Source organism: Mesorhizobium sp. M0047, assembly GCF_040323315.1.
GTDB lineage: Bacteria > Pseudomonadota > Alphaproteobacteria > Rhizobiales > Rhizobiaceae > Mesorhizobium.
The window spans coordinates 164976-205856 of record NZ_JAMYUW010000010.1; the positions used below are offsets into that span (position 1 = coordinate 164976).

Genomic DNA, 40881 nt, shown 5'->3' on the forward strand with positions numbered 1-40881 from the left:
GCCATTCCAGCATCCAGGACGGCTCGTCCTTCTTGGCCGAAATGAAGCGGATGATGTCTTCGCTCAGGCCCTTGGGGGCCTTGTCCATCGCTATTTCGGTCTGGAATCCATATTTGTATTGGTCGACGTCGATCTTTCGGACCCGATCGATCGTGTCCTGCACAGCAGGCATATGCGTTCTCCATCCACGCCGGGGTCAAGGCCCGACAGTTTTCAAACTATGGCACTGCCAATCAACGCCGAAAAAAGCGCTCGCGGCAGCGTGAGTTTCATATAGTGCGTCTCGACCGGAAATTCACCCGGCCAACATGAAACGCACGGCTCTACCAGGCCGAAAGGCCCAAACTTGTCCAACCGCTCACGCGGCCTGGTCTCTATCCGCCTTTCGCCTGGCGGTCTGCCGTGCGGCGATCCCCGCCAGCGCGGTGCGGAACAGTTCGATATCCTCAGCGCCCGTCGCCGAACCGATCGACACGCGCAAGGCGCCAAGACTGTCGCCGTATCCCATGGCCTTCAGCACATGGCTCGGTCCGACCTTGCCCGACGAACAGGCGGAGCCGGCCGATAGCGCCACGCCGGCCAGATCGAAAGCGATCTGAGCGGTTTCGGCCTTGACGCCCGCAATAGCGAAGAATGTCGTGTTGGCAAGCCTTGGCGCACCCGTTCCAAAGATTTCCGCGTCCGGCACCAACATTTTCACGATGGCTTCGATCTCGTCGCGGCGCTGCCGCACCGCATCGATGGCCGGCAGCCCGGCCAGAGCCGCGCGTGCGGCGGCGCCAAAACCGGCAATGGCGGCGAGGTTTTCGGTGCCGCCACGGTGGCCCTTTTCCTGGCCGCCGCCATTGATCAGCGGCTTCGGCATCATCAGATCGGAGGCGGCGACGATGGCGCCGACGCCCTTGGGGCCGCCGATCTTGTGCGAGGACAGTATCAGATAATCAGCGTAACCCGCTGACATGTCGATTGAAACGCGCCCCGCAGCCTGAACGGCGTCGACGACGAGGATACCACCCGCTTCCTTGACGATCCCGGCGATGCGATCGATCGGCTGAATGACGCCGGTCTCGTTGTTGGCGGCATGGATGGCGACCAGCGGCAGGCCATCGGCCTTGTCATGCGCCACAAGCGCTGCGGCCAAGGCCGCAAGATCGGCGACGCCGTCGGCATCGACGCCGATCCGCGTCACCAGGCCGGCCGGAAAGCGCCCGCCGTTCAACAGACAGGGATGATCGGCTTCCGACACATAGAGCCGGCTCATGCGTATGGCGCCGCGTCCCATCTGCCAATCGGGTGAAAGCAGCGTCGAGGCGGCTTCAGTCGCGCCGGAGGTGAACACGATGTGCTCGGGCTTGGCGTTGACAAGTGCCGCCACGTCACGCCTTGCGGTCTCGATCAGGCGTCGCGCGGCGCGCCCTTCGGCATGGACCGAGGACGGGTTGGCGACGATATCGAGCGCCGCGACCATAGCCTCGCGGGCCACTGCAAGCAGCGGCGCACTGGCATTGTAGTCGAGATAGGCTCGTTTTGCGGCCATTTTCGTCCAGTTGGTCCCGTTAGAAGCCATTCCGCCGACGTATCGCGTTATTTCCTTGAAATTCCAAGGCGAGGCGTCCTATTTACGCGGCTTGCGGCGCGGGTGGCCCGGCTCGATGGCTTGCCACTCAGTTTTGAACAATTCTAAACTAGCTTCTAAGAAGACGCTCGCCCTGCGTCAAGGCCAGAGGAAGACATGTTCCGGGCGCCGCGCATTCGTTGCAAGTGGAGTATTTTATGCCTGAGGTCATTTTCACCGGTCCTGCCGGCCGCCTGGAGGGGCGCTACCAGCCTTCCAAGGAAAAGAGCGCGCCGATAGCCATCGTTCTGCACCCGCACCCACAGTTCGGCGGCACGATGAACAACAAGATCGTCTACGACCTCTTCTACATGTTCCAGAAGCGGGATTTCACGACGCTTCGCTTCAATTTCCGCGGCATTGGCCGCAGCCAGGGCGAATTCGATCACGGCACCGGCGAATTGTCGGATGCCGCCGCAGCGCTGGATTGGGTGCAGTCGCTGCATCCGGATTCCAAGAGTTGCTGGGTCGCCGGTTACTCCTTCGGCTCCTGGATCGGCATGCAGCTTTTGATGCGCCGGCCGGAGATCGAAGGTTTCATCTCGATCGCGCCGCAGCCCAACACCTATGACTTCTCGTTCCTGGCGCCCTGCCCGTCATCGGGCCTGATCATCCATGGCGATGCCGACAAGGTGGCGCCACCAAAGGATGTGCAAGGCCTGGTCGACAAGCTGCACACGCAAAAAGGCATCACCATCACGCAGAAGACGTTGCCCGGCGCCAACCATTTCTTCTCCAACGACGCCGACCTGTTGCTCGAGGAATGCGCTGATTATCTCGACCGCCGGCTTGCCGGTGAATTGTCGGATCCGCGGCCGAAGCGGCTGAGATAGACGGGGAAGAACTGCAGCCACGTACGAGCCTCCTCGTCTCAGGGAAAGGCGCACGCCAGGGGCGGTTCGAGCCGAACCGAGCGTTCAGGCCTTCCTTGTCGGTCCGACCAGCCGAAATGTGTTCTTGCGGACCGGCAGTCCGGACGGCATCGGACGAAAGATGAAGCCGAGCCGGGCAAAGAGCAGCCCGCAGGCCAGCGCGAAGGCGCAGCCGAGGCCGAAGCCGGCAACAGTGTCGCTGGGATAGTGCGCGCCGACGAAGACCCGCGTCGAGGCAATGCAAGCCGTGATCGCCAATGCGATGTACCAGCGCCTTGGAAACAACAGCAGAGCGACGCCGAATACGGCGCCCATGGTCGTGGCATGGCCGGATGGGAAGCCGGCGAAACGCGCATCAAAAGCGAAGGGATGCAAGGCCAGCACACCAAAGTCGCCGAAATAGAGCGGGCGAGCCCGACCGATCGCGTATTTCAGCACATTGACGGTGAGGCCCGACAGGCCGACGGCGCCCAGCACCAGAAAAGCCAGGCAGGTCCAGTTGTAGACGAGCATCAGCGAGCGCCTTGAGAGGCTTCGCCAGTCCGTCAGGTTCGCGGCAACGAGCAGAAGCGCCGACGGGATGAGATACCAGCCACCCAGGCCGAACTGCGTGAAAAAGTCGGCAAGCCGGACAAATTTCGCCGACCACTGGCCGTGAAGCATTCCGGCCGGCGTGTCGAGGCGGACGAACGTTGCTGCCGTCAACAAAACCCAGACCAGCACCCAGACTGACCACAAAATGTTCGGGTATCTGGCCGGACGGACGGCAAAGCGCCTTTTGACGATCTGCATCGTATCGCGAAAATTGTCGAGGGACCGGCGCCCTAGCCCAAGGAGCAGGCCGGAAACGGAAGGGCGCGATTTTACCAACATCTGAAATTCGACCCCATTGTTGCCGTCATGGGCATCGACGAGCCGTCATTGGGCCACACGATAGAGGCCGAGAGACAGTTTGTCTCCCGACGAATAGTTGAGCCCATCGATCCGCGCCACTCGGTTTGCCGACTTGCCTTGTGCAGCCAGCAGGCCGTTCAGTTTCTGCTCGTCGCCGACCTGTGCCAGCGCCAGCGCGCAGGCCGGGTCGCCAAGCAGATGTCTGGCGACGCCATCGACATCGGTCAGCACCGTCTTCGTGCCCACCAGGAACACCAGGCTCGGCTCGTGATATTCCGCCGAGGCGAGCACCGTGGTCTCGCAGGGCCTGTTGGCACGGACCGCCGCCTCGACGGCCGGGCTCAGCCAGATCGGCTTCAGCGAAGGCGCGATAACGCCGAACAGCAGTCCATAGGTGATGCCCGCACAAACCGCGATGGCGCCGATGCGGCGCAGCGGCACTTGCAGCTGCCGCGAAAAGGCGAAATAGCCCGCCGCCAGTGCTGCCGCGGCCGCCGGAATGCTCCACCAGGAGAAGGTGCCGGTGAGGTAGATCGGCGCTCCGATGCAGACCGCCGCCAGGCCGAGGCTGACCACGACCAGACCGAATGCTGTCGACCACCACAACCAATTCTGCCAGCGTTTGAGCGGCGCATTCGCCTCCTGCGGCGACAACGTCAGCAGCCAGCCGATCAGCAGCGCCATGCCGGGATAGGCCGGCAGGACATAGTGCGGCAGCTTGGTCGGGATCAGCTCGAACACCAGCCAGAACGGAATGTACCAGGCGAGGCAGAAACGCAGCCGCGGATCGTCGCGCAACCGGTTGAGGGCCTGGAGCCCGGCGCCGACCGCGATCAGGCCGAAGGGCCACATGAACAGCGAATAGGTCAGCATGTAGAAACCGGGCGGCAGGCCGTGCGACTCCTCACCAGACGCGACCTTGGCCACCATGTCCTTGCCGACGGCATCCTGCAGAAAGGCGCCGCCGCTCTTCCAGGTGATGAGCGCGACCCAGGGCAGCACGATGAGCAGCACCAGAGCGACGCCGCGCCCGAGCTTCAGCTTCAGGATCCAGCGCCAGTCGCGCTCAAAGGCGAAAAGGGTGGCGACCGTCAGCACCGACAACAGCGGGGCGACGGGTCCTTTGATAAGGATCCCCAGGCCTTGGGCCACCCAGAAGACCCACGGCAGATGGGCGGCTATCGGTTCCTTTCGCCGCGACGCCAGATAGATCTGGGAGAGCGCGCCTTGAGCCGCGACGCAGCAAGCCAGCAGCATCGCGTCGGTCTTGGCGTCGCGGCCCTCGAAGGCGGTGGCGAAGATCGCCGCCATCATCAGACCGGCGGCGAGACCCGCATTTGCCCCGAAGAGCTTCGTGCCTGTCCAGGCGATACCGACGACGGCCAGGGCAATGCCAAGCATGGAGACGAGGCGATAGACCCAGATCGGCGCCGCCGCGCCCTCGCCGCTCAGCGCCACGGCCGCCGATTGAAGCCAGTAGATGCCGATCGGCTTCTTGTAGCGCGAGGCATCCTGAAAACGGATGTCGACATAGTCGGAGGTTTCGACCATCTGCTTGGTGGCCTGGACAAAACGCGACTCGTCGCGGTCGACTGGCGGAAGGCTCATCAGGCCGCCGAAAGTCATCAGCAGGCTGAACAGAAAGAGGAGGAGATAGTTCCTGTTCATCGCGGGAGCTTTCCGGGTCTGATCTGCGGGATGGCCCCGTCGTGGCGCTTCGGCCCTGCCCCTGCGCGGCGCCTCAATACGCCAGCCAAAAGAATGAGGCAAGAAGTGGGCTTGGCCATCTAGGGCTCCGAACTCAGGTAAAACCTGACGGCAGCCAGTTCAGCGGTGTCGGCAGCTTCTGTACCGGCAGCTTTTCACGATAGGAATTTTTTCTTGACTCTGTGCCCTCAGCTATGGTACATATTCCTCTATGGTGCTGATTTGCGCCAGTGACCCGCCGCACAGGCGGGTTTTTCGTTTCCGTCAGCCTACGCGCCGGCGAAGGCTCCGAAGGAACCCGTTAACCCGAGTCGTTGCCCTGCTTGGCCACCCGCCCGGGCCGCAAAACCGGAAACCACTTTTGCTGATCGCGCTTGGATGCTAAACGCCCGCGTTCATGCACGTCCGAGCGACAGCGGCCGGGTGCTTTCGGGAAAGAAACAATGTCCGCCTTCAAATCCGATTTCCTGCGCACGATGAGCGAGCGCGGTTTCATCCACCAGACTTCGGATGATGCCGGCCTGGACAATATCTTCGCCAAGGAGACGGTGACCGCCTATATCGGCTTCGACGCGACCGCCAAAAGCCTGCATGCCGGCTCGCTGATCCAGATCATGATGCTGCACTGGCTGCAGCAGACCGGTCATCGGCCCATCGCGCTGATGGGTGGCGGCACCTCAATGATCGGTGACCCGTCCTTCAAGGACGAGGCGCGCAAGCTGCTGACCCCGCAGGATATCGACGACAACCTCGCCGGCATCCGCCGCAATTTCATGCCATACCTCAAATTCGGCAGCGGTCCGAACGACGCCATCATGATCAACAACGCCGACTGGCTGATGGAGATCAACTACGTCAATTTCCTGCGCGACGTCGGCCGTCACTTTTCCGTCAACCGCATGCTGGCCTTCGATTCCGTCAAGCTCCGGCTCGATCGCGAGCAGTCGCTGTCGTTCCTCGAATTCAACTACATGATCCTGCAGGCCTATGATTTCGTCGAGCTCTACAAGCGTCTTGGCTGCCGCCTGCAGATGGGTGGCTCCGACCAGTGGGGCAACATCATCAACGGCATCGATCTCGGCCACCGCATGGAGAACGCGCAGCTTTATGCGCTGACCACGCCGCTGCTCACCACCTCGTCAGGCGCCAAGATGGGCAAGTCTGCCTCGGGCGCGGTCTGGCTCGATGCGGAGATGCTGAGCCCCTATGAATTCTGGCAGTACTGGCGCAACACCGAGGATGCCGACGTTGCCCGCTTCCTGAAACTCTACACGACGCTGCCCCTGGACGAGATCGCGCGGCTCGAGCGGCTCGGCGGATCCGAGATCAATGAGGCCAAGAAGATCCTCGCCACCGAGATCACCGCCTTGCTGCATGGCCGCGCAGCCGCGGAGACAGCAAGCGAAACCGCGCGCAAGACGTTCGAGGAAGGCGCGCTCGCCGAATCGCTGCCGAGCGTCGAGGTGGAGAAGGCCGCTCTCGAAGCTGGTGTCGGCGTCTTGTCGCTGCTCGTCACCGCCGGACTGGCGGCGTCGAACGGCGAGGCGCGGCGGCATGTGCAGGGCGGCGCCGTGCGCCTTAACGACGAGCCTGTCAGCGACGAGCGCCGGCTGGTGACTTCAATGGATTTGGGTCCGGAAAACGCCGTAAAGCTTTCCTTGGGAAAGAAAAAACACATTCTGGTGCGGCCGGCTTGAGGCCACTCACCGGTATTCGAAGATCGACCTGAATATACCGGGCGCGATGACCGACAGCGGATTGATGTCGAGCAGCGGCTTGTTGGCATTGCCCTTGAGCCGGTAGGTCACGCCGATCAGGCCGCGGTCGCGGCCATTGCCGAGCAGCGCGCCGACGATGGGCAGTTCACCGAAGATGCGATTGAGGCCATAGACCGGCATGAACGTGCCGGTCATGTCCATGTTGTTGTTCTGGTCGTAGAGCGTGCCCTGGAACGTCGTACCGATGCGCGGGCCGCGCAGCACGCCATTGGCCAGTTTCAGGTAGCCGCTGCCCTTGTCGATCTCGGCATAGCCGCGCTCGAACTTCACCCGCGACGTGTCCAGCTTACCCTTGACCGCCTGATTGAGGCTGCGGTTGTCGCCGGCCGGCGTGGTCGAGACGATGGAGGCCAGTTTCGGCTCGTTGACCACGAAAAAGTTGCTGGTGTCGACCTTGCCCTTCAGCGCTCCGTCGCTCGGCCCCGCCAGCGCAAGGGTGATCGTTCCGCCTTCCATATGCTCATAGATGTTGAGGAACCTGAGGACGGCGCCAGCGTCCGCGGACTGCATGTTGAGGGCGCGTCGGCCGGCACCGGTGGTGTTGCTGATGGTTATGGCAGCGCCCGAACTTGCCATGGCGCTGACCTTCAGCCCGTTCACCCGCGATCCGGCCGCACTGTAGTCGAGCTTCAAATTAGACAATTGCTCGTCGTGGAAACCGGTCAGCTGATCGACATCGGCGCTGACGGAAATGGCGTCGGAACCTGTCGTCTTGGTGGCCGTATCCACATCCGAAGTGAACTGCTTGATGAGCGATCGGGCATCCAGGGCATTGCCTGTTATGTCGACCGCATAGCTCTTGCCGGATCGCTTCACCGACACCGCGACGTCGTCGCCCCTGTTCAGGGTGACCTTGCTGAACCGCGCCGACGACAAGCTACCATTGACCAGCACGATGCTGCCGTCGATGGAGAAACTCTCTCCGTCGAGGTTGAAGTCGGACAGCGTCGTCGTATCGCCGGCCTTGGTCATGACGAATGTGACATTGGCGGGGACCCCCGCGCCCTTGCTCCAGCCCGCCCAGGGGATGTCCAGCCTGGCATTGGTCAGATCGGCCGAGACGTTCTGGTTGCCGCTCCCGTTCTTGTCGATCGCGACTTTCACCGTTCCGGCAAGCAGCGGCTTCAGACCCGGCATGGCGGCGGCGCGGACCTTGTCGTCGAGGACCATGGCCACCTTGCGGCTGCGCGCCGGTCCATCATCCCTGAGCGGCTCGATCAGGTCGAGTTCGGCCGGAATGCCGTTCAGCGACGCCTTGGCGGAGATCACCGCCTTAACGGGGTCGACGGTGATCGAACCGTCGGCATCCGTCACGGTCTGCCCCTCGAAGGGCTTGGCCAACGACATGCCGGTGTAGTCGAGCGACACCAGCCAATCGAGCTTCGAGGAGTCGACGCCGGACTGCAGCGGAATATTCGCCCTGACGTGGCCGGTGACGCTGCCCGACAGTTCTTCCGGCAGAATGCCGACATGACGCATGGCGTTGATCGGCTCGTAGGATGCGAGTTCGGCAACGGCGGATGCGTCGCCGTCGACGTCGATGTCGAGCGCGCCGATGACCGGCGGGTGATTGGCCGCCTTGATCGCCAGCGTGCCATTGCTGGCCGCCACGGTGCGGCCGCTGGGCATATAGACGGTGCCAGAGGACAGGGAGATATCGACATCGTTGCCGTGAAAGCCGACGACGCCAACCGCGTCGCGTATCGGCGGAATGCGGCCGGCCGTGTCGAAGCGCGAACCCTCGATCTGGAAGCGGCCGAATATTTCGTCGGCGGACAGCGGCACGCCGTTGCCCAGCCGGCCCGGCACGACCTGGAACTGGAGGTTGGCGTCGACGACGCGGCCGCCGAACAGATTGGCGAGCACCCACAGCCGCGCGTTGCGCGCCGAAAACCACGGCCACAGCTGCTTGACGTGAGAGACCTGCATGTTGTGGATATTGACGGCAAGGTTGATCCCCGGCGCCTTGCCGTCGACGAACGCCACGGCAGCGGTGCCAAGCACTTCGCTGGAGGCAGCGGACCGAAGCGCGATCTGGTCGGCGACCAGTCTGTGGCTCACCGTGTTGTAGACACCGGCAATCCGGGCGAGGAAGGTCAGCGCTGGCTCAGGCGACTCCGAAGGCGCAAGCGACGAACCGTCGCTTGTCAGGTCATAGCGATAGGAAGGCTCCTCACCCGCCGCTCCGCTTGCCGGCTTCGGCCCGATCGAACCCGCGAAATCGAATGTCGAGCGACCAGTCTTCAGCAGCAACCTGTCGACCTGGACCTTGTTGCTGCCGGCAACAAGCGTTGCGTCGACATCGACGTCGGCCGGCAGCAGCCCGCGCGTGCCTAGATCGAGAACGGAACCCGTCGACGACAAAAGAGCCGTCAGCCGCGATGCATTGGCGCCCGATCCTTCCGATCCCGTCAGCTTCAGCGCGACAGCGCCCAACTTCCCGGCGGCGGCCGCGGGACCGTTGGCATCCGCCAGGTCGATGATGGCGTCCAGCGCCGTGACGCGGTGTGCCGCGATGTCGCGGGTGGCGGAAGCGGCAACGGTAACCGTCCTGCCGTTGACATCCGCCTTGGATGAAAACTGCATGCCGCCCGGTCCCGATTGCACGACGGTGGCGTCGGTTATCTTGAAGAGGTTGATCGTTCCGGTTTCAGGCAGCACGAATTCGACATTGCGAAGATCGATCTGGCGCAGCGAATCTTCCCGCACGGCATCAAGCGCGCGGTTGACGTTTCCGAACACCGCATTGGACAGCTTCTCCGGGTCGATGAGGCCGTCCGCATTGCGCAGGGCGGCGGTCCAGTCGCCGCCGGACGGCATCGCCGCCACGACTATGCGAGCATCGGAGATCCTGGCGCTGGTCAGCCGCACATCCCCCCACAGCAGCGGAACCAGGCGCACGCCGAATCGCACGCGGCCGGCATCGGCCATCGGCTTGCCGTCGGCAGTCTTCAGGCTGACGTCGCTGACCTGGAGCGCTATGAAACTCGAACTGTCGAGCGTGATGCGCGCCGGCCCGACCGCGACATTGACATCGACGCCGGCCAGTTTCTCAAGAGCCGTTTCCGCCTCGATGCGAAGCCGGTCGGCCCCGATGCCGGAGGCGCCAACCAGATAAACGAGCACGGCGGCCAGCAATACAAGAGCGACCAGACTGGCGAACAGCCGCGACAAGATGCGAAAGCCGCGTCCGATCCGCGCCTGACCGAGCGGCGGCACGCGACACGCCGACGGGAAAGCCGCCAGGTCGGTGATCTCGCCACGCCTGAACCGGATCTTCTTGTGCTGCGGTTGCTCCTGATCCAAGCAATTTTCCGTTGTACGAACTCGATCGTGGACGACTCCCCGCTCGACACTATATCGGTGTGGCTTCGCGCGTAACCTCAAACAAGGGCATCGGTATGGCTGACCTCGACGTAGGCGATCTTGCGCCGCAATTCGATCTGCCGCGCGACGGCGGCGGATCGCTCAGCCTTGCCGCATTCTCCGGCAAGCCCATTGTCCTCTATTTCTATCCGCAGGATGACACAACAAGCTGCACGCAAGAGGCGATCAGCTTTTCGCAGCTGAAGCCGGATTTCGAGAAGGCGGGCGCCGTGGTGATCGGCCTGTCGCCCGACACCGCCAGGAAGCACGACAAGTTCAAGTCGAAATACAATCTGACCATCGACCTTGCCGCCGACGAGGAGCGCAAAGTGATCGAGGCCTACCATCTGTGGGTCGAGAAATCGATGTATGGCCGCAAATACATGGGCGTCGAGCGCGCGACGTTCCTGATCGGTCGCGACGGACGGATCGCCAGGATCTGGCGCAAGGTCCGCGTCAAGGGCCATGCCGAAGAGGTGCTCGAGGCCGTTCGCGCGCTTTGAGCGCTTACCGCACGGCTGTTCGTGCCTTCCCCCCAAACCTTATGCTCGCCTGACGGGTGCCGCCGCAAGCCGGTGCACAACAAGCCTTTGTTAACCTTAATAATGTGTAGTCAAGCTGTCGTGGTGTCGTAACCGAAAGCTTGGTCCCGTGAACGCAACCGGTCAGTCAGCAGTCTTCGGCAGGCGCAAGGAGCCCCATACGGTCATCATCGCCCGGGGCAATGAGATCAGGCACTTCACGATCCGTCCCTGGCTCGCGGCTTTTGTCGGCTCGGCGCTGGCCGCCATTGCCATCGGCTACCTCATGGCCACCTCTTATCTCGTGCTGCGTGACGATTTGATCGGCGCAACCACGGCGCGGCAGGCACGCATGCAGCAAGCCTATGAAGATCGCATTTCGGCGCTTCGCGCCCAGGTCGACCGCATCACCAGTCGCCAGTTGCTCGACCAGCAGCTGATGGAAACCAAGGTCAGCGAGTTGCTGGAACGGCAGAGCCAATTGACCCAGCGCCACGGTCGGCTTGGCCCGCTGCTCGATCGAGCGGAGAACGAAGTCGGCGCGACGCCAGCCGAAGATCCGGCAGCGGAGGGCAAGCCGGACAAACGCGCCGAAGTGACCGGCAGCATCAAGGAGCCTGCGCAGAACTATGCGGTCGCCAGCCTGAGCGTCGACCTCGGCGCCGGCGACACCAGGCCGTTTTCACTGTGGTCGACCCGTACCGATCCGCTGCCCAACGATTCAGCCGCCGATCGCGCCGACAAATTGTTCGTGTCGATCAACCAGTCGCTGAAATCCATCGAGAATGACCAACTGACCCGCATCAGCACACTTGCCGACAACGCCTACAAGAGCGCCGACGCGATCACACAGGCGCTTCAGGCAGCGGGACTGCCGGTCGACAGCGATTTCGGCAAGGGCGATAGCGATGTCGGCGGACCGCTGATCCCGCTCGACTCCTCGATGAAGTTCGACAGCAAGGTCAAGGAATTGGACGAAGCGCTTGACGCGCTAGACCATCTCAAGAAGGAAGCGCGCCGGCTGCCGCTCACCAACCCGGCGCCGGGTCATTCCGTCACCAGCCCGTTCGGGGTGCGCACCGACCCCCTTCTCGGCACCGCGGCACTCCATTCCGGCATGGATTTCAGGGCGCCGATCGGCATGGCAGCCAAGGTCACGGCTCCCGGTATCGTCACCAAGGCAGGCTGGAACGGCGGCTATGGCCGCATGGTGGAAGTCGACCACGGCAATGGTTTTGCGACGCGTTACGGACATCTCAGCGAAATCGACGTGACCGTGGGCGAGAAACTGGATGCCGGCGCCGTCATCGGCAAGACCGGCAGCAGCGGCCGCTCGACCGGCCCGCATCTGCATTATGAAGTCCGCCACAATGGCGAAGCGATCGATCCACTGCGCTTCCTCACCGTCGGCCGGAAGGTCGCACAGTACCTCTGAGGAATGCAGGCCGGGAGCTGAATCCCGCTCTCAGGCAATCGAGCCGTTCGGCCAACCTCTATCTCGCGCAGACCTCATTCCTTTTTCGGACTCTTGTCGCCGTTCGGGCTTTCCCCTTGCGGGGCGGACGCAGATTGTCGAAGCCTGGTCGGCATCCAACACGTTCCACCTCAGCCTCAAATGGCACCAGCGTCGACATGCCCGGCGCCGTCTTTGCCGCTTAGCTCTTTTGCGGGAGCGTGGACCGTTCCGGCCGATGCATGCCGGCAAGCAGCCATTTGATGCGCCCCGTGATGGTGCGCCGCTTTAGCTTTGTCACCTTTGAAAAGTACTCTTCAGGGTGAACGCGATCAAGGAACGCAGGGGCGACCGGGACGAGACCATGATTTCTTGCGGTCTCGTCGTCAGCCAAAAAGATCAGGTTTTGCCGGTAATAAACGGGGATTGACGTGTCAGTCCAAATCACCGGCCGGATTATGTCGTAGGCTTTGAAGCCGCATGTTTCGAAGGCATTTGCCCAATGGCTTTGCCATTGTTCGTTGATGTGGTGCATGCCGCCCTGAAACGGAATAGCGGCAGAAAACAGCACTGCCGGCGCACTACGGCACAGCCACTCGACGGCTCTGAGAGACGCCGGGCCAGAGATATGCTCCAGCACTTCTGCCGAAATCGCCAAATCGAATCGCCCAAGGTCGGGCAACTCTTCTTCAAAATTCGCTTCGGTGAGTTCGTGTGGCGCGATGAGCCTCTGCTCTGCGGGCACCCAAGGTCCGTCGATACCTCTTATTTTCTGCACGCCCAGGCGTTTTGACGCGGCGAGCCACGATCCCGTAGCTGTTCCAAAGTCGACAATGGATTTCGGCCGCAGTAGGCTAATTAAAGGCCGCAGGACCGTTTCAGCAATACCAACCTCCCGGCTGCGAGATTCAAAGAATGCCGGTCCGTACTCCTTGCTTAAGTCTTTGCCCACAAAACTTCCCCCTCCAAAAACTGGCCCTGTACCAGAATTCGAGTGCGCGAGCGACAGTAAAGATCAAGCCCCTCAGAGTTTCGCACTGCCTTCCTCGCTTGTGGGTCGACTGGTTCACTCACCCTTGGCGCGGTTCGACATGGTGGCAATCGGCCTACGACGACGCGTGAGCAGGTCCTGAACCGGGTGTGCGGTCCACGGCCTTCTCTGGATTTGGATTCGCCTCACCGATTTATTTTTGAATTCCATTTGACTGAATAAATAACAGGTGCCAAGCTAGTCTCTCCTAAGGGCGCGCAAATCATGGCACTGCGGGGGACCAATCAGGAGTTCGGGCGGCCGTACAACCGGCGCATCGTGCTTGAGTCCATCCGCCTGCATGGGCCGATCGCCCGCGGCGAGATCGCCCGGCGCGTCGGGCTCACCGTCCAGACCGTATCGACCATCGTTCGCGAGTTGGAAGAGCAAGGCTATATCCTGTCGCTGCGCGAAGAGCCTAAGGGGCGCGGCCTGCCCCCGGCGACCCTGCGCATCAATCCCGAGGGCGGCTATGCCGTCGGTGTTCACATTACCCCGCTTGGCATCAGTGCAGCCTTGATCAATCTGAGCGGCGACGTCATCGAGAGCACCTATCGCGAGGCGCCGAACGCGACGCCGGACCATGCCTTCGATTTGATCGGAGCGATGGTGATCGAATTGACCCGACTGCGGGCTGGAGGGCGCGTGCTGGGCGTGGGATTGGCCCTGCCCGGGCCATTCGATGTCGAATCCATGAGTTTCGTCGGTCCGACCACCATGACCGGTTGGAAGGGTGTGGCGCTTGGTGAGCGATTGGCGACTTCCACCGGGCTGCCGGCCTTCTTTGAAACCGACATGGCGGCTGCAGCCATGGGCGAGCGCCTCTATGGCCTCGGCGCCCAGTTTTCCGAATACTACTATCTCTATTTCGGCGTCGGCCTTGGCGGGGTCATGGTTCATGACGGCTCCGCATTGCGCGGCGCCTGGGGAAATGCCGGCGAGATCGGGCACATTCCCGTCGTTCCCGGTGGCGAGGCTTGCCCGTGCGGCAACCGAGGCTGTCTCGAACGCTACCTGTCGCTCGAAGCGCGGGGGCGTTGGACCGGCGGCGAGGCCGAATGGGTGGCCGAAGTCGCACCGATCTTTCACAATGCCGTCGCCACCATCGAGAACCTGTTCGACCCTGAAACGGTCATCCTCGGCGGGCTGGCATCCACCGATCTGCTCGAACGGCTGGCTGGTTCGACTGTCGGCCTGCACAACTCCGTTTCGGCACGGCAGGACCGCACGACACCTCGAATCCTCGTCGCGCGCGGCGGCCAACATTCGGTGTTGCGCGGCGCTGCCGCCCTTGCGGTTTCCGGCGTGCTGTCGCCTCGCTTCGGCCAGATGTTCGCTGCCGAACGTGAACGCGAGCGCGACCTTCTCAAAGGCAGGGAGATTGCGGCATGAACGAACCCTTGCTGGTGCTCGACAACGTCACCAAGAATTATGGCGCCATCGAAGCGCTCAAGGGGATCAGCTTCTCGATCGGCAAGGGCGAAGTCGTGGCGCTGCTCGGCGACAACGGCGCCGGCAAATCGACACTGGTCAAGATCATCGCTGGCGGGCTGGAGCCGACCTCGGGCCGCATGCTGTTCGAAGGCAAGGAGTTCCTTGCCCGAACACCCGCCGAGGCCAAAGCGGCGGGCATCGAGACCGTCTACCAGGACCTGTCGCTGTGCACCAATGTCGACGTGGTCGCCAATTTCTTCATGGGCCGCGAGATTACCAGGAAGGTTCTTGGCATTCCCGTGCTCGATGAGCGCGCCATGGAAGCCGTCGTCGGCAAGGCGCTGGCCAGTGCCGGCACCCGTATTCCGTCGCTGCGCACCAATGTCGAGCACCTTTCGGGGGGTCAGCGGCAAGCCATCGAACTCAACCGCTTCGTGCACTGGGGCGGCAAGCTGGTGCTGCTCGACGAACCGTTCGCAGCCCTTGGTGTCGAGCAGACGCGGCGCGGTCTCGACATGATCCGCCAGGTGGCCAACCAGGGCATCGGCGTCGTCATCATCACTCACATTATGCAACAGGCCTTCCAGGTCGCCGATCGGATCGTTGTGATCCGGCAAGGCGTCGTGGCGGGCGACGTCGCACGCAATAAAACAAGTCCCGACGCGGTGATCAACATGATCACCGGGGAGACGCTTGCCGGTGCCGGACCGGCGGGCTGAGGGACAAAAAGAGGGGTCCGGCTTAAGAGGAGCGAACGACATGAAGCGAATACTTCTTGCTGTCTTCGGTATCCTGGCATTGGCCTTTGCCACGCTCACGCCGGCATTCGCGCAGTCCAAGGGTATCGTCTACTATCTGGTGCCGACACTGCTGGATGAGTTCCAGACCGGCTCGGTGAGCGCTCTGGAGCTGTTCCTGAAGCAGACCGGCTATGAGATGAAGACGCTGAACGCCGACAACAAGACCGACGCTCAGCAATCGCAGATGAACGACGTCATCGCGCTGAAGCCGGCGGCCATCATTCTGGCGGCCGTCGATTTCAATGCGCTGAAACCGTCCGTCGAGGCCGCCCGTGCGGCCGGCATCCCCGTGGTCGAGTTCGACCGCCAGATCACCGCTACGCCCTCCGACTTCACCTCTGTCGCCGGAACGGTCGAGATCGGCTACGTCGCCGCCGACCAGGCCCAGAAACTGCTGAAAGCCAAGAACGGCTCGGTGAAGGGCAAGGTGCTGCAAGTGCTCGGCGATCCGGGTGACCCTTATACGCTCGACATCCAGAAGGGCTTTGAGGAGAAGATGAAGGCGTTCCCGGACGTCAAGATCATCTCGCTTCCGGCCATGCAGTGGGCGGCGGATGCAGCCGGGACTATCGTCAACGACCAGATCCTTGCAAACCCCGACATAGACCTCATCTTCAGTCATGCCGCGCACCTGTCGGTCGCTGCCGTCGCCTCGCTCGAGGCCGCCGGCAAGAAGCCGGGTGACGTCATGCTGATGAGCTCGAACGGCGCGCCGGTCGGACTCGACCTGATCCGCAAGGGCTGGCTCAACGTCGAAGTCGAGCAGCCGCTTTACGCGCAAGCCGCGGCTGTCGCCATGTTCATGGACAAGATCGTCAAAAAGGAAGAGATCAAGCCCGGCGAATACGACGTGCTCGGCCTGAAATCGACCGTGACCAAGGAAGCCTGGGGCCCGAACATCAAGATCCCCGGCGCCGCCATCACCAAGGAAAATGTCGACAACCCGGCCTTCTGGGGCAACCAGAAGCCGCCGACGGACACCATCAAGTCCGTCGAATAGTCATCTGAAAGCGCTCCGGGCCGTAGTGGCCCGGAGCCTGCCCTTTCACAACGCCGCGTCCGAAAGGACGCCGTGGCGAATTTGACTCCGCGCCTGAATCCGACGGAATCGAATTGATTTCGCGGGGGCATGCGCCAACCGGATCATCCTATGAACCCGCGCACACGCAAAGCCCTGGAGTTCGTTCTCGATAACCTCGTCTGGTTCATGCTGCTGTTCGTGCTGGCGGTATTCTCCATCTTTGTCCCGAACTATTTCCAGCTCGGCATCTTCGCCAACATCATCGAGGCTTCGAGCGTGCTCGGCGTCATGTCGATCGGCCTGGCGCTGGTCATCATCGCCGGTCACATGGATCTGTCGGTGGAATCCGTGGCCGCGCTCAGTGCCATGGCCGTCGGCATCTTGTTCTGCTCGGCTGGGATTGGTCTTGGCGTCCAACTCCACCCGGAATGGATGATGGTTCCGGTGTCGCTGCTGCTGGCGCTTGCTGTCGGCGGCATCATCGGCGCCGTCAACGGGTACCTCGTGGTCAAGGTCAAGATGAGCGCCTTCATCATCACGCTGGCGTCCTACATCTGGGTACGCGGCCTTGTGCTGGTCGTTTCGGGCGGCCGCTCGGCGCAGGACCTGGCGCCGGCCATCCGCTGGTTCGGCATCCAGCGCCTTATCGGCCTGCCGCTCACCGCCTGGATCGCGGTTGGCTGCTTCGTCGTCTTCTCGCTGATCATGGCCAAGACGCCGTTCGGCCGGCATCTGGTCATGATCGGCGGCAACGAGACGGCAACTTTTCGCGCCGGCATCCGCGTCAACCGCAATCTCGTCATCGCCTTCGTTCTCGCCGGCGCGATCGCCGGCCTTGCCGGCTGGCTGCTGGCGATCCGCACGTCAGGAGCCACCGCCAATCTCGGCGTCGGCCTGCTGTTCAACGCTTTCGCCGCGGTGGTGATTGGCGGCGTCAGCCTGAAAGGCGGTGTCGGCACCTTGCCCGGCGTCTATGCCGGCGTGCTGCTGCTCTCAGCTATCAACACGGCAATCAACCTGATGGGCTTGCCGGCCAATTTCACACAGGTAATCCATGGCCTGTTGGTTCTGGCCGCAGTGCTGCTCGATGCCTTCAAGCAAACCATCCGCCAGAGGCTCGCATGACAGGACTGCTCGCATGACCGACCGACTGAAGGACAAGGTGGCGCTGATCATCGGCAGCGCCCGCGGCATCGGCAAGGGCATTGCACGGCGCTTCGCCGAAGAGGGTGCTCGGCTGGTCCTCGCCGACACGGAGGATGGGGCCGGACAAGCGACCGCGGACGAGCTCGCCGTCCCTTTCATCCGCACCGACATCTCGCTGATGGCCGATGCCGAGGCAGCCGTGGCACTGGCGCTCAAACAACACGGCCGCCTCGACATCATCGTGCAGAATGCCGGCATCTATCCCTGGCAGTTGATCGAAAACACCAGTGCCGACGACTGGGACCGTGTCATGGCGGTCAATCTACGCGGCACCTTCAATGCCAGCCGCGCCGCTCTGGTGCCGATGAAGGCGCAAGGCTTCGGCCGCATGCTCTACACCTCGTCCATCACCGGCCCACACGTCACCAGCCCGGGCCACGGCCACTATTCCGCCAGCAAGGCCGGCATCAACGGCTTCATCCGCGCTGCAGCGCTCGAATTCTCCGGCTACGGCATCACCGTCAACGGCGTCGAACCAGGCAACATCCTGACCGAAGCGATCGAGCTGCATCGCGGCGCGGCCTACATCAAGAACATGGAGGATTCCATTCCTCTCGGCCGCCTTGGCAGCCCGCGCGACGTCGCCAACGCCTTCCTGTTCCTGGCTTCCGACGATGCCAGCTACATCACCGGCACGACCATTGTTGTCGACGGCGGACAGCTGTTGCCCGAGGGCAATGATTTCAGGCTTTTGCCGCCTTGAGCATTGCGCTCGCATTGGCGAGTGACTCAGCCTCGCACTTCGGCGACGGCTTGACCGCTCGCGGACGGTGCGGCGAACCTCGGCAGCGACCGCCGGGCAATTGGCTGTGTTCGGCTTCTCAGGACCTTAGCTTCCCGACCGAAGCGCGGAGAACGCGTGATGATCAGTGCGCGCGGCAATTCGCGGAACAATCGACCGTGCCATCGGTTCTTCTCCAGGAAGGAGTTCAGCCATGAGCAAGAAACCCCCACCGGTCCCAGCCGAAAATCGGAGTCCCAAGGGTGTCGGCGAACGCAAGTCGGTTCGGCTCGATGAGGCGAGCAAACGCCAGGCTCCCAACCCCGAGAAGCAGGGCCAGCAAGGCAATATCAACGTCAACACCACTCATCAGATCAATCAGCAAGACCGCTGAGGCGAGAAAGATGTCCACGTCCAAGAAAACCCCTGCGAGCATCCGGCAGGGTGGCCCTGGCGCTTCACACGAAAATGCCAAGGCTCCGCTCAAGATCAACAAACCGCCCGCGGATTCCGACCAGCGCAAGCGCAGCAGGATATCTGGAGGCGGCGGCGAGCGTGACAGCCACCATACGCATGACGCAGAAAGGAAAGGTGGCGGCACCAGGCCAGCGCACCAACCACAATCCGGCTGAGCAGAAATCGAAGGATGAACGACCGGGAGCCGTGAGTGGCGTCTCCGTACGGGACCGCCAGCTCACCGTGCTACCAACTCATGAAATTGCTCGCGGACGCCGGGCCTGTCTTCAGCCACCACAAGTGCCAGTCCGCGGGCGTCAAAAATCTCGAACCATTCTTCCCATTCAACCTGTTCCGGTCCACCCATGGTCGGTGGTCGATCCGCTCCTCGGTCCTGGTCCTGATAGGTGTGTTGGCCGAAGACGATGACAAGCGAGGGCTCATTTTGTTCGATCGAAGGCTCGGCTGGGAGAAGCGCGGGGAAGCCAGCGCGTGCTGCCGCCCAATCCCGAATAGCCTCGTGGTCGACAAGGGTGACCATCCCCGTCGACACTGGCTCCGGCTCATTCGGCGCCTGCGACACCGGGTCTGACCATCCGCTCTTGCGCGCGGATTCCGTCTGCCTTGCGTTCAGCCCACGCTCGCGGATACGGCCATGTTCATCGCCATCTTTTGCCATGTGTCACTCCCGATATGCTCCTAGCAACAAACTGGGCCGGACAGGAAATGTTCCAACTACCCAGCGAGAGGTCCGCTGACGGTCGCGTCGTTGGACACTGTTCGGGAACACTCCTCGCCTTCGAGGGTTAGCTTGGCGACAGGATCACATCCGCCGCATCCCATGGGGTCGCTTCGAATACGAATTCAAGCATTATCCCAAGCCAAAAGAAGGAGTGTTCTGGAATGGGTGCCAGCGATATGAAAGCGCGACCGCTCGAGGTCAAGGCGATCACCGGAGTGATAGAGGAACTCGAAAGGCAGGCGGCCGAAAACCCGTCGAAACTCAAGGTTCGACGGGATGGCGATAAAATAATCGTCGATGGCGAGATCGACGTCGACGCGCTGGTTATGGTTGTCGTCGGCTCCATGGCCGGAGGTCCGTAACACCGGCATGAGCCAACGAACCACCGGCGCCTGGTGCGGAGCCGTTGATGTTCCGCCGTTCCCAAAAGGCTCGGCTGCTCGATGTGAAACGACGAACAGCCCAGCGCTTCATTGCGCCGGCGGCGTTCCAGTCTGATCGCCACCCGTCGTGGTTGCGAGGGCGCGACTCCTTCGCGGCCCGACACTGCTTCCAAAGTTTTCGCCAGGCGGTACGACACCATTCGGCAGGCGCGCGAAGAGAGGGCTTGCAGGTGGCGGCCAGCGATCGCATGGCATGATTGTTTATCTCCAGGAACAAATCCCGGCGCCGCCACGTTGCACCTCATCACGTGTTGGACCAGCGAGGCAGTATCTTGGCGCCCAGGGCAAATTGGAAAGGTTTCCTGAAGGTAGGGGAGCTCAGCTGCCCGGTGGCGCTCTACACAGCCGCCTCGACCTCCGAGCGGATTGCCTTTCACACGGTAAACCGCGCGACCGGCCACAGGGTTCATCGCGAGTTCGTCGACAGCGAGACCGGTAAGCCGGTGGAGAAGGACGAGCAGGTCAAGGGTTATGAGACAGGTTCGGGCGAGTATGTCGTGGTCGAGCCTGACGAGGTCGCCGCCGCCGTCCCCGAAAGCGACAAGACACTGTCGGTCTCGGCCTTCGTCGGCTGCTCGGGCGTCGACGACGTGTATTTCGACAAACCCTACTACCTAGCCCCTTCGGACAAGCATGGCGAAGAGGCATTCACGCTCATCCGTGAAGGCATGCGCCGGAAGAAAGTCGCCGCCATCGCCCAAACGGTTCTGTTCCGGCGCGTCCGCACCTTGCTTATCCGCGTCTACGACGAGGGCCTGATCGGGACCACGCTCAATTTCGACTATGAAGTGCGCTCGGCGACCGACGCCTTCGAGGACGTACCCGACATCAAGGTCCAGGGCGAGATGCTCGATCTGGCCGAGCACATCATCAAAACCAAGCGAGGCAAATTCGACCCAACCACATTCGACGACCGCTACGAGGCGGCGCTCGCCGAACTCGTCAAGGCGAAGCTTGAGGGCAGGAAGATCGAGCCACCCAAGCAGCCGAAGCGCGAGAAGGTCGTCGACCTCATGGACGCGCTGCGCCAAAGTGCAGGCGTTGGCGAAAAACAGCCAACGCCGCGGAAAGGCGCTGCAAAATCCAAGGAACCGCAGCGTGCGAGGGCAAAGGAAAACGCACTGCGTCGGAAAGCCGGCTGACAGATGGCACTCGAGACCTATCGCAAGAAGCGCAATTTCTCCATCACCCCTGAACCGCAGGGCCGCAAGGCGGCGAAGACCGGCAACAGCTTCGTCATCCAGAAACATGCCGCAACGCGGCTCCATTACGACTTCCGTCTCGAAATGGATGGCGTGCTGAAGAGCTGGGCGGTCACCAAGGGACCGAGCCTCGTCCCCGGCGAAAAGCGTCTTGCCGTGCATGTCGAGGATCATCCCCTGGACTATGGCGGCTTCGAAGGGACGATCCCGAAGGGCGAATATGGCGGCGGGGCCGTCCTCCTGTGGGACAAGGGCACCTGGACCCCGATCGGCGATGCCCGCCGTGGCTACGCCAAGGGCCAAATGGATTTCGTATTGCATGGCGAGAAACTTGGCGGCCGGTGGCACCTGGTGCGAATGGCCGGAAAGCCGCGGGAAAAACGTGAGAACTGGCTGCTGATCAAGGGCGACGACGACGCCGCGCGCGACGAGAGCGAGGCCGACATCCTGGACGAGCGTCCGGAATCGGTCCTGACCGGCCGCGAGATCGAAGATATCGCCGGCGAGGAGCCCGGCTGGTCGTCGAGAACCGGCCGCATCCGAAAGACCCGTGGCCGCCACGTAAAGGCCGCCCCGCTCCAAGAGCAGACCGCCCCTGTCGACCTGCCGGACCCGTCCAGCATCAAAGGTGCCAGGAAGGCGGCGCTTCCGGATTTCGTCGAGCCGACGCTGGCGACGCTGGTTTCCTCGGCGCCATCAGGTCAACGCTGGCTGCATGAGATCAAATTCGACGGTTACCGGCTGCAGGCCAGGATCGAAGCCGGCCAGGTCAAGCTGCTGACGCGCAGCGGCCTCGACTGGACGAAGAAGTTCGGCAAGGCGGTCGTTACGGCGCTGGCCGAACTCGCCGTCGGCACGGCACTGATCGACGGCGAACTCGTGGTTGAGACATCGGTCGGCGCATCCGACTTCGGCGCCCTGCAAGCCGATCTCAGCACCGGGCGCAACGATCGCTTTCGCTTCTACGTCTTCGACCTGCTGTATCTCGATGGATACGACCTGCGCGATGTCGCCTTGGCCGAACGCAAGGAGCTGTTGGGAAAGATCACAGCCGCCGGCCCAGAGCTCATCCGCTACAGCCAACATTTCGAGGAGAACGGCGCGCTGGTGCTGCGGCATGCCTGCCGGCTGAGCCTCGAAGGCGTCGTCTCCAAGCTTCGCGATGCGCCCTATCGCTCCGGCCGCGGCAGGAATTGGGTCAAGTCCAAATGCTCCGCGCGGCAGGAGTTCGTTGTGGCCGGCTATGTGCCGTCGACCACCTCGCGCAATGCCATCGGCTCGCTCGTGCTCGGCGTCCATGACCAAGGCAAGCTTCACCATGTCGGGCGCGTCGGCACTGGTTACACGGCCGCGGTCGCGCAGGACCTGTTCAAGACACTCGAGCGCATGCGCGTTGCCTTGAGCCCGTTCGACGAGCGGCTGAGTGCGGAAGAGGCGCGGCAGGTCCGTTATGTCAGACCCGAACTCGTCGCCGAGATCGAGTTTCGCGCCTGGACCGCCGACGGCAATCTTCGCCATGCCTCGTTTCGCGGACTTCGCGAAGACAAGCCAGCCAAAGAGATCGTCCGCGAGGCGACGAAGATGAACAAGGAGACCGAACAGCCGCAGCGGCGGACCGTCAAGCTCACCCATCCCGATCGCCTCTACTGGCCGGACCAGGGCGTCACCAAGGAGGGCCTCGCCGACTACTATGCCGAAGCCTGGCGCTATGCGTCGCCCTATATGGTCGGGCGTGCGTTGGCACTGCTGCGCTGCCCCAACGGCATTTCAGGCGAGCAGTTCTTCCAGAAGCATGCCTGGAAGGGTCTCAATCCCAACATCGTGCTGGTCCAGGATCCCAGGGATCCGCCGGATGTGAAACTGATCAGCATCAACGACCTCGACGGCTTGATGGGTCTCGTCCAGTCGGCGGCGCTGGAGATTCACCCCTGGGGGTCGATGGTGAGCGACTGGGAGCGTCCCGATACGATCATCATGGATCTCGACCCCGGCGAGGGCGTGAGCTGGGAGGCGATGACCGAAGCGGCTGTCGAGACACGCGAGCGGCTGCGGGAAGCAGGGCTTGTCCCATTCCTCAAGACCTCCGGCGGCAAGGGCCTGCATGTGGTAGCGCCGTTGAAGCCGCAAGCCGAATGGCCCGCCGTAAAAGCCTTCACCAAGGCAGTCGCGGACGCCATGGCCTCCGACAGCCCCAGCCGCTACGTCGCGACCATCACAAAGTCCAAGCGGCGCGGGAAAATCCTCGTCGACTATCTGCGCAACCAGCGCGGTGCCACCGCGGTCGCTCCTTATTCGACAAGGGCACGGCCGGGAGCGGCAGTTTCGATGCCGCTGTCATGGGACGAACTCGGTCCCAGCGTCGGGCCGGCCTATTTCACAGTGGAAAACACCCCAACCCGGCTTGTCTCGCTGTCTTCCGATCCATGGCAAGATTTTCGCACAGCCGCGGTGCCAATCGAAGAGCGCCAGCGCAAGAAGGCGGCTTGAGGAGCATCAACGCAGAGCAGGCGCCTTTGCCTTGACGCCATTCCGGGTAGCAAAACCGTTTCCACATCTTGCCTGGAATTGCCTAGGCGATTTGCTCGAACGTGCACTGCTCTGGCGCCTTTTCCGGTCGCCAGCGCAGGAATTTGGTGCCGTGCCGGAAACGATCGCCGGTCACATGATCGAATCGAACTTCCACCACCAGTTCCGGCCGAACCGGCTCCCATTCGCTGCTGCGCTCGGTGCTCCAGCGGCTCGGCCCACCCGGTGCCTTTCCGGTGAAGCCCGGCGGTTCGCGCATCGCTTCAAGCTTGCGGGTGAGCTCGGCCCTGTGGTCATTTGCAATTGTCGAGGTGAACCCGACATGATCGAGCTTGCCCGCATCATCATAGAGGCCCAGCAGCAAGGAGCCGACCTGCGAACTGTTGTTGAGATAGCGAAAACCGCCGACCACGCAATCGGCCGAACGCAGTCGCTTCACCTTCACCATCGACCGCACGCCTGGCCGGTATGGCTCGTCCAGCCGCTTGGCGACGACGCCGTCCGTCGATCCATGTCCTGCATCGCTCAGCCAGGAACGTGCCTCGCTTACGTCGCGTGTAGCATGCGAGAGTAGAATGTTCTTGCGATCGGCCGAAGCGACAAACTCCTCGAGCGCCGCCCTGCGTTCCTTCAGCGTCCGGTTCGTTATGAGTTCTCCATGCTCGTCGCAGAGTATGTCGAACAAGATCAGATCGGCCGGCGTTTCGACGGACAGCTTGCGTATCCGCGTCGCTGCCGGATGAAGCCGCATCTGCAGCGCGGCGAATGACAATTTACCGGCGATCGAGACAACGATCTCGCCATCGGCGACAAAGCGCGGCGACGGCAGCTCCTTCAATGTCGCGACGAGCTCGGGAAAGTATCGGCCGAGCGGCTTGCCCGATTTCGCACGCAGATCTACCGCCTCGCCCTGTCGGAACGCCAGGCAACGGAAGCCGTCCCATTTGCGCTCATATTGCCAACCCTCTCCTTCGGGAATTTCGTCTGCCGCCTTGGCTTCCATGGGAGGCGTGTCGAGTGGCAAGGCGAAGTCGCCGCTCATTGCCCTGCCCCGGTGTCGCTGCGGCGGATGTCGCGCATTCGCAGGCCCTTTTTCGGCAGTGCCGGTATGCGAGACAGGTCCAGCGGCGACACTTTGTCGGTGATTTCGTACGTCATCGATCGGGTTAACACACGGATCGCCTCCTTCATCAACGCGACTGTCACTGCCTCGCCCGGACAACGATGCGTAACCGAAGCGTCGCCGCCACCATGCGGTACGAAATCGAAGCCTTGCATCCGCCAGCCAATGTCGCGGTCGAGCGAAAAGGTGTCCGGCGCGGGAAACCGCCGCGGGTCATGATTGGTACCGTGGAGATCAAGCAGCACCCAGGCGCCCTTGTCGATCCTGTAGCCATGCCACTCGAACGTCTCCCGGGCGACGCCGCCGATGAACGGAAAGAACGGATAAAGCCGTCTCACCTCTTCGGCGAACGCTTCAAGGCTGGCCTCATCCCCGGCTGCGAAGCGATCCGCCCATTGTTGCTGCTCGTTCAGCGCCATGGCGGTAAAGACGATGTAGCGGCCGATCGCGACCACCGGGCGCAGGATATTGATGATTTCGACCGCTGCGTCCGATATTTCGAGCAGATTTCCTGTCTCATCACGATGCTCGGCTATGATCCGGATCGGTGCGTTTTCGCCGAGCGTGAGTTCTCCTGAGCGGATACGCCGTACCACGGAGCCGACAAATCGCTCCGTTCGCCGGCGCCGCCAAAGTGCAAGCCACGTGTTCGGTCCGAAACCGCCGGCATTCTCGACCATGCCGCTCAGTTCGCGACAGAGGCCTTCGGCGCTGATTTCGTCGAGCGGCAGTGCCGACCATCGCGCGACGGATCTCGTCAGGATGAGGTTCACCTCTTCGAACAGGCTGATCTCGCCGCGCCGCTGCCAGTGCCTCAGCGCCTCAAGCCACTCCTCGCGGAAAATCGTGCGCAGGCGCTCCACCGGATCCGCCGCAAGGAGCAAGGAAAGAAACATTGCCTTGCGGTGGCGATGGGCGCCATCGTCGAGACCCTGGACACTGCCCTTGTCCTGCAGCAGTCGCAGCGTCGTTTGCGGCATCGCACCGTTTCGGGTGAAGCGGTCGCCGCCATAGAACATTTCGGCGGCGCTTGCGCCGCGGACGCAGATCGCCCTTTTCAACAGCAGGCGCGTGGCAAAAATGTCGGTGTTGAGCCGGTCGCATCGACGGCCGATAAACTCGTAGACTTCGCGAAGCAGTGCCAGTGTATTGTCCAAAGCGGGTTCATGGGGGATGGCCTTCATGATCTTGCCTCGTTTGCGCCGCCGCCACCCTGCCCTTCCTCCTCCAAGGACCTATTTTTTTCCCGCCTCCGAACGGATGCTTTTGCGCAGCGCATCCATGATGTCGATCACGTTGCTGGGCGGCTGCCCAGCCTCGGCCTTGGCTTTGGCCGGGCGCTTCTTGCCCTTCTTCTTCGAGGCGATGATCTCCAGCAGTCGCGCTTGGACGGGATCTGCCGACATGGCGGGATCCCATTGCTTGGTACGCTCGTCGATCAGGGTCTCGACCATGTCCATCAGCTTCTTGTCAGGTTTTCTCTCGCTGATCTGGCCGAAGTAGCCCTTGGGGTCGCGCACCTCATCGCCGTAGCGAAGCGTCCACAGCACAATGCCCTTGTCGCGCGGCTCCAGCATCACGGCACGCTCGCGCCGATACATCACCAGCCGCGATATCCCAACGGTTCCGGTCGACTTCATCGCATCGCGAATGACCGAGAATGCCTCCTCCCCGACCGGATCGTCCGGCGTCAGGTAGTGAGGCTTGTCGTACCAGATCCAGCCGATGCTGTCGGCCTCGACGAACATATCGATATCGATCGTCCGCGTGCTCTCCAGTGCGACCGCGTCGAGCTCCTCATCCTCGAGAAGCACAAATTCGTCCTCGCCGCGTTGGTAGCCCTTCACCTCATCGTCCTCAGCCACCGGCTTACCGCTGACGGCATCGACATACTGGCTGATGACGCGGTTCCCGCTCTTGCGATTGAGCGTGTGGAAGCGGACCTTTTCACTCTCGGTGGTAGCGGGCGTCATCGCGACCGGGCAGGTGACCAGCGAGAGCTTCAGATAGCCTTTCCAGAAGGGACGTGGCGCCATTGGGAAACCTTGAGATGCAAAACAGTCGAACGCGCCAGACAGAGCGATTGTTCCCGGTCTCACGGCACTCGAGGCCGTGAACAACATCGTCACCATCGCCGCGGCCGATATCTATGCCGCCTACGACCTCGCGATGATCACGCCCATCGCTTCCGACACGGCGCTGACCGAGCGCGCTTTGACGAACGTCTTTCGCTTCACCAACCGGGACGATCAGACCGGAGCAGCCATTGCCCGATATCTCTACGATGTAATGGGCAAGCGCCGCGCTGTTCTGATCGAGACGGAAACGATGTACGGCCACAGCATGGCGTGCGCATTCTCGCGGGCATTGCTGTCTTCCGACCTCTGGCCCGGTTTTCCAGTGCTTGCCACAGGCACCAATTTGCTCGCCACCGAGACAATTTTTGTCCTCGGATAGCGAAACAATTGTCCCCGAGCATCGTTTCGCTCCAGTCATGAGTTTGCAAGGAGGCGATGATGAGCGCAACCGGCTTGGATGTTTTCGACAAGACGCTGCAGACCACCAACATCTGGCTCGACGAGATCATGGCCGACCTGGGTCCCGACCGGCGCATTGCCTGGCACATATTGGGCGCTGTCCTGCGGACGCTAAGGGACAGGCTGCAACTCGGGCTCGCCGCCAAACTGGGCGCTGAGCTGCCGCTGCTGGTACGCGGCGCCTACTATGACCAGTACCGGCCTGCGGCTGAGCCCGAAAAGACAGGCTCGCTGGAAGAATTCTCGCAGCGTATCAGTGAGGAATTGAAGACCATTCGCCCTGTCGACCCCGAGGATGCGGCGCGTTCGGTCTTTCGGGTGCTGGCGCGGCATGTTGACCTTGGCCAGTCGGCAAAGGTGCGGGATGCGCTGCCGAAGGAAATCCAGGCGCTCTGGCCCGACAGCGTCGGCGTCCGATAGCGCTAAACCAGCCTATCATTTTCAGTTGGTGCTCAGGAGACGTTCAGTGCCTCCCGAACCAGTGGAAGCGGGTTCCGCACCCCGGAAAGCCACCAATCCTCTTTTTCGCAAGTTACCAGCGCGCTGCGGACGCCGATGGGCCGTCAGTCCCGCAAACGGTTGGCAGACTGGTCCTGGCGCTGCTCGGTTGCGACCTGTTTGGAATCCAGGCCACGTTCTCGGGTATGCTGGGCCTTGTCGCGATTAGACAGGATCTGGTTTTCCTTGAGCTTGTCCTTCGGCGTCATGGTCATGGCGCCCGTGCCGGAACCCTTTCCACGTGAACCCGCTCCGATTTGTTTCTTGCTTCCGCGTGACATTGGCTGCTGCCTCCATCGTATCCAGTAATCTCCCACGAACCGCGCTATTCGTCGGCACGATTCTCGTTGTGGACTCTCTCCTAGTCCTTGCTGCGGAGGATGCGGATTTCAGGATCAACAAGATGAGGCATGTCGGTCCTGACATCCGATCCCCTGCGCAATGACCAGCCGCTCTCACAGAGCATTTGAGAGCGTCGCTATCCAGCTCAGCGACTGGAAGCTGTCGTTCCACGCTGCTTCGCGCGTCTTCCTGCAACCGTCGACTGAGGGAATTCTACGGCTCGTCGATGTCCAGCTTCGAGGGGTTCTGCGAAATGAGACGCTCTTCCTCGTCATCCGGCAGCGCTTCGTCGCTGTTCTGGTACGCGTTATCGTCCTCTTCGTCGGGCAATTCACCACTCTTCTCGGTGGCGTTGCGACTGTCGCCGTCTGGCGGCACACCATCCGGAAGAACCTCGCTGCCTCGGATCGCGTCCCAATCCTGCTTTTCGAGTGCTGGTCCTTCGGATGTGACGACGGGTTTCTTACCTGGTGTCATCGGGCCTGGTGTCATCGGGCTCTCCTAGGCTTCGGCATTCACCTTCGGAGCGCGCATTCGCGCCCACATCAGCATACGCCGCAAGGGCTGGCATAACGATCAGTGCCAGTAGGGTTCGACCCTCCAATATCGATACGAAGCTTCGCGGGCCGGCCTTCCATCATCGACGGTGAGTTCATCGATCGAGTAGGCGGGCGCGGCCTTGAGCTGATCTGTGCTGAAAGAGACAACGTATCCGCCGCGGTCCGGATCATAATCCAAGAGGGACCATGGCACCGCGTGGTATCTTTCACCGATGCCCAGAAAACCGCCAAAGGAAATCACTGCGAACATGATGCCATTCGCGGTCTTTTCGAGCATCACGTCGTCGATCGTACCAATTTCCTTGCCCGCCGTGTTGTAAACAGTTGTGCCAATCACGCGCGAGGCGCGGATGGCGTCGGTATGGCCACTCGGAGTTGGCATTTCTTGAGCTCCTCTCTGTCCAAGTCAGATACCCACCAAACGGGCGGTCGGCGCTGATGTTCCCAAAAAACTGCCGGTGCTCTGTGGTCCGGACTCGACGGAGTGGCCGTCGCACAGCACGTCGTTACACGGCTGCGATAACGCCTGCCGATAACGGAATTCCTGGTCCTCGGTTCGAACAGTAGCGAAAGGCGACGAGGGTACCCTCACCGCCTCTGCTACGGAAAAAGGCGCGTCGGAATTCCGTGCAGCGCCCCCGTCCGAATTGATCGCCGATCACTGAATCACCTTGACCACCTTGCGGGTGCTCGGATCTACCAGCAGCGTCTGATTGTCGACGACGACATAGCGGTATTGGACGTTGGGTATCTCGTGCAGTTCGACGGTATCGGGCAAGGCGGAACCGATGTTGAGCTCGACGCCGGGCAGGTTAACTGAAGCCAGAGGCTGCTTCCTCACATACTCCTTGATGACCGTCTCCTGCTCGGGTTGAATCACCACATCCTGAGCAGCCGCCGCGCCAACGCCCGCCAGCAGCAGGAAGCCCGCCGCAACACTGGTAAGATGCAATCTCATGATGGTCTCCTTTGAAAGCTGGATGGTCTCCTGTGCGTCACATCGTTGCCGCCCGCAGCCCGGGCTGCCTAGTTGTAAACGCCATCGGATGCAGCTTGTTCCTCCGAACCGCCCGCCAACAGACCGGGAACAAAGTTTTTGGGTCAGAGTTCTACCCCGCGAAGGGACTCACACGTTCAAGGAGAATTCCCATGAAACGCGTTCTGATCACCAGCATGCTGGCGCTTGGCGTCAGTTGCGGGGCGGCACTCGCCCAAACGCAGCAACCTGCGGACAACCAGTCGGGCGGCGATACCAAGTGCACGATGGGTACCGCCAAATGTCAGAAGGGTTCCAATATGGGCCAGCGGGCCCAGGGCAAGATCAAGACCGAAGAGCAGACCCAGGGCAAGGCCAATGCGAAGACTGAGCAGCAGGCCCAGGGCAAGGCTGGCGCAACCACCGAGCAGCAGGCGCAGGATCAGGCCGGCACCAACTGCACACCTGGAATGCCCAATTGCAAGAAGGGCTCGAAGAAGGGCGAACAGGTCCAGGGCAAGGCTTCGACCCAGACCAACGAGCAGGCGCAGGGCAAAGCCGGCATGACCACCAACCAGCAGGCCCAAGGCAAGGCGTCGACCCAGACCAACCAGCAAGCGCAGGGCAAAGCCGGCATGACCACCAATCAGCAGGCCCAAGGCAAAACCTCGACCCAGGACAACACCTCGACCGCGTCCATCAACAACGTGACGGTCGAACAGAAGACGCAGATCGTCAACGTGATCCATGAGACCAGGGTCGAACCGGTGTCGAATGTGACCTTCGACATCAGCGTAGGCGTTGAGATTCCCAGGAAAAAGGTTCGGCTGCATCGTCTGCCTGCCCGTATCGTCAAGATTGTCCCGGCCTATGAGGGCTACGAGTACTTCGTGCTGGCCGATGGCCGCATCGTGATCGTTGACCCGAATACGCTGAAGATCGTCCTTATCCTGACCTGACGGGGACACATGCCCGCCGCGCCGAAGGCATGGCGGGCCTTTCCACACTGATATCCATAATCAAGCCCAGTCTGATACGCTGCTCCGTGGCTGTCGCCGCCATAAAGCTGGGCGGTTTCGTGGATCTCGCCCTCTCGCTGCTTTCTCTCCAGCGCTCTGCAGCTGATTGTTCCCGCCTATATCAATCGCGTGTTCGGGCCGCCGCTGGGAACAGGACGGCTTGCTGCGCGTTCCATAGTCATCTTCATCAAAATACGCGGCAAACGCACGCGTTGGCAAAATGGAGAGGACATGAGCATCCTCGGAATTATTCTCATCATCATACTGGTACTTGCCCTGCTCGGCGGCCTCAGCGGCCTTGGCGGCGGGCCGTTCTATGGCACCGGCTACTACGGCGGCGGTGGGCTTGGACTGGTGTTGATTATCATCCTCATCCTGGCTCTCCTCGGGCGCATATAGCGCAGCGACCCAGTCTGTCCCTCAGGGCGGGGCCCCGCGCCGTGGTCGGCGTGACAACGAACGCCGACCAACTTCCGAGAGAAGAGATAAGACGGCGGAAGCCCGACGCGTCGCAGGGATCCCGCCGATCGCAATCGGGCTACGCAGCTTGCTGCAGAGCGCGCTCGTTGACACCCCCCTCGCCCAGCCTGGAAAGCGCTTCGTCGGTCGCCATCTCTTCCTTAAGAGTGGCATTGAGCAAGTCCGCGACGTCTCTCTTACCCATCTGTTCGGCCCAGGCAATCAGAGTGCCGTATCGAGCAATCTCGTAGTGCTCGACTGCCTGCGCGGCTGCAACCAGTCCGGCGTCAAGTGCGGGCGCGCCTTCATATTCCTCCAGCACTTCCGAGCCCTCTTCGACAATGCCGTCGATGGCAGGACAGGTCTTGCCGCGCGCCGACCTGCCGATTTTCTCGAACACTTCCTCGAGGCGATCCACATGGCCTTCCGTTTCCATCCGGTGTTTCTCGAAGGCGGCGGTCACTTCTTCCGATTCCGCCGCTCTGGCCATCTTGGGCAGGGTCCTCAGTATCTTCTTCTCGGCATAATAGAGATCCTTCAGTCCGTCGAGGAATAGGTCCTCAAGACCCTTCCTTGCCGCTTTCGTTGTTTTCTTCGTGGTTGCCATAATCGTCTCCCGCTGGGTTGGTAGCTGCCTCCGCAAAAGCGCGAGGCACTCGATAACCCACCTGCCGGAAACAAGTTCCCGGGCGACCGAGCACCGTCGAAGAATTCTCCAGGGACGAGGCTGGCCCGGCATTTCGGCAATTTCTCCGGCGTTCTTTTTCACGTCTGCCGCGGGCGACGTATCAGCTGACGTGCTCCCCTGGTCTTGCTTGGGGCCTCTCTTCAGTGGCGAGGTGCGCCAGCTCAATTCGCTGAAGCGAAGGCCAAAATGACGCTTACCGCTTACAGCGAAAGCAGCGCCTTGCTTCGTCGAAGCCCTTCAATGGCGCATGAGGGCCGGCTCTAGCCGGTGCGCCGCGATGTTGCTGAAACATCCGCCGGCAGTCACCGTTTAGATGCTTTTGCAAAGCGGCTTCAGTGTACCAGCACGTTTCGCAGCCAGGCTATCAGCCTGCTTCCAGGGATGGTCTTGCGCACCCTGGCGGCAGCCCAGCTGGCTTGCATCGTTGCCCCGATATGGCAGCTGCAGACGATGTCGTGCAGTTGCCCATCGCTCAGCTTGAAGAAGCGTTTTGCTTCCCCGTAGCTATCACCCTGGAGACCCGAGGCACGCAGCAGCGGATCCTCGAACGCAACGGTGATCGCCGACCCCGCCGTTCGCGTTTCCGCGCGGACTTTCGGATGAAGATGTTCGGTGCCGGTCAGTGCTCCAAGGCATCGCGCGGGTTGCCGCTCGAGGAGCTCTGCCCAACGTTCGATCCTTTGCGTTCTGGTCATGATGGCGCTTTGCGCCAAGGGATTGACGTCTGCGATTGTTCGCAGCTCGTGAAGCGTCTGGTGTTTCATGGTCGGCTCCTGTCGACAGCGCAGCATTCACCCCTTCAGGAGAAGTACCGCGACGGCATCAGCCGACAAGAGCATTGCCGAAAGAGTTCCATCAAACGATGCTGCAATCCTGTCGGAAGGCTGGCCTGCAACACCTCGTGCGCTGGTTTCTCACGCATCGAGGCCGATGGGGGCGTGACAGGCCAATGGCCCTGAAATTTGCATATGGTGGGCGATGACGGGCTCGAACCGCCGACATCTTCGGTGTAAACGAAGCGCTCTACCAACTGAGCTAATCGCCCGCTCCGGGCCGGACCTTTAAGCGGTCGGGATCGGCTTCGCAAGGCCAAATGAGCGCAGAACGCTCTGGTTGGATACCGGTTTTGCCAACAAAAGGCCGGCTGTCAAAAAACCTTCTCCTGTTTGCTGTTATGCTGTCCCGTCACGCTTGACACCCGGTGGCGAACCCCTTATCCAGCGCCCCAACGACGAACACGGCTGACACGTGTTCGCCATGCGCGGGTGTAGCTCAGTTGGTTAGAGTGCCGGCCTGTCACGCCGGAGGTCGCGGGTTCGAGCCCCGTCACTCGCGCCATTTAACTTACTGATAGTTAAATGGTTTTCGCGCTAAGTAGGCTTCGGCCTTGTCAGGCAATCGGACCATGTAGCAGGCTGCGAAGAATTCGCGGACGACTGCAGCCGCTTGAAGCGCGCGCCCCCTAGATGCGCGCAGCGCCATTCTCCCGGCTGCCAAAATGCCGTGCCGTTGATGCGGCCGGTCGATCGTCACCTGGCCTTTGGTCTGATCCGCAGCCTACCTCGATGATTCCGACCAGTGCGCGAACAAATTCAACCATATCATTTGCCGTAATGGCGGCCTTGTCGGGACTTTGCCCAATGCGTTCGGCGGCTGCGCAACATGACAGGCGGATGAGATCGTAGTGTGAATCCCTTTCATCCTCCGGCATCGCCGCTAATTTCATGGCTCGGCGATGAATCAACCGCAGCAATTGTTCGAGAGCTGCTCCGACACTCATGCGTTTGCTCCGCATTGGTCGACCGTCCCACCGGAAACGTCGACGAGGACGTGTTTTCCCCCGTGATGTGGAAGGCTGCATCACGGCTGTTAATATATCGTTTAGTGCTAATATAATGACGCTCCGCGGAGCTGTCCTGCTACCGGAGCACCCGAGGGCAACCTTGAAATCGTTCGTTGTGACAGAAGCCCGCCACTGTGAGGCAGCGGGCTTGGCCTAAACGGCTCGGCCTCTACAGCGATTGCGGGCCGTTGTCAGGAATGAAGCTGAAGAACATCGGTTGGCGGTCGCGTGCCCCAGCCCTGCAATCCGAGCAGCCCTAACCTCATCCCCTCGCCAGCAGCGCCTCGACCTCCTGCAGCGTCGGCATCGATGGCGCGGTCCCTGGCCGGGTCACCGAAATTCCGGCAACGGCGCAGGCGAAGCGCACGGCTTGAAACGGCTCCACGCCTCGCGAAAGTGCCGCGGCCAAGCCGCCATTGAAGGCGTCGCCCGCCCCGGTGGTTTCGACCACCGGTCCCGCACTGACGGCGGGAACATGGTCGGAGCGGCCCTTCGAGTGCAAAAGCGCGCCCTTGTCACCCAGTGTGACGATGACCGTGCCGACGCCCTTTTCAAGCAGCTTGTCCGCAGCGGCTCGCGCCTCGTCGACCGACGAGACCTTCATCCCGGTCAATTCCTCCGTCTCGGTCTCGTTGGGCGTGAAATAGTCACACAGCGTATAGATGCGGTCGGGAAGCTTTGCCGCCGGGGCCGGGTTGAGGATCGTCGTCACCCCTGCCCCACGTGCGATCTCCAGCGCCCGCATAGCTGCTTCGATCGGCTGTTCGAGCTGGGTGACGAAAACGCCGGCACCGCGGATGAGCGCGGCATTGGCCTCGATGTCGGCCGGCGAGATCAGCATGGCGGCACCGGGGCTGACGATGATGGCATTGTTGCCGGTCGTCTCCTCGACGAAGATGTAGGCCGCACCGGTATAGCTTTCCGGCGTATCGATGACGGCATTCTTGACGCCGGCCCGCGCCCAGGTCTGCCTGGCCATGTCGGCGAAGGGATCGACGCCGAGGCGCGTGAGGAAGGTGACGTCGGCACCAAGCTTGCCGGCTGCAACCGCCTGGTTCGAGCCCTTGCCGCCCGGACCCAGCGTGAAGGATGTCCCGAGGATCGTCTCGCCCATGCGCGGCTGCCGCTGCGCCCTGTAGGCGGTGTCGGCGACGAACACACCCAATATGACGACAGGCTTGCCCGAAGCCATGCCGCTACTCCGCGTCCGGAGGCACGACGCCCTTGCGGAAGGCGAAGCAGCCATAGAAGCGGCGCTCGCCGGTCTGGATGACGCAATAGGCCTGCTTGGCGCGCTCGTAGAAGGCATAGCGCTCGACCGCTATCATCGGCCACGACTTGCCTTCGGCCGCGTCGATTTCCTTTTGTACCTCGTTCTGCACAGCGGGAACCTCGTCCGGCTTGCCGACAATCTCCATGCGCGCGGCGGAGTCGTCGACGAACGTATCCAGCGGATACAGCGACAGCACCGCCTTTACGACCTCGGCGGCCGAGGCATCGATGCGCAGCAGGCGGCCGAGCGCGGTCTGGCGCGCCACCGAATCGGACGGAAAATTGGTGTCGGCGATGATCAGATCATCGCCATGCCCCATTGCCCGCAATGCCTGCAGCACGTCGGCATTGAGCAGCGGGTTGATGCCTTTGAGCATGATATTCCTCGTGAAGTCCGATTGAGATCAGAGACGCTTGCCGGTCTCGGCGTCGAAAAGGTGGATCTGGTCGAGCCGCGGCTTCAGAGTGAGCGTGTCACCCGGCTTGAAGTCGTGGCGCTCGCGAAACAGCGCCACCATCTCGCCTTCGCCGAAGCGCAGGAAGACCAGAGTTTCAGAGCCGGTCGGCTCAACCACAGAAATCTTCGCCGGCACGCCATCGGGATGGATTTCGAGATGCTCCGGCCGCACACCGTAGACAATGGCCTGGCCGTCCTGTGCGGCATTGTCCGCTGCAACCGGGAACAGCGTGCCCGCAATATCGACACCTGGCTTCGCACCCTTGCGCATGACGCCCTTGAGCAGGTTCATCGAAGGCGAGCCGATGAAGCCGGCGACAAACAGATTCGCCGGCCGGTCGAACAGTTCCAGCGGCGCGCCGACCTGCTCGATGCGGCCGTCGCGCATGACGACGATCTTGTCGGCCATGGTCATGGCCTCGATCTGGTCATGGGTGACGTAGATGGTGGTGGTCTTCAGCCGCTGGTGGAGTTCCTTGATCTCGGTGCGCATCTGTACGCGCAGCTTGGCGTCGAGATTGGAGAGCGGCTCGTCGAACAGGAACACTTGGGGATTGCGCACAATGGCGCGGCCCATCGCCACGCGCTGGCGCTGGCCGCCGGAAAGCTGGCGGGGATAGCGCTTCAGATAGGGATTTAAGTCGAGGATGTCGGCGGCGCGCTTGACCCGTTCGGCGACCACGGCCGGATCGGTTTTCCGCAGCTTCAGCGCAAAGGCCATGTTCTGCTCGACCGTCTTGTGCGGATAAAGCGCATAGTTCTGGAACACCATGGCGATGTCGCGCTTGGCCGGCGGCAGATGGTTGACGATCCGGTCGCCGATGGCGATCGTGCCGCCGGAGACGGTCTCCAGCCCGGCCACCATCCTGAGCAGCGTGGACTTGCCGCAACCCGAAGGGCCCACCAGAACCACGAACTGCCCGTCTGATATGTCGACGCTGACTTCGTGTAGAACCTTGACGGCTCCGAATGCCTTGGCCACCTTGCTGATCGCGACTTGCGCCATATCTCCCCCGCCGGCTCCATTAGCCGTAGGCGCAGAAGCTAACCAACGCGACCGGTCAGGGCAAGTCAGTCTGATACAGGTAAGCCCGTTCTCGTTGACACGGCGTTTGGTTGCGAGAATAGTGGCAGGCGCTGGTCAAAATGTCGGTACCCGATCCGCAATCGGAACTTCAATCAACGCAGGGTGGGGTCCTGCTAATTCGTTTCCGAACCGGGAGCATCGTTGGCGCTCCAGCGTCCGACAGTTAGTCAGCTTATTCACACTGAATTCTGGGAGGAACAGGCAATGAGAACGGATCTTTACGAGAAACTGGTTCGTGCCGGCGCCACAAGGCGCGACATATTGAAGGGTGCGGCCAGCATGGCCGCAATCGCAGCGGCATCTGGTGCAGGGCTCGGCGCCTTGACGCGCCCGGCTTCCGCTGCAAGCGAACTTCGCTCCAAAATCCTGCAGATCCCCGGCGTCGGCAAGGGTCAGCCGACCGATGCCGATTTCCAGAAGGTCGGCGAGCTCTGCCTGGAGGCCACCAAGGCCAACGTCAAGGAAGGCGAATTCGCCGGCGTCGAGCTCTCCTTCATGGGCCTCAACAACCAGAACCTGCACAATGTGCTGTTCCGCGGCTTCCTGAAGCCGTGGGAGGCCTATACCGGGGCCAAGATCAACTGGATCGACCTGGCGCAGGCCGACTACAATCCGCGCCTGCAGCAGGCTATCGCCACGAACACAATCGACTTTGATATCGTCGAGATGGGCGCGCCTTTCGAGGGCGATGTCTGCGGCAAGGGCCTCACTTCCGAGATGCCCGACTGGGTCAGGAAGCAGATCGATATGGACGATCTGGTGGCCTATCTGAAGCCGCCGGTCGGCACCTGGAACGGCAAGCAGTATCGCGTTACCGTCGACGGAGACGCGCACAACTTCAACTACCGCACCGACGTGTTCTCCGACTCTGATCTGGCAGCAGCCTGGAAAGCCGATAGCGGCGACAAGGCAGGCCTGACGGAATGGGGTGTGCCAAAGACCTGGCAGCAGGTGCAGGTGGTGACCAAGTTCCTCAAGGGCAAGCAGGTGAAGGGCCAGGACGTCTACGGCTACCTCGACGCGCCCAAGCCCTGGGGCGGCTTCGGCTTCTATTTCCTCGGCAGCCGCGCCTCCGCCTATGCCAAGCATCCGGATGACAAGGCGTGGCTATTCGATCCGGATACCATGAAACCGCGCGTCAACAACCCGGCTTGGGTGCGCGCGATCCAGGACGTGATCGATGCGCTGCCTTCCGAACCGCAAGATCAAATCAATGCAGACCCGAACCAGACCTGTTTCTCCCAATTCCTGGGCGGCACCGGTTCGATGCTGGCTTGGTGGGGAGACGCGGGCTCGAATGCGAAAACTAACGATTCGTCGGTCGTCGGCGATGTCACAGGCTTCTCGATCCTGCCAGGCTCCGACGATGTCTACAATTCCAAAACTGGCAAGTGGGACAAACTGGCCAGCGGCCCTAACTATGCGCCGAACTGCGCATATCTCGGCTGGGGCGTCTATGTCATGGCCCGCGTCGACAGTGACGAGAAGAAGAAAAAGGCAGCTTGGTCTGCGGCAGCCCATCTCGGCGGCAAGGACCTGTCGCTCTGGTGCGCCGCATATCCATCGGGCTTCCAGCCCTACCGCAATTCCCATTTCGACATTCCGGAATGGGTGGCGGCCGGCTACGACGAGGCGTTCATCACCTCCTACCTCAAGTCGGAGGCCGACAGCTACAACCATCCGAATGCGGCGATCGAGCCGCGCATCCCCGGCATCTTCCAATACTACAGCGCCGCCGAGGACATCCTGGCCAACACCTTCGCCGGCAAGATGAAGGCGCAGGAAGGCGCCGACGCCATTGCGGCGGCCTGGGAGAAGCTGACCGATCAGATCGGCCGCGACAACCAGATCAAGCTCTACAAGGCCTCGCTCGGCATGTAGGTTGGCTTATAAACCGTGGTTCGGCGGCGCAAAGCCGCCGGACCTGACCGGCCGGCAAAGGGCCTTCTGTGAACGGACGGGACGCGTGGCTAACCAGACTTTGCCCACCGATGCGTGGCCGGCAGACGCCGCCCCTTACGATCTGATTTCACCGAGCCGCAAACGCCTGGGCTGGGCTTTGATGGCTGCTGCAACTCTCGGTCTGCTGGCGGTGATCGCGCTGGAGATCCTGTACAAGACCGAAGCCGACACCGTCGGCTTCGAAACCTGGCGCCCGGTCGTCTACGCCTATGTGCTGTGGGGCGTGGCTATCGGCATCGGCCAGGTGCTGACGCGCGGCGAAGACGGCCAGCGTGCGCTGTTCCTGCTGCCGGCGCTGCTGTTCACCATCGCCATGGTGATCTTCCCGACGCTGTTCGGTTTCTACATCGCGCTCACCGACTGGAATCTCAGCTCCTTCAGTGGACGCAGGTTCAACGGGCTCGCCAATTTCTGGCAGATGCTGGGCGATCCCTACTACCGCAATGCGCTGTTCAACATGGTGCTCTATGTGCTGGCGGTGGCGGTCGAATATGTCATTGCCTTCGGCCTGGCGCTGCTGCTTAACGCGCAGATCCGGGCACGAAAATTCTTCCGCGTCGTCTTCCTCTTACCCTTGATGTTGTCGCCGGTCGCGGTGTCGTGGATGATCGGCAAATCGCTGATGGAATACCGGTTCGGACCGGCAGCGACGCTGGCGCGCCATCTCGGCTGGGAGAATCCAGCCTTCTTCAGCGATCCGATCATCGCGCGCATCGCAATCATGGTGCTGGATGCCTGGACGTTCATTCCGTTCATGATGATCATGCTGCTGGCCGGGCTGCAGGCGATGTCGCGCGAGGTGCTCGAAGCCGCCCGCGTGGACGGCGCCAATGTGTGGCAGACCTTCTGGCAGGTCACCTTCCCGCTGATGCTGCCGGTGTCGGTGACGGCGGTGATCCTGCGCATCATCTTCAAGCTGAAGCTTGCCGACATCATCATCACGGTCACATCGGGAGGCCCGGGCGGCGCCACCGATTCCGTGTCGAGCTTCATCTATCGCGAATACCGCGACCGCTCGAATGTCGGCTACGGAACCATGCTGGCGATGGCCTACCTAGTGATCATCATCGTGTTCGTCACGTGGCTGTTGAAATTTGCCAACCGTTTCGTGCGCAATGTGAATTGAAGCAGGGCGGGTCAATTGAAGCAAGATCGGGTGAATTGAAGCAAGATGAGCGTACTCACCACCGAATATGTAGCCTCGGAGATCCGCTCGCCGGCGAGCTTCCTCGCCAGCCGCTTCTTCATCTACGCGGCGCTGGCGTTCTGGGCGTTCGTCTGCCTGTTCCCGATCTACTGGACGATCACGACCTCGTTCAAAACCGCGGTCGACGTCACCCAAGGCCATCTGATCCCCTTCGTCGACTTCCAGCCGGACTGGAAGGGCTGGCGCTCGCTCGGCCTGTCGCCGGACTCGATCTTCCAGACCTCGACGGTGCGCGAGGAGTTCCTCAAGCGCTTCATGAATTCGGTGATCACCTCGGTCGGCGCATCGAGCCTGGCCATCGTCATCGGCAGCCTCGCCGCCTACGGGCTCACCCGCTATCGCTACCATTTCGCCTGGTTCAAGAACGAGGACATCTCGTTCTTCTTCCTGTCGCAACTGATCCTGCCGCCGGTGGTGCTCGCTTTGCCTTTCCTGGTGCTCTACCGCGAGGTCGGTCTGCTCGACACACGCGTCGGGCTGATCCTGCTTTACACGCTGATGGTGCTGCCGATCGTCATCTGGATCATGCGCGACCAGTTCAACTCCATCCCGGTCGAGCTCGAGGAAGCAGCGCTCGTCGACGGGTTGTCGATCTGGGGAGCCTTCTTCCGCATCGTCATGCCGATCGCGCTGCCCGGCATGGTCGCCGCCTTCATCCTGGCAATGGTTTTGTGCTGGAATGAATATTTCTTCGCGGCCCTTTTGACCTCGACCGATGCCAAGACCATCCCCGTCATGGTGGCGAGCCAGACCGGCTCGCAAGGCATCAACTGGTGGTCGATGGCAGCGCTTGCCACGGCGGCCATCGCGCCGCTCGCCGTCATCGGCATTGCGCTAGAGCGCTATCTGATCATGGGCATGACCGCAGGAGCGGTGAAGTAGGGCGAGAGGGGGCGGCCTCGCACCCCTGATCTGTAAATTTTCGACCTCGGCGGGGCAGCACCCCCCTCTGGCCTGCCGGCCATCTCCCCCGCAAGGAGCAGGACTGTCCGGGGAAAGTTATTCATATATGAAGGCCATCTGATTGAGGGAGGATCGGTCTCTTGGTCGGCTCGGATTGACCG

At 61.8% G+C, this 40881-nt stretch carries 41 protein-coding genes and 2 tRNA genes (1 of these 43 cut by a window edge); 22 read left to right on the forward strand and 21 right to left on the reverse strand.

Features of this window, described 5'->3' with window-relative positions; translation table 11 throughout:
• A protein-coding gene (sufB, locus tag NKJ89_RS12465; RefSeq protein ID WP_352602718.1) for a Fe-S cluster assembly protein SufB crosses the window boundary here: on the reverse strand, positions 1 to 172 show its 5' end (the start). The gene continues 1346 nt to the left of window position 1, outside the view; only the first 172 of its 1518 coding nucleotides appear in the window; its start codon is at positions 170 to 172; its stop codon lies off the left edge, out of view.
• 186 nt (positions 173 to 358) lie between these two features.
• A complete protein-coding gene (locus tag NKJ89_RS12470) occupies positions 359 to 1537 on the reverse strand; it encodes a cysteine desulfurase family protein (RefSeq protein WP_352602720.1) in 1179 nt (392 codons plus the stop codon).
• A 236-nt stretch (positions 1538 to 1773) separates the two neighbouring features.
• Here NKJ89_RS12470 and NKJ89_RS12475 point away from each other — a divergent pair, with 236 nt between their 5' ends.
• Positions 1774 to 2448: an alpha/beta hydrolase gene (locus NKJ89_RS12475; RefSeq protein WP_013532163.1), complete on the forward strand. Its 675-nt coding sequence runs from the start codon at positions 1774 to 1776 to the stop codon at positions 2446 to 2448.
• An 84-nt stretch (positions 2449 to 2532) separates the two neighbouring features.
• On the opposite strand, the gene NKJ89_RS12480 is transcribed toward NKJ89_RS12475, so the two are convergent.
• The gene (locus NKJ89_RS12480) at positions 2533 to 3279 is read right to left on the reverse strand and encodes a phosphatase PAP2 family protein (RefSeq protein WP_352602722.1); all 747 of its coding nucleotides are present in this window, start codon (positions 3277 to 3279) and stop codon (positions 2533 to 2535) included.
• Between the two features lie 126 nt (positions 3280 to 3405).
• Positions 3406 to 5049, reverse strand: coding sequence for an ArnT family glycosyltransferase (locus NKJ89_RS12485; RefSeq protein WP_352602724.1), 1644 nt, complete (start codon positions 5047 to 5049; stop codon positions 3406 to 3408).
• A gap of 482 nt (positions 5050 to 5531) precedes the next feature.
• On the opposite strand from NKJ89_RS12485, the gene tyrS reads away from it, so the two are divergent.
• The gene (gene tyrS / locus NKJ89_RS12490) at positions 5532 to 6785 is read left to right on the forward strand and encodes a tyrosine--tRNA ligase (RefSeq protein WP_352602726.1); all 1254 of its coding nucleotides are present in this window, start codon (positions 5532 to 5534) and stop codon (positions 6783 to 6785) included.
• A gap of 6 nt (positions 6786 to 6791) precedes the next feature.
• Here the strand turns inward: tyrS and NKJ89_RS12495 are convergent, their stop codons facing one another.
• Entirely contained in the window at positions 6792 to 10172 is a 3381-nt protein-coding gene (locus tag NKJ89_RS12495) for a YhdP family protein (RefSeq protein ID WP_352602728.1), read from the reverse strand.
• A gap of 95 nt (positions 10173 to 10267) precedes the next feature.
• Here NKJ89_RS12495 and NKJ89_RS12500 point away from each other — a divergent pair, with 95 nt between their 5' ends.
• Both NKJ89_RS12500 and NKJ89_RS12505 read left to right on the forward strand, forming a co-directional pair.
• Complete coding sequence (locus NKJ89_RS12500) at positions 10268 to 10735, forward strand: peroxiredoxin (RefSeq protein ID WP_023759803.1); 468 nt, start codon at positions 10268 to 10270, stop codon at positions 10733 to 10735.
• A gap of 148 nt (positions 10736 to 10883) precedes the next feature.
• Positions 10884 to 12188: a M23 family metallopeptidase gene (locus NKJ89_RS12505; RefSeq protein WP_352602730.1), complete on the forward strand. Its 1305-nt coding sequence runs from the start codon at positions 10884 to 10886 to the stop codon at positions 12186 to 12188.
• A 220-nt stretch (positions 12189 to 12408) separates the two neighbouring features.
• Here the strand turns inward: NKJ89_RS12505 and NKJ89_RS12510 are convergent, their stop codons facing one another.
• Positions 12409 to 13158: a methyltransferase domain-containing protein gene (locus NKJ89_RS12510; protein WP_352602732.1), complete on the reverse strand. Its 750-nt coding sequence runs from the start codon at positions 13156 to 13158 to the stop codon at positions 12409 to 12411.
• A gap of 303 nt (positions 13159 to 13461) precedes the next feature.
• Between NKJ89_RS12510 and NKJ89_RS12515 the strand changes: the two genes are divergently transcribed.
• The 7 genes from NKJ89_RS12515 to NKJ89_RS12545 all read left to right on the forward strand — a co-directional run bounded on the left by NKJ89_RS12515 (position 13462) and on the right by NKJ89_RS12545 (position 19050).
• Positions 13462 to 14628 (forward strand): ROK family transcriptional regulator, encoded by a 1167-nt coding sequence (locus NKJ89_RS12515; protein WP_352602734.1) that lies wholly within the window; start codon positions 13462 to 13464, stop codon positions 14626 to 14628.
• A complete protein-coding gene (locus NKJ89_RS12520) occupies positions 14625 to 15389 on the forward strand; it encodes an ATP-binding cassette domain-containing protein (protein ID WP_023759806.1) in 765 nt (254 codons plus the stop codon). The genes NKJ89_RS12515 and NKJ89_RS12520 overlap by 4 nt, the downstream gene beginning before the upstream one ends.
• A 40-nt stretch (positions 15390 to 15429) precedes the next feature.
• Positions 15430 to 16470: a sugar ABC transporter substrate-binding protein gene (locus tag NKJ89_RS12525; protein ID WP_023759807.1), complete on the forward strand. Its 1041-nt coding sequence runs from the start codon at positions 15430 to 15432 to the stop codon at positions 16468 to 16470.
• Positions 16471 to 16620: 150 nt separating this feature from the next.
• Entirely contained in the window at positions 16621 to 17616 is a 996-nt protein-coding gene (locus tag NKJ89_RS12530) for an ABC transporter permease (RefSeq protein WP_352602736.1), read from the forward strand.
• 13 nt (positions 17617 to 17629) lie between these two features.
• Positions 17630 to 18400 (forward strand): SDR family oxidoreductase, encoded by a 771-nt coding sequence (locus tag NKJ89_RS12535; protein WP_352602738.1) that lies wholly within the window; start codon positions 17630 to 17632, stop codon positions 18398 to 18400.
• Between the two features lie 232 nt (positions 18401 to 18632).
• Positions 18633 to 18812, forward strand: a complete 180-nt coding sequence (locus NKJ89_RS12540; protein ID WP_084025452.1) for a hypothetical protein — start codon at positions 18633 to 18635, stop codon at positions 18810 to 18812.
• A 10-nt stretch (positions 18813 to 18822) separates the two neighbouring features.
• Positions 18823 to 19050, forward strand: a complete 228-nt coding sequence (locus NKJ89_RS12545) for a hypothetical protein (RefSeq protein ID WP_352602740.1) — start codon at positions 18823 to 18825, stop codon at positions 19048 to 19050.
• A 62-nt stretch (positions 19051 to 19112) separates the two neighbouring features.
• Here NKJ89_RS12545 and NKJ89_RS12550 read toward each other — a convergent pair whose 3' ends face one another.
• A complete protein-coding gene (locus NKJ89_RS12550) occupies positions 19113 to 19553 on the reverse strand; it encodes a hypothetical protein (protein WP_352602742.1) in 441 nt (146 codons plus the stop codon).
• Positions 19554 to 19777: 224 nt separating this feature from the next.
• On the opposite strand from NKJ89_RS12550, the gene NKJ89_RS12555 reads away from it, so the two are divergent.
• From NKJ89_RS12555 to ligD, 3 genes are all read left to right on the forward strand, one after another.
• Positions 19778 to 19978, forward strand: coding sequence for a hypothetical protein (locus tag NKJ89_RS12555; RefSeq protein ID WP_352602743.1), 201 nt, complete (start codon positions 19778 to 19780; stop codon positions 19976 to 19978).
• 353 nt (positions 19979 to 20331) lie between these two features.
• The gene (gene ku / locus NKJ89_RS12560) at positions 20332 to 21201 is read left to right on the forward strand and encodes a non-homologous end joining protein Ku (RefSeq protein ID WP_352602745.1); all 870 of its coding nucleotides are present in this window, start codon (positions 20332 to 20334) and stop codon (positions 21199 to 21201) included.
• A gap of 3 nt (positions 21202 to 21204) precedes the next feature.
• Complete coding sequence (gene ligD / locus NKJ89_RS12565) at positions 21205 to 23748, forward strand: DNA ligase D (RefSeq protein WP_352602747.1); 2544 nt, start codon at positions 21205 to 21207, stop codon at positions 23746 to 23748.
• Positions 23749 to 23830: 82 nt separating this feature from the next.
• Here the strand turns inward: ligD and NKJ89_RS12570 are convergent, their stop codons facing one another.
• Genes NKJ89_RS12570 through ku (NKJ89_RS12580) form a run of 3 tightly spaced genes read right to left on the reverse strand, consistent with a single transcriptional unit; the run spans position 23831 to position 26946 of the window.
• Complete coding sequence (locus NKJ89_RS12570) at positions 23831 to 24829, reverse strand: ATP-dependent DNA ligase (RefSeq protein WP_023759817.1); 999 nt, start codon at positions 24827 to 24829, stop codon at positions 23831 to 23833.
• Positions 24826 to 26094 (reverse strand): cytochrome P450, encoded by a 1269-nt coding sequence (locus NKJ89_RS12575; RefSeq protein ID WP_352602749.1) that lies wholly within the window; start codon positions 26092 to 26094, stop codon positions 24826 to 24828. Before NKJ89_RS12575 ends, NKJ89_RS12570 begins: the two co-directional genes overlap by 4 nt.
• A gap of 51 nt (positions 26095 to 26145) precedes the next feature.
• Positions 26146 to 26946: a non-homologous end joining protein Ku gene (ku, locus tag NKJ89_RS12580; protein WP_352602751.1), complete on the reverse strand. Its 801-nt coding sequence runs from the start codon at positions 26944 to 26946 to the stop codon at positions 26146 to 26148.
• A gap of 76 nt (positions 26947 to 27022) precedes the next feature.
• Between ku (NKJ89_RS12580) and NKJ89_RS12585 the strand changes: the two genes are divergently transcribed.
• Positions 27023 to 27367: a type 1 periplasmic-binding domain-containing protein gene (locus NKJ89_RS12585; protein WP_352602753.1), complete on the forward strand. Its 345-nt coding sequence runs from the start codon at positions 27023 to 27025 to the stop codon at positions 27365 to 27367.
• Between the two features lie 59 nt (positions 27368 to 27426).
• On the forward strand, positions 27427 to 27867 hold the full coding sequence (locus NKJ89_RS12590; protein ID WP_352602755.1) for a DUF2267 domain-containing protein: 441 nt from the start codon (positions 27427 to 27429) through the stop codon (positions 27865 to 27867).
• Between the two features lie 143 nt (positions 27868 to 28010).
• Here the strand turns inward: NKJ89_RS12590 and NKJ89_RS12595 are convergent, their stop codons facing one another.
• From NKJ89_RS12595 to NKJ89_RS12610, 4 genes are all read right to left on the reverse strand, one after another.
• Positions 28011 to 28160, reverse strand: coding sequence for a hypothetical protein (locus NKJ89_RS12595; RefSeq protein ID WP_245266653.1), 150 nt, complete (start codon positions 28158 to 28160; stop codon positions 28011 to 28013).
• Between the two features lie 340 nt (positions 28161 to 28500).
• Positions 28501 to 28779, reverse strand: a complete 279-nt coding sequence (locus tag NKJ89_RS12600) for a hypothetical protein (protein ID WP_352485736.1) — start codon at positions 28777 to 28779, stop codon at positions 28501 to 28503.
• 84 nt (positions 28780 to 28863) lie between these two features.
• On the reverse strand, positions 28864 to 29229 hold the full coding sequence (locus NKJ89_RS12605; RefSeq protein WP_352602757.1) for a PRC-barrel domain-containing protein: 366 nt from the start codon (positions 29227 to 29229) through the stop codon (positions 28864 to 28866).
• 276 nt (positions 29230 to 29505) lie between these two features.
• Positions 29506 to 29805 (reverse strand): DUF1236 domain-containing protein, encoded by a 300-nt coding sequence (locus NKJ89_RS12610; protein ID WP_023759824.1) that lies wholly within the window; start codon positions 29803 to 29805, stop codon positions 29506 to 29508.
• Between the two features lie 191 nt (positions 29806 to 29996).
• Here NKJ89_RS12610 and NKJ89_RS12615 point away from each other — a divergent pair, with 191 nt between their 5' ends.
• A complete protein-coding gene (locus NKJ89_RS12615; RefSeq protein ID WP_352602758.1) occupies positions 29997 to 30782 on the forward strand; it encodes a DUF1236 domain-containing protein in 786 nt (261 codons plus the stop codon).
• 291 nt (positions 30783 to 31073) lie between these two features.
• Positions 31074 to 31241 (forward strand): DUF3309 family protein, encoded by a 168-nt coding sequence (locus NKJ89_RS12620; RefSeq protein WP_352602760.1) that lies wholly within the window; start codon positions 31074 to 31076, stop codon positions 31239 to 31241.
• A 139-nt stretch (positions 31242 to 31380) separates the two neighbouring features.
• Here the strand turns inward: NKJ89_RS12620 and NKJ89_RS12625 are convergent, their stop codons facing one another.
• From NKJ89_RS12625 to NKJ89_RS12635, 3 genes are all read right to left on the reverse strand, one after another.
• A complete protein-coding gene (locus tag NKJ89_RS12625; protein ID WP_023759826.1) occupies positions 31381 to 31908 on the reverse strand; it encodes a YciE/YciF ferroxidase family protein in 528 nt (175 codons plus the stop codon).
• Positions 31909 to 32321: 413 nt separating this feature from the next.
• Positions 32322 to 32753 carry a hypothetical protein gene (locus NKJ89_RS12630; RefSeq protein WP_352602761.1) on the reverse strand — a complete coding sequence of 144 codons (432 nt, stop codon included), beginning with the start codon at positions 32751 to 32753 and terminating at the stop codon, positions 32322 to 32324.
• Positions 32754 to 32958: 205 nt separating this feature from the next.
• Positions 32959 to 33034, reverse strand: a tRNA-Val gene (locus tag NKJ89_RS12635).
• A 216-nt stretch (positions 33035 to 33250) separates the two neighbouring features.
• On the opposite strand from NKJ89_RS12635, the gene NKJ89_RS12640 reads away from it, so the two are divergent.
• Positions 33251 to 33327 (forward strand) — tRNA-Asp (locus tag NKJ89_RS12640).
• Between the two features lie 124 nt (positions 33328 to 33451).
• Here the strand turns inward: NKJ89_RS12640 and NKJ89_RS12645 are convergent.
• The 4 genes from NKJ89_RS12645 to NKJ89_RS12660 all read right to left on the reverse strand — a co-directional run bounded on the left by NKJ89_RS12645 (position 33452) and on the right by NKJ89_RS12660 (position 36567).
• Positions 33452 to 33769: a hypothetical protein gene (locus NKJ89_RS12645; protein WP_352602763.1), complete on the reverse strand. Its 318-nt coding sequence runs from the start codon at positions 33767 to 33769 to the stop codon at positions 33452 to 33454.
• Between the two features lie 325 nt (positions 33770 to 34094).
• Positions 34095 to 35024, reverse strand: coding sequence for a ribokinase (gene rbsK, locus NKJ89_RS12650; protein WP_352602765.1), 930 nt, complete (start codon positions 35022 to 35024; stop codon positions 34095 to 34097).
• Between the two features lie 4 nt (positions 35025 to 35028).
• Positions 35029 to 35481, reverse strand: a complete 453-nt coding sequence (locus NKJ89_RS12655; RefSeq protein ID WP_352602767.1) for an RbsD/FucU family protein — start codon at positions 35479 to 35481, stop codon at positions 35029 to 35031.
• A gap of 27 nt (positions 35482 to 35508) precedes the next feature.
• Positions 35509 to 36567 carry an ABC transporter ATP-binding protein gene (locus NKJ89_RS12660; RefSeq protein WP_352602769.1) on the reverse strand — a complete coding sequence of 353 codons (1059 nt, stop codon included), beginning with the start codon at positions 36565 to 36567 and terminating at the stop codon, positions 35509 to 35511.
• A 285-nt stretch (positions 36568 to 36852) separates the two neighbouring features.
• Here NKJ89_RS12660 and NKJ89_RS12665 point away from each other — a divergent pair, with 285 nt between their 5' ends.
• From NKJ89_RS12665 to NKJ89_RS12675, 3 genes are all read left to right on the forward strand, one after another.
• Positions 36853 to 38529: an ABC transporter substrate-binding protein gene (locus tag NKJ89_RS12665; protein WP_352602771.1), complete on the forward strand. Its 1677-nt coding sequence runs from the start codon at positions 36853 to 36855 to the stop codon at positions 38527 to 38529.
• Positions 38530 to 38614: 85 nt separating this feature from the next.
• On the forward strand, positions 38615 to 39736 hold the full coding sequence (locus NKJ89_RS12670; protein WP_352602772.1) for a carbohydrate ABC transporter permease: 1122 nt from the start codon (positions 38615 to 38617) through the stop codon (positions 39734 to 39736).
• Positions 39737 to 39781: 45 nt separating this feature from the next.
• Entirely contained in the window at positions 39782 to 40699 is a 918-nt protein-coding gene (locus NKJ89_RS12675) for a carbohydrate ABC transporter permease (RefSeq protein WP_023759834.1), read from the forward strand.
• The last annotated feature ends 182 nt before the right edge of the window (positions 40700 to 40881 follow it).

Coding starts and splice junctions, on each gene's coding strand:
- NKJ89_RS12555 (WP_352602743.1), top strand. CDS start 19,778: ATGGGTGCCAGCGATATGAAAGCGCGACCGCTCGAGGTCAAGGCGATC.
- NKJ89_RS12570 (WP_023759817.1), bottom strand. CDS start 24,829: ATGAGCGGCGACTTCGCCTTGCCACTCGACACGCCTCCCATGGAAGCC.
- NKJ89_RS12480 (WP_352602722.1), bottom strand. CDS start 3,279: ATGCAGATCGTCAAAAGGCGCTTTGCCGTCCGTCCGGCCAGATACCCG.
- NKJ89_RS12470 (WP_352602720.1), bottom strand. CDS start 1,537: ATGGCCGCAAAACGAGCCTATCTCGACTACAATGCCAGTGCGCCGCTG.
- NKJ89_RS12615 (WP_352602758.1), top strand. CDS start 29,997: ATGAAACGCGTTCTGATCACCAGCATGCTGGCGCTTGGCGTCAGTTGC.
- NKJ89_RS12520 (WP_023759806.1), top strand. CDS start 14,625: ATGAACGAACCCTTGCTGGTGCTCGACAACGTCACCAAGAATTATGGC.
- NKJ89_RS12485 (WP_352602724.1), bottom strand. CDS start 5,049: ATGAACAGGAACTATCTCCTCCTCTTTCTGTTCAGCCTGCTGATGACT.
- NKJ89_RS12575 (WP_352602749.1), bottom strand. CDS start 26,094: ATGAAGGCCATCCCCCATGAACCCGCTTTGGACAATACACTGGCACTG.
- NKJ89_RS12595 (WP_245266653.1), bottom strand. CDS start 28,160: ATGACCATGACGCCGAAGGACAAGCTCAAGGAAAACCAGATCCTGTCT.
- ku (WP_352602751.1), bottom strand. CDS start 26,946: ATGGCGCCACGTCCCTTCTGGAAAGGCTATCTGAAGCTCTCGCTGGTC.
- NKJ89_RS12660 (WP_352602769.1), bottom strand. CDS start 36,567: ATGGCGCAAGTCGCGATCAGCAAGGTGGCCAAGGCATTCGGAGCCGTC.
- rbsK (WP_352602765.1), bottom strand. CDS start 35,024: ATGGCTTCGGGCAAGCCTGTCGTCATATTGGGTGTGTTCGTCGCCGAC.
- NKJ89_RS12525 (WP_023759807.1), top strand. CDS start 15,430: ATGAAGCGAATACTTCTTGCTGTCTTCGGTATCCTGGCATTGGCCTTT.
- tyrS (WP_352602726.1), top strand. CDS start 5,532: ATGTCCGCCTTCAAATCCGATTTCCTGCGCACGATGAGCGAGCGCGGT.
- NKJ89_RS12545 (WP_352602740.1), top strand. CDS start 18,823: ATGTCCACGTCCAAGAAAACCCCTGCGAGCATCCGGCAGGGTGGCCCT.
- NKJ89_RS12600 (WP_352485736.1), bottom strand. CDS start 28,779: ATGACACCAGGCCCGATGACACCAGGTAAGAAACCCGTCGTCACATCC.
- NKJ89_RS12610 (WP_023759824.1), bottom strand. CDS start 29,805: ATGAGATTGCATCTTACCAGTGTTGCGGCGGGCTTCCTGCTGCTGGCG.
- NKJ89_RS12535 (WP_352602738.1), top strand. CDS start 17,630: ATGACCGACCGACTGAAGGACAAGGTGGCGCTGATCATCGGCAGCGCC.
- NKJ89_RS12540 (WP_084025452.1), top strand. CDS start 18,633: ATGAGCAAGAAACCCCCACCGGTCCCAGCCGAAAATCGGAGTCCCAAG.
- NKJ89_RS12590 (WP_352602755.1), top strand. CDS start 27,427: ATGAGCGCAACCGGCTTGGATGTTTTCGACAAGACGCTGCAGACCACC.
- ligD (WP_352602747.1), top strand. CDS start 21,205: ATGGCACTCGAGACCTATCGCAAGAAGCGCAATTTCTCCATCACCCCT.
- NKJ89_RS12630 (WP_352602761.1), bottom strand. CDS start 32,753: ATGAAACACCAGACGCTTCACGAGCTGCGAACAATCGCAGACGTCAAT.
- NKJ89_RS12550 (WP_352602742.1), bottom strand. CDS start 19,553: ATGGCAAAAGATGGCGATGAACATGGCCGTATCCGCGAGCGTGGGCTG.
- NKJ89_RS12645 (WP_352602763.1), bottom strand. CDS start 33,769: ATGAGTGTCGGAGCAGCTCTCGAACAATTGCTGCGGTTGATTCATCGC.
- NKJ89_RS12625 (WP_023759826.1), bottom strand. CDS start 31,908: ATGGCAACCACGAAGAAAACAACGAAAGCGGCAAGGAAGGGTCTTGAG.
- NKJ89_RS12655 (WP_352602767.1), bottom strand. CDS start 35,481: ATGCTCAAAGGCATCAACCCGCTGCTCAATGCCGACGTGCTGCAGGCA.
- NKJ89_RS12530 (WP_352602736.1), top strand. CDS start 16,621: ATGAACCCGCGCACACGCAAAGCCCTGGAGTTCGTTCTCGATAACCTC.
- NKJ89_RS12620 (WP_352602760.1), top strand. CDS start 31,074: ATGAGCATCCTCGGAATTATTCTCATCATCATACTGGTACTTGCCCTG.
- NKJ89_RS12675 (WP_023759834.1), top strand. CDS start 39,782: ATGAGCGTACTCACCACCGAATATGTAGCCTCGGAGATCCGCTCGCCG.
- NKJ89_RS12475 (WP_013532163.1), top strand. CDS start 1,774: ATGCCTGAGGTCATTTTCACCGGTCCTGCCGGCCGCCTGGAGGGGCGC.
- NKJ89_RS12665 (WP_352602771.1), top strand. CDS start 36,853: ATGAGAACGGATCTTTACGAGAAACTGGTTCGTGCCGGCGCCACAAGG.
- NKJ89_RS12605 (WP_352602757.1), bottom strand. CDS start 29,229: ATGCCAACTCCGAGTGGCCATACCGACGCCATCCGCGCCTCGCGCGTG.
- NKJ89_RS12515 (WP_352602734.1), top strand. CDS start 13,462: ATGGCACTGCGGGGGACCAATCAGGAGTTCGGGCGGCCGTACAACCGG.
- NKJ89_RS12500 (WP_023759803.1), top strand. CDS start 10,268: ATGGCTGACCTCGACGTAGGCGATCTTGCGCCGCAATTCGATCTGCCG.